General features: G+C 47.9%; 57 protein-coding genes, 1 rRNA gene and 1 riboswitch (1 of these 59 running past the window's edge). Of the genes, 34 read left to right on the top strand and 24 right to left on the bottom strand.

Annotated elements, in window-relative coordinates:
• From flgG to ACJB0T_RS15955, 7 genes are all read left to right on the top strand, one after another.
• On the top strand, positions 1-525 hold the 3' portion of the coding sequence (gene flgG, locus ACJB0T_RS15985; protein ID WP_042502044.1) for a flagellar basal-body rod protein FlgG. Its footprint begins 261 nt before the window's first position; only the last 525 of its 786 coding nucleotides appear in the window; its start codon lies beyond the left edge, outside the window; its stop codon occupies positions 523-525.
• A gap of 72 nt (positions 526-597) precedes the next feature.
• Entirely contained in the window at positions 598-1,287 is a 690-nt protein-coding gene (flgH, locus tag ACJB0T_RS15980; RefSeq protein ID WP_042502046.1) for a flagellar basal body L-ring protein FlgH, read from the top strand.
• A gap of 56 nt (positions 1,288-1,343) precedes the next feature.
• A complete protein-coding gene (locus tag ACJB0T_RS15975) occupies positions 1,344-2,408 on the top strand; it encodes a flagellar basal body P-ring protein FlgI (protein WP_479294710.1) in 1,065 nt (354 codons plus the stop codon).
• A gap of 10 nt (positions 2,409-2,418) precedes the next feature.
• Complete coding sequence (locus ACJB0T_RS15970; RefSeq protein ID WP_479294689.1) at positions 2,419-2,973, top strand: rod-binding protein; 555 nt, start codon at positions 2,419-2,421, stop codon at positions 2,971-2,973.
• 5 nt (positions 2,974-2,978) lie between these two features.
• Entirely contained in the window at positions 2,979-4,352 is a 1,374-nt protein-coding gene (gene flgK / locus ACJB0T_RS15965) for a flagellar hook-associated protein FlgK (protein WP_479294690.1), read from the top strand.
• A 9-nt stretch (positions 4,353-4,361) separates the two neighbouring features.
• Positions 4,362-5,264: a flagellar hook-associated protein FlgL gene (gene flgL / locus ACJB0T_RS15960; RefSeq protein WP_479294691.1), complete on the top strand. Its 903-nt coding sequence runs from the start codon at positions 4,362-4,364 to the stop codon at positions 5,262-5,264.
• Positions 5,265-5,308: 44 nt separating this feature from the next.
• Complete coding sequence (locus tag ACJB0T_RS15955; protein WP_479294692.1) at positions 5,309-6,346, top strand: flagellin; 1,038 nt, start codon at positions 5,309-5,311, stop codon at positions 6,344-6,346.
• A 326-nt stretch (positions 6,347-6,672) separates the two neighbouring features.
• Here the strand turns inward: ACJB0T_RS15955 and ACJB0T_RS15950 are convergent, their stop codons facing one another.
• The 19 genes from ACJB0T_RS15950 to ACJB0T_RS15860 form a co-directional block, all read right to left on the bottom strand.
• Positions 6,673-6,975, bottom strand: a complete 303-nt coding sequence (locus ACJB0T_RS15950; RefSeq protein WP_112461417.1) for a hypothetical protein — start codon at positions 6,973-6,975, stop codon at positions 6,673-6,675.
• A gap of 92 nt (positions 6,976-7,067) precedes the next feature.
• The gene (locus ACJB0T_RS15945) at positions 7,068-8,075 is read right to left on the bottom strand and encodes a flagellar motor protein MotB (RefSeq protein ID WP_479294693.1); all 1,008 of its coding nucleotides are present in this window, start codon (positions 8,073-8,075) and stop codon (positions 7,068-7,070) included.
• Entirely contained in the window at positions 8,075-8,932 is an 858-nt protein-coding gene (gene motA, locus ACJB0T_RS15940) for a flagellar motor stator protein MotA (RefSeq protein ID WP_479294694.1), read from the bottom strand. The genes ACJB0T_RS15945 and motA overlap by 1 nt, the downstream gene beginning before the upstream one ends.
• Before the next feature lie 9 nt (positions 8,933-8,941).
• Complete coding sequence (locus ACJB0T_RS15935) at positions 8,942-9,670, bottom strand: FliA/WhiG family RNA polymerase sigma factor (RefSeq protein WP_479294695.1); 729 nt, start codon at positions 9,668-9,670, stop codon at positions 8,942-8,944.
• 8 nt (positions 9,671-9,678) lie between these two features.
• Positions 9,679-10,155: a flagellar basal body-associated FliL family protein gene (locus tag ACJB0T_RS15930; protein WP_479294696.1), complete on the bottom strand. Its 477-nt coding sequence runs from the start codon at positions 10,153-10,155 to the stop codon at positions 9,679-9,681.
• A gap of 18 nt (positions 10,156-10,173) precedes the next feature.
• Positions 10,174-11,238 (bottom strand): flagellar hook-length control protein FliK, encoded by a 1,065-nt coding sequence (locus ACJB0T_RS15925; protein WP_479294697.1) that lies wholly within the window; start codon positions 11,236-11,238, stop codon positions 10,174-10,176.
• A 4-nt stretch (positions 11,239-11,242) separates the two neighbouring features.
• Positions 11,243-11,554, bottom strand: a complete 312-nt coding sequence (locus ACJB0T_RS15920; protein WP_042502059.1) for a phosphoenolpyruvate-utilizing N-terminal domain-containing protein — start codon at positions 11,552-11,554, stop codon at positions 11,243-11,245.
• A complete protein-coding gene (gene fliS, locus ACJB0T_RS15915; protein ID WP_479294698.1) occupies positions 11,538-11,924 on the bottom strand; it encodes a flagellar export chaperone FliS in 387 nt (128 codons plus the stop codon). The genes ACJB0T_RS15920 and fliS overlap by 17 nt, the downstream gene beginning before the upstream one ends.
• Complete coding sequence (fliD, locus tag ACJB0T_RS15910; RefSeq protein WP_479294699.1) at positions 11,924-13,306, bottom strand: flagellar filament capping protein FliD; 1,383 nt, start codon at positions 13,304-13,306, stop codon at positions 11,924-11,926. The genes fliS and fliD overlap by 1 nt, the downstream gene beginning before the upstream one ends.
• A 211-nt stretch (positions 13,307-13,517) precedes the next feature.
• Entirely contained in the window at positions 13,518-14,342 is an 825-nt protein-coding gene (locus ACJB0T_RS15905) for a flagellin N-terminal helical domain-containing protein (RefSeq protein WP_479294700.1), read from the bottom strand.
• A 163-nt stretch (positions 14,343-14,505) separates the two neighbouring features.
• A complete protein-coding gene (locus ACJB0T_RS15900; protein WP_479294701.1) occupies positions 14,506-15,327 on the bottom strand; it encodes a flagellin N-terminal helical domain-containing protein in 822 nt (273 codons plus the stop codon).
• A 278-nt stretch (positions 15,328-15,605) separates the two neighbouring features.
• Positions 15,606-16,577, bottom strand: a complete 972-nt coding sequence (locus ACJB0T_RS15895) for a diguanylate phosphodiesterase (protein ID WP_479294702.1) — start codon at positions 16,575-16,577, stop codon at positions 15,606-15,608.
• 40 nt (positions 16,578-16,617) lie between these two features.
• A complete protein-coding gene (flhA, locus tag ACJB0T_RS15890; RefSeq protein WP_479294703.1) occupies positions 16,618-18,711 on the bottom strand; it encodes a flagellar biosynthesis protein FlhA in 2,094 nt (697 codons plus the stop codon).
• A 36-nt stretch (positions 18,712-18,747) separates the two neighbouring features.
• The gene (flhB, locus tag ACJB0T_RS15885) at positions 18,748-19,875 is read right to left on the bottom strand and encodes a flagellar biosynthesis protein FlhB (RefSeq protein ID WP_353497397.1); all 1,128 of its coding nucleotides are present in this window, start codon (positions 19,873-19,875) and stop codon (positions 18,748-18,750) included.
• Positions 19,872-20,648: a flagellar biosynthetic protein FliR gene (fliR, locus tag ACJB0T_RS15880; protein WP_446648550.1), complete on the bottom strand. Its 777-nt coding sequence runs from the start codon at positions 20,646-20,648 to the stop codon at positions 19,872-19,874. The genes flhB and fliR overlap by 4 nt, the downstream gene beginning before the upstream one ends.
• Positions 20,648-20,917, bottom strand: coding sequence for a flagellar biosynthesis protein FliQ (gene fliQ, locus ACJB0T_RS15875; protein ID WP_112461405.1), 270 nt, complete (start codon positions 20,915-20,917; stop codon positions 20,648-20,650). The genes fliR and fliQ overlap by 1 nt, the downstream gene beginning before the upstream one ends.
• A gap of 9 nt (positions 20,918-20,926) precedes the next feature.
• Entirely contained in the window at positions 20,927-21,643 is a 717-nt protein-coding gene (gene fliP, locus ACJB0T_RS15870; RefSeq protein WP_479294711.1) for a flagellar type III secretion system pore protein FliP, read from the bottom strand.
• A 78-nt stretch (positions 21,644-21,721) separates the two neighbouring features.
• Positions 21,722-22,093: a flagellar motor switch protein FliN gene (gene fliN, locus ACJB0T_RS15865; protein ID WP_479294704.1), complete on the bottom strand. Its 372-nt coding sequence runs from the start codon at positions 22,091-22,093 to the stop codon at positions 21,722-21,724.
• Positions 22,090-22,908, bottom strand: a complete 819-nt coding sequence (locus ACJB0T_RS15860; RefSeq protein ID WP_479294705.1) for a FliM/FliN family flagellar motor switch protein — start codon at positions 22,906-22,908, stop codon at positions 22,090-22,092. The genes fliN and ACJB0T_RS15860 overlap by 4 nt, the downstream gene beginning before the upstream one ends.
• Before the next feature lie 394 nt (positions 22,909-23,302).
• Between ACJB0T_RS15860 and ACJB0T_RS15855 the strand changes: the two genes are divergently transcribed.
• From ACJB0T_RS15855 to tatC, 15 genes are all read left to right on the top strand, one after another.
• Positions 23,303-24,295 (top strand): MotY family protein, encoded by a 993-nt coding sequence (locus ACJB0T_RS15855; RefSeq protein ID WP_479294706.1) that lies wholly within the window; start codon positions 23,303-23,305, stop codon positions 24,293-24,295.
• Between the two features lie 15 nt (positions 24,296-24,310).
• Positions 24,311-25,648: a sigma-54 dependent transcriptional regulator gene (locus ACJB0T_RS15850; protein ID WP_112480151.1), complete on the top strand. Its 1,338-nt coding sequence runs from the start codon at positions 24,311-24,313 to the stop codon at positions 25,646-25,648.
• 12 nt (positions 25,649-25,660) lie between these two features.
• Entirely contained in the window at positions 25,661-26,017 is a 357-nt protein-coding gene (gene fliE / locus ACJB0T_RS15845) for a flagellar hook-basal body complex protein FliE (RefSeq protein ID WP_042502074.1), read from the top strand.
• Positions 26,018-26,020: 3 nt separating this feature from the next.
• The gene (gene fliF, locus ACJB0T_RS15840; RefSeq protein WP_112461402.1) at positions 26,021-27,763 is read left to right on the top strand and encodes a flagellar basal-body MS-ring/collar protein FliF; all 1,743 of its coding nucleotides are present in this window, start codon (positions 26,021-26,023) and stop codon (positions 27,761-27,763) included.
• Positions 27,729-28,745 carry a flagellar motor switch protein FliG gene (locus ACJB0T_RS15835; protein WP_112461401.1) on the top strand — a complete coding sequence of 339 codons (1,017 nt, stop codon included), beginning with the start codon at positions 27,729-27,731 and terminating at the stop codon, positions 28,743-28,745. The genes fliF and ACJB0T_RS15835 overlap by 35 nt, the downstream gene beginning before the upstream one ends.
• Before the next feature lie 2 nt (positions 28,746-28,747).
• Positions 28,748-29,497 carry a flagellar assembly protein FliH gene (gene fliH / locus ACJB0T_RS15830; protein WP_479294612.1) on the top strand — a complete coding sequence of 250 codons (750 nt, stop codon included), beginning with the start codon at positions 28,748-28,750 and terminating at the stop codon, positions 29,495-29,497.
• A complete protein-coding gene (gene fliI / locus ACJB0T_RS15825; protein WP_479294614.1) occupies positions 29,490-30,839 on the top strand; it encodes a flagellar protein export ATPase FliI in 1,350 nt (449 codons plus the stop codon). The genes fliH and fliI overlap by 8 nt, the downstream gene beginning before the upstream one ends.
• Positions 30,840-30,887: 48 nt before the next feature.
• Entirely contained in the window at positions 30,888-31,319 is a 432-nt protein-coding gene (gene fliJ / locus ACJB0T_RS15820) for a flagellar export protein FliJ (RefSeq protein ID WP_042502082.1), read from the top strand.
• Positions 31,320-31,386: 67 nt separating this feature from the next.
• Positions 31,387-32,901 (top strand): DNA recombination protein RmuC, encoded by a 1,515-nt coding sequence (gene rmuC, locus ACJB0T_RS15815; protein ID WP_479294616.1) that lies wholly within the window; start codon positions 31,387-31,389, stop codon positions 32,899-32,901.
• A 45-nt stretch (positions 32,902-32,946) separates the two neighbouring features.
• On the top strand, positions 32,947-33,729 hold the full coding sequence (gene ubiE, locus ACJB0T_RS15810) for a bifunctional demethylmenaquinone methyltransferase/2-methoxy-6-polyprenyl-1,4-benzoquinol methylase UbiE (protein ID WP_353497385.1): 783 nt from the start codon (positions 32,947-32,949) through the stop codon (positions 33,727-33,729).
• A gap of 10 nt (positions 33,730-33,739) precedes the next feature.
• On the top strand, positions 33,740-34,375 hold the full coding sequence (locus ACJB0T_RS15805; protein WP_479294618.1) for a ubiquinone biosynthesis accessory factor UbiJ: 636 nt from the start codon (positions 33,740-33,742) through the stop codon (positions 34,373-34,375).
• A complete protein-coding gene (gene ubiB, locus ACJB0T_RS15800) occupies positions 34,372-36,006 on the top strand; it encodes a ubiquinone biosynthesis regulatory protein kinase UbiB (RefSeq protein ID WP_479294620.1) in 1,635 nt (544 codons plus the stop codon). The genes ACJB0T_RS15805 and ubiB overlap by 4 nt, the downstream gene beginning before the upstream one ends.
• A 55-nt stretch (positions 36,007-36,061) precedes the next feature.
• On the top strand, positions 36,062-36,313 hold the full coding sequence (gene tatA, locus ACJB0T_RS15795; protein ID WP_479294622.1) for a Sec-independent protein translocase subunit TatA: 252 nt from the start codon (positions 36,062-36,064) through the stop codon (positions 36,311-36,313).
• Between the two features lie 3 nt (positions 36,314-36,316).
• A complete protein-coding gene (tatB, locus tag ACJB0T_RS15790) occupies positions 36,317-36,721 on the top strand; it encodes a Sec-independent protein translocase protein TatB (protein ID WP_479294624.1) in 405 nt (134 codons plus the stop codon).
• Between the two features lie 83 nt (positions 36,722-36,804).
• Positions 36,805-37,557, top strand: a complete 753-nt coding sequence (tatC, locus tag ACJB0T_RS15785; protein ID WP_479294626.1) for a twin-arginine translocase subunit TatC — start codon at positions 36,805-36,807, stop codon at positions 37,555-37,557.
• A gap of 402 nt (positions 37,558-37,959) precedes the next feature.
• Here the strand turns inward: tatC and ACJB0T_RS15780 are convergent, their stop codons facing one another.
• Positions 37,960-38,721, bottom strand: a complete 762-nt coding sequence (locus ACJB0T_RS15780; protein ID WP_479294628.1) for a TatD family hydrolase — start codon at positions 38,719-38,721, stop codon at positions 37,960-37,962.
• A 132-nt stretch (positions 38,722-38,853) separates the two neighbouring features.
• On the opposite strand from ACJB0T_RS15780, the gene hemB reads away from it, so the two are divergent.
• The 3 genes from hemB (at position 38,854) to spfP (ending at position 43,564) form a co-directional block, all read left to right on the top strand.
• On the top strand, positions 38,854-39,876 hold the full coding sequence (hemB, locus tag ACJB0T_RS15775; RefSeq protein WP_353497379.1) for a porphobilinogen synthase: 1,023 nt from the start codon (positions 38,854-38,856) through the stop codon (positions 39,874-39,876).
• Between the two features lie 657 nt (positions 39,877-40,533).
• Positions 40,534-43,323 carry a DNA polymerase I gene (polA, locus tag ACJB0T_RS15770; protein WP_479294631.1) on the top strand — a complete coding sequence of 930 codons (2,790 nt, stop codon included), beginning with the start codon at positions 40,534-40,536 and terminating at the stop codon, positions 43,321-43,323.
• Positions 43,324-43,516: 193 nt separating this feature from the next.
• Positions 43,517-43,564, top strand: coding sequence for a small protein SpfP (gene spfP, locus ACJB0T_RS15765; protein WP_438356636.1), 48 nt, complete (start codon positions 43,517-43,519; stop codon positions 43,562-43,564).
• A 437-nt stretch (positions 43,565-44,001) separates the two neighbouring features.
• Here the strand turns inward: spfP and yihA are convergent, their stop codons facing one another.
• Complete coding sequence (gene yihA / locus ACJB0T_RS15760) at positions 44,002-44,670, bottom strand: ribosome biogenesis GTP-binding protein YihA/YsxC (protein ID WP_479294633.1); 669 nt, start codon at positions 44,668-44,670, stop codon at positions 44,002-44,004.
• 195 nt (positions 44,671-44,865) lie between these two features.
• Here yihA and ACJB0T_RS15755 point away from each other — a divergent pair, with 195 nt between their 5' ends.
• The 3 genes from ACJB0T_RS15755 (at position 44,866) to dinF (ending at position 48,558) form a co-directional block, all read left to right on the top strand.
• On the top strand, positions 44,866-45,483 hold the full coding sequence (locus ACJB0T_RS15755) for a c-type cytochrome (protein ID WP_112461394.1): 618 nt from the start codon (positions 44,866-44,868) through the stop codon (positions 45,481-45,483).
• A gap of 821 nt (positions 45,484-46,304) precedes the next feature.
• On the top strand, positions 46,305-47,117 hold the full coding sequence (locus ACJB0T_RS15750) for a class I SAM-dependent methyltransferase (RefSeq protein WP_479294635.1): 813 nt from the start codon (positions 46,305-46,307) through the stop codon (positions 47,115-47,117).
• A gap of 109 nt (positions 47,118-47,226) precedes the next feature.
• Positions 47,227-48,558 (top strand): MATE family efflux transporter DinF, encoded by a 1,332-nt coding sequence (dinF, locus tag ACJB0T_RS15745; RefSeq protein WP_479294712.1) that lies wholly within the window; start codon positions 47,227-47,229, stop codon positions 48,556-48,558.
• Between the two features lie 86 nt (positions 48,559-48,644).
• Here the strand turns inward: dinF and sthA are convergent, their stop codons facing one another.
• Positions 48,645-50,045 (bottom strand): Si-specific NAD(P)(+) transhydrogenase, encoded by a 1,401-nt coding sequence (gene sthA, locus ACJB0T_RS15740; RefSeq protein WP_479294637.1) that lies wholly within the window; start codon positions 50,043-50,045, stop codon positions 48,645-48,647.
• Between the two features lie 382 nt (positions 50,046-50,427).
• On the opposite strand from sthA, the gene fabR reads away from it, so the two are divergent.
• Positions 50,428-51,069: an HTH-type transcriptional repressor FabR gene (gene fabR / locus ACJB0T_RS15735; RefSeq protein WP_112461392.1), complete on the top strand. Its 642-nt coding sequence runs from the start codon at positions 50,428-50,430 to the stop codon at positions 51,067-51,069.
• Positions 51,069-51,440, top strand: coding sequence for a YijD family membrane protein (locus tag ACJB0T_RS15730; protein WP_479294639.1), 372 nt, complete (start codon positions 51,069-51,071; stop codon positions 51,438-51,440). The genes fabR and ACJB0T_RS15730 overlap by 1 nt, the downstream gene beginning before the upstream one ends.
• A 73-nt stretch (positions 51,441-51,513) precedes the next feature.
• Here ACJB0T_RS15730 and trmA read toward each other — a convergent pair whose 3' ends face one another.
• Entirely contained in the window at positions 51,514-52,623 is a 1,110-nt protein-coding gene (gene trmA, locus ACJB0T_RS15725) for a tRNA (uridine(54)-C5)-methyltransferase TrmA (protein ID WP_353497371.1), read from the bottom strand.
• A 154-nt stretch (positions 52,624-52,777) separates the two neighbouring features.
• A riboswitch (cobalamin riboswitch) is annotated at positions 52,778-52,987 on the top strand.
• A gap of 55 nt (positions 52,988-53,042) precedes the next feature.
• On the opposite strand from trmA, the gene ACJB0T_RS15720 reads away from it, so the two are divergent.
• The 3 genes from ACJB0T_RS15720 to murI all read left to right on the top strand — a co-directional run bounded on the left by ACJB0T_RS15720 (position 53,043) and on the right by murI (position 56,498).
• Positions 53,043-54,887, top strand: coding sequence for a TonB-dependent receptor domain-containing protein (locus ACJB0T_RS15720; RefSeq protein ID WP_479294640.1), 1,845 nt, complete (start codon positions 53,043-53,045; stop codon positions 54,885-54,887).
• A 74-nt stretch (positions 54,888-54,961) separates the two neighbouring features.
• Positions 54,962-55,618 (top strand): Dph6-related ATP pyrophosphatase, encoded by a 657-nt coding sequence (locus tag ACJB0T_RS15715; RefSeq protein ID WP_479294641.1) that lies wholly within the window; start codon positions 54,962-54,964, stop codon positions 55,616-55,618.
• A gap of 88 nt (positions 55,619-55,706) precedes the next feature.
• Positions 55,707-56,498, top strand: coding sequence for a glutamate racemase (gene murI, locus ACJB0T_RS15710; RefSeq protein ID WP_479294643.1), 792 nt, complete (start codon positions 55,707-55,709; stop codon positions 56,496-56,498).
• On the opposite strand, the gene ACJB0T_RS15705 is transcribed toward murI, so the two are convergent.
• A complete protein-coding gene (locus tag ACJB0T_RS15705; protein ID WP_479294645.1) occupies positions 56,461-56,916 on the bottom strand; it encodes an RNA-binding protein in 456 nt (151 codons plus the stop codon). The two genes, murI and ACJB0T_RS15705, sit on opposite strands and share 38 nt — an antisense overlap.
• 615 nt (positions 56,917-57,531) lie before the next feature.
• Between ACJB0T_RS15705 and ACJB0T_RS15700 the strand changes: the two genes are divergently transcribed.
• Positions 57,532-57,671, top strand: a 16S ribosomal RNA gene (locus tag ACJB0T_RS15700); the annotation flags it as partial.

Here is a 57,671-nt window from a genome sequence, read left to right as displayed (position 1 = left end):
AACACAGGGCAAGAGCTGGATTTAGCGGTCATGGGACAGGGCTTTTTCCAAATCGAAAACTCCGATGGCCAGATCATGTACACCCGTAACGGCCAGTTTCATGTCAACTCTGAAGGCCTGATGGTCAATAGCCAAGGCTTACCGCTTGAGCCGCAAGTTCAAATCCCAGACAACGCCTTGACGGTTTCTGTGGGTGTCGATGGCACGGTGACGGCAACCACTGCCGACGGCCCTGCACCACAAGAACTGGGTCAAATTACCCTAGCTAAGTTCATCAACCCAGCTGGTCTTGAAGCCATTGGTGGCAACTTGTTTAAAGAGACCGAAGCGAGCGGTCAGGCACAAGAGCTGATTGCAGGTGAAGAAGGTGCAGGCAGCATCAAACAAGGCGCACTGGAAGGTTCAAACGTGCAAGTGGTGGAAGAGATGGTTGATATGATCACCACACAGCGCGCCTATGAAATGAACGCTAAGGTCGTGTCGGCGGCCGATGACATGCTCAAGTTTGTCGCGCAAGCGGTGTAACGAATTTCGGAAACCAAATTCGTTGAGTAATGAGTTGAGTGAGCGGGAGATAACGTGAAAGGAAGTAGTAATATGAAATGGTTTTCGCGACGCCTAATAGAAAAAGGCATAGTGGCACTGACGGTGCTACTGCTCGCTGGATGTGCCGCCAGGCAAGAGTTTGTGCCGCCAGAGCCAGATGAGCAAAAGTATGCGCCGCCGGAGCTAAACTACGCGCTGCCTGAGGCAACGAATGGCAGTTTGTACCGTCATCAATACAACCTCACGTTATTTCAAGATCGTCGTGCTTATCGCGTCGGCGATGTGCTCACCATTCTACTGGTTGAAGAAACTCAATCGAGCAAAAAAGCCGATACCAAGTTTGGTAAGTCATCGAACGTAGATTTTGGTGCCGCCAACATAGGCGGAACCACGATTAATGATACGGCGGTGGGTATCAGCGGTAATCGGGCTTTTGATGGCAGTGCAGCCAGCTCGCAAGGGAATAAGCTTGAAGGCGCTATCACGGTTACTGTCCATGAAGTGATGCCAAATGGTGTACTTAAAGTCAGTGGTGAAAAGTGGATCCGTCTGAACCAAGGTGATGAGTTTATCCGCGTCACCGGGATTATTCGCGTCGACGATGTTGACCGTTATAACCAAGTCTTTTCACACCGTATCGGTGATGCTCGCATTACCTACTCTGGACGCGGCGCTTTAGCAGATAGCAACTCAGCGGGTTGGCTAACGCAATTCTTCACAAGCCCTTGGATGCCATTCTAATGTTGAAACTTCGTCACTTTTTTAACGCCCTTATCGCTGTGTTTGCTTTTGGTTTAATGCCAATGGCGCAGGCGGAAGTGGAAATCCCAATTATGGATTTGGTTGACGTACAAGGTGTGCGTAGCAACCAACTGGTTGGTTACGGCTTGGTCGTGGGTCTCGATGGCCAAGGCGACCGAAACCAAGTGAAATTTACCGCTCAATCGATTACTAACATGTTGCGTCAGTTTGGTGTGCAGATTGGCGACGATGCCAACCCAAAGCTGCGAAATGTTGCTTCGGTTAGTGTGACCGCCTCGGTCGATCCTATGGCGGGTCCCGGTCAAATGCTGGACATCGTGGTGTCGTCGATTGGTGATGCCAAAAGCTTGCGTGGCGGCACGCTACTGTTAACGCCTCTGCGTGGTGTCGATGGTGAAGTGTACGCCGTGGCTCAAGGTAATGTGGTTGTTGGCGGCGTGTCTGCAGAAGGGCGCAGCGGCTCCAAGATTGCCGTGAACACGCCAACAGCAGGCCGTGTGCCAAATGGCGCTACGCTAGAGCGTGAAATTCCATCGGACTTTAATACTCGCCCACAAATTACCTTAAACCTGCGCAAAGCAAGCTTTACAACGGCGAAGAACATCGCCCGTGAAATCAACGGCACTTTTGGTCCCGATGTCGCGATTGCAGTCAACAAGGTTCGAGTTGATATGCGTGCCCCAAAAGATTCCCAGCAGCGCGTGACTATGATGTCGATGCTAGAAGAAATGAGCGTGGTCGAAGGCCGCAAGCCAGCACGTATTGTATTCAACTCGCGCACCGGCACTGTGGTGGTGGGCAAAAATGTCAAAGTCACCGAAGCTGCGGTTAGCCATGGCAACTTGACGGTGGCAATCAGTGAATCGCAGCGCGTCAGCCAGCCTAACGCCTTTGCCGATGGCGATACCGTAGTGGTAGATCAAACCAAAATCGATATCAACGAAGACCAAGCACAAATGGTGATTTGGCCGGAAGGCACCGAACTGAATACCATCGTCAACGCGGTGAATAGTTTAGGCGCAACGCCAACAGATTTGATGTCAATTCTGCAAGCGCTGCACGAAGCAGGCGCGCTCAATGCTGAACTGGTTGTGATATAGGAGACGCAGTATGAAAATCGATGCCATGAACGATACCACTCGCGTCAACAGCATGCTCTATCATGACAATGCGGCGCTGACCAATATCAAGCACAGCAACGACAGTCCAGAAGCGCTAAAAGAAGTGGCGGGGCAGTTTGAAGCCATGTTCTTGCAAATGGTACTAAGACAAATGCGCAGCAGTAGTGATGTCTTGGCCGATGAAGGCAGTCCATTTTCCTCGCAGCAACATGGCGTCTTTCGCGATATGCACGATGGACAGTTGTCGATTGAACTGGCCAAAAAACAGAACTCTGGCATTGCCGATATGCTGGTGAAACAACTCGGTCCTGCGCACTCCCCTCAGTCGAATCGAGAAGTGCAGTTTGATGCTGCGCGCGTGCAGTCGTTAGGTGCGGCGAATGATTTGGAAGCCAAATCACAATCTCATTCAGTCAGCCTTATAAATGGCGCTTCAGCGGTTAATGAAGCCAATAACGCAGCCGCCTTTACTCTTCAGTCGCCTAGTGAGGCAGCCATGACCATGGCATTTTCTCAGCCTCTTATGAAAATCACGGAGCGTTAATCGTCATGAGTCTTATTAATATCGCCCTAACCGGGATGAATGCCAATCGCGTGGCGTTAAACGTCACCGCGCAAAACGTGGCGAACGTGAATACCCCCGGATACAGTCGCCAGCAGGCACTGATGTCATCGGTTGCAGGTGGAAAGTACGATTACAATTCACCGGGAATGGGCGTGGAAGTGACCAGCATTCGCCGTGTGACCGATCAATACTTGGTGAAGCAAACTTGGTCGACAGCCAGTGAGGCTAATTACTCGGCTGGCTATACGTCGGCGATGAGCCAGTTAGAAAACATGTTGGGTGCCGATGGTTTCAGTTTGTCATCTGGGCTTGATAGCCTGTTTGCTTCTCTTAACGATGCGACCACCAAGCCAGAGTCGACCCCACTTCGTCAGCAAGTGATCAATGAATCGGAAGCCTTAGCGCGCCGTTTCAATACGCTCACCGAATCGCTGCATAATCAGCATAAAGATGTACACGATCAGCGCAATGCCGCGCTGTCACATGCCAACAGTGTGATGGCAAACATTGCCCAAGTGAACAAGCAGATCGTTGAGATACAAGGCACAGGCGGTAATTCCTCGCAACTGATGGATACCCGCGATGCTTTGATTGGTGAGTTGTCTACTATCATGGCAGTGAAAACCACAGATCAGCCAGATGGCAGTGTTCAAGTTTCTTTAGCGTCTGGTCAGCCCTTAGTAATGGGCTCAGATGCCAGTGTCATCAAAGCAATTCCAGACCCAAGTGACCCTTATTTGGCCGACTTACACATCGAGTTTGGCAATCAGACGTTTGCAGCCAAAGGCGATATTGGCGGCAAGCTGGGGGCGTTGCACGACTATCAAGTGGATGTCTTAAAACCGAATCAACAAGCGATTGATGATATGGCGCGCAGTGTGGCCGACGAGTTTAATGCGGTATTGGCAGCTGGTACCGATCTCAATGGTAACCCGGGTGCGCCGCTGTTTACGTACGACCCTGCCAATCCTGCCGCAAGTTTAGATATTACCGCCATCGGTGCTGATGAATTGGCGTTTTCTAGCGATGGGAATCCGGGTAACAGCGACAATCTTAAAGATCTGATTGATATCAGCAATAAGCCTGTTGCTATCAGCGGCTATGGGTCAGTCACCCTCAACGATGCGTTTACCGCTATGGTGGGTGATACGGCAATTAAAGCCAGACAAGCCGAGTCTGATTATCAGGCCAAGCAGGCGATGTCTGAGCAAGCGATCGCCGCGCGCGATAATGTCAGTGCGGTCAACAGCGACGAAGAAGCGGCGAACCTGATGACGTTTGCTAACGCACACAACGCCAACATGAAAGTGATCAGTACAGCGAATCAATTGTTTGATTCGGTATTGCAGCTATTTTAAGGAGAGACCATGAGGATCAGTGATACTCAATTTAGCCAAATGATGCTGCAAAGCCTGCAAACTAACAACGCAGGCCTTGGTAAAGTGATGCAGCAAATGGCCACAGGCGATCGACTGACTAAGCTTTCAGACGATCCAATGGCATCGATTCAATTGCTCAACCTCGATCGAGAAGGGGCGGCAATCAATCAATATCAACGCAATATCGCCAACGTCAAAACCACGTTATCTAGTCAAGAAGTTCACCTAGACTCGGTCAATGAGAGTCTAAAAAGTATGCGTGAGTTGGTGCTTTGGGGGGCGAACGGCACGCTCACCGATGAAGACCGACAAGGTATGATCACGGAACTGGAAAGCTTGCGTGACTCGGTTCAGTCATCATTCAATTCTCAAGATGAAGAGGGTCATTACCTTTTCTCCGGTACTAAAACCGATACCCCAGCGATTTCAGATGCGGGTGGCGGTGTGTATTCGTTGGATGGTAACAGCGATAAGCGAGTTGTAACGGTCGCCAAAGGCGTAACCATGGAGTCCAATACCACGGCGCAAGACATCTTGGATTTGGGTGGCGGCGACAATGTATTGAATCAAATCGACCGATTAATCGTGGAATTTCAGAACCCGAGTCCAAATTTTCAAACCGAAGTTGGTGCCAGTTTAGATGCCATTGATAATACCTTGGGTAATGTGCTCGGCGCGATGACAGAAATTGGTGGCCGCCATAACAACCTCGACTTGATGGATGGCGCACACAGTGAGAACAAACTGTTTGTCGACAAGGTGACCAGTGATGTTTCCGCGCTCGATTATGGTGAAGCGTCGGTGCGGCTCAGCAATTACATGGCAGCGCTGCAAGCCACGCAAGCCAGCTACATGAAAATCAATGATTTATCTTTATTCGACCGCATTTAGCGGTCGTTTTTGCCACTCGGCAGTCAGGCTCAAGGAACGGTGTTATGGCAGTAAGTACGGTTGATGTTAGACCGCATAGTATTAAGCTCACAGGGCAGGGAACGACGAGTATTACTCCCTCGCAAGCCTCTGATACCACAACCACATCTCTCTCCAAACACCTTCTCAAGCCGCAAGCAGAAATCTCTTCCGCTTATTCGTTATCCGGTGTGCTGCTGACACAAGGGCAGCAACACGCCACATCGGTGCAAATTGCCACTAAAGCGCTGCAAGGCGTGGGTAAAGAGCTGACACAAGTGAAAAAGCAGCTCACTCAAGCGTTATCTCACGGCTCTACGCCACAAATGACCGGTAAACTGTCGCGTTCAAAGCAAGTGATTGAAGCAACGCTCAATCAGGCGCGTTTTGATGGTAAACGTGTGGTCGATAATGAGCTTCATCTAAAGCTTGATACTGCAGACGTAAGGCGCTTTTCGATTCCAGGCCTCAATGTGCACCGTATGAGCGAGCGTGCCGAACAGGTGCGTTTGGATTTTCCAAGCGGGGGGTCAGTGATGCTGCAATTTGATGGTCAGTCGGATGGCCAGCGCACCGTCAAACAGCTCGACCGAAGCGTTATCCCTATGGGTATGCGCGCCTCACTCGCCAACGATGGCAGCATCGTATTTGAAGTGCACGAATCGGCCTACGCAGCGATGCAGCAGCAAGTTCGAGTCACTGGCGAAGGCCACCGCTTCCCGGCAGGACAAGCTAACACCTTTTCCATTCAAGCCGAGCCGGATGGCATGGCGGAACTCAAATTTGACTTAGGTTCTCGTGATGGCATCAAACAATCCATCGCCAAGGTGAACCAACACCTAAAACAAGCACAATCCAGCCTAAGCGAAGCAAGGCAATTCCAATCCCAACTCGATACTCAAATGACGCGTATTCAGAGCCAATCTAAGCTCCCTTCTGAGCAACAAGTCAGCGAAACACTTTCCGGCTTTAGTCAGCTTTCACAAGATTTCACGACGACATTTCAGGCGCTTAATGCGCAGGCGAATGTGAGGCGTCATACGGTTGTGGCGCTGCTGAAATAATTAATCTAAATAGTAATCGTCATCCTAACGCGAGTGACTCACCTATTGTGTCCCAATAACCTAAGGCACACGCTCAAGAAGATTCTCGTTTTCACGAGAATGACGGTTCTTCGAGTGCTGTTTTTTGTTCCTACCCGCACCGTCATCCTCACGCAAGTGAGGATCTCGTACCGCACGTGACTCATTTATTGTGCCTCAATCACCAAGGCACACACTTCAGAAGTTTCGCGTTTCTACGAGAATGGCGTTGTTGTGCATGTCAGTACTTTAGATAACTGTGCTTCACGTGACCGAGCTTCGAGTGAGCGGGTTCTGGCAGTGCGCCATCAAACCAAAAAGAAAAAATACAAAAAGCACACGAACGCCAGCAAAGTAGCCGATATCGTCGGATAGATGATATAGGCATCTTGTCGATCGGTGCGTCTAAAGCACATAAAGGTGAGTAGGCTGTTGTACACGACCAACAGTAGACTGATTAACGTGCCGCCCTTTAGTGAGAGAGTGGTGAGCTGGCTTAAGAACAGAGCGAGTAGGGCGTAATCAATGATGATCAGCCATAAAAATGCCTTTTGAAGTCCGTCTGGCGTTCGGTTTGGTTTTGGCGGTATGTGCGGAATAGATTGTCGCATAACATGCCCTACTGACTGGGTGCTCAATAATAAAAGGTAGTGAGATCAAAGGTGTACTATCAAAGCATAGAACACCCGAATAAAGGTGCAAGTTACAGTGCTTGCACCTGAGTGGTCGCGTTTGAAGCGCTGTCTGACTCGAATCGAATGGTATCGGTTCTAAACACAGGCTGATTGAATTTGGCCTTGTCGCGCGCCTTCTCTAGCTCATTTTTCGACTCATTGTTGGGCGATTGGCCAAACAAGGTATTGATGACCTCAGCTGCGGGTGTGGTGAGGATAAACAGTTCAATGCGGCGGTTTTCGCTTGATGAAGGATCACTGTGATTGAGTAAGGCGCGGTCAGACATGCCCGTTACTTGCAGCACACGTTGCTCTGGCATACCGCCAGCGGTGAGCGTTTGTCTAGCGACGTTGGCGCGTGATGCCGAAAGCTCCCAGTTGGATTTGCTCGAGAAGGTTTTCCGATACTGAGTGGCATCGGTGTGGCCGCTGATGATCATCGGGTTTTCTACCCGCTCAAACACAGGTGCTAAAGCCAGCAACAAATCTTCAAAAAACGGCGTTAATGTTGAGCCGCCGCGACCAAACATGTTCTGTTTGTAGTCATCTTGCAGTACGATGCGCAGCCCTTGAGGGGTAACGGTAACATCGACATTTCCTTGGGCGTTGATCTGACGCACCATGTCATTGATAACCTCAGCGAGAGCGGCTAGGCGCTCTTGGGTATCAAAGGTGCCGTCGATAAGTGAGTCTGACTCTGGCCCTTCGCGATCGCCTTGGAAAAAAGAACTCACGGAATGCACAGAGTCGTGACGACTGGCCACGGACGAGTCTGTGGTCAAATCGATGGGAGAAATACTTTTCGAAGTGTCGAATAGGTTGCCACTGCCTTGGTCAAAGACACTGGCCATTTGCAAATGGGCGACAATCGCTTTGCGCTCTTCTTTGTCGACCACTTGCATGACCCAAAGGACGAGGAATAACGCCATCAAGGCAATCATAAAGTCAGCAAACGCTACCTTCCATGCACCGCCATGAGACTCATGGTGATGACTACGACTGGCGCGTTTGAAGACTACTTGCTCATGTTTTTGCATTATCCCTCCTGTTCAGCGAGCCACACCTCCATTTGGTTAAAGGTCGGTTTAATGTCTAGCTGAATGTGCTTACGGCCAGCGTCAATTGCCAATAGTGTCGGCTTCTTCGCAACGTAGGCCACTAAGGTGGCGCGAGTACAATCGAAAGCGGACATATTGCGTTTAACGCGTTGAGCCATGGCGTTACTTGCTGGGTCTAAGCAGCAGTAACAGCCGAAAATACCGATAAATGTGCCTACTAGAGCGGCAGCAACGTGATAGCCAATCATGGCAATGGAGCCATCAATGGCGGACATGGTAATAATGATGCCGCCAACGGCTGCCAAAATACCAAAGCCAGGCATGGCTTCTGCGGTGCGCTGCATGGAGCGAGCGGGCTGCATATAGTCGGCCTCAATCGCTTCAATCTCTTGCTCTAGTAGTCCCTCTAACTCATGAGGCGACATTTGTCCCATTGCCATTAAACGTAAATTGTCGGTAATGAAAGAAACTAAGCGATAATCACGACTTACACGCGGGTAACGCGCAAAAATATCGCTCTGTTCTGGATTTTCGATGTGCTTATCCAGTGCCTTAAAGCCACCACTGCGCACGGTTTCCAGCAAGACTTGCAGTAGCGCCATCAGTTCCATGTAGAACTCGCGCTCATCCTTAGGAGGAGAGATGATGCCTCGCAGCTGATTGCGCATCTCTTTAAGCACTTGAGGTGGGTTACCTATGATGAGGGAACCAATAGTGGCACCGATGATGATCAGCATCTCCGCCGGTTGCCAAATGGCCATCAGACTGCCTCCAGCCCAGACGTAACCGCCGAAGACACACATCAAAATGATGATTGCGCCAGTAAACTTTTGCATAGTGGACTCCTAAGAAGACAGTAATTGGTTGAGTTGCTTAAGCGCTTGCTTGTGCAGCTGACAAATCCGTGGTGGGGTCAGCTCTAACACCAGAGCAATCTCGTGTAAGTTCAAGTCGTGTTGGTAGAACAGCGTCAGCAGTAGCTGTTCACGTTTGGGGAGTTGGCTAAGTGCCTTCTCAAGACTGCGGCGGATATGTTCGTGATTCATGCCATCGCAGGCAGACTCGACCGCACCTTCAAGACCGCTCTCGATAAGCTGATCAAGACTTTGCATTTCTGCGGCCATGGTGGCATTGAGCCGGGTATGATAATCCTGCTGTGTGGTACCGAGTGCTTTGATGATCTCTTGTTCGGTGGGCGCGCGGCGCAGGCGCTTGGTTAAATCACGCGTCACATCATTGAGCTCATGAGCCTGCTGACGGGTTTTGCGTGAACGCCAGTCAAGGCGGCGCAGCTCATCCAGGATTGAGCCGCGAATTCGGCACACGGCGAACGCCGGAAAGTTAGGGTCGTCGATGTTGCCATAGCGGCGCCCAGCCTCAAGTAGGCCTATCAGTCCAATTTGCTGCATGTCTTCGATGCTGCAATGGGTCGTGGCATGGTTGCGCAGTTGGTTAACCACGCGCTTAACCAATATTTGATGTTGGTTGAGTAGGCGATTTTCATCAATACGCGTGGCGTTTGATGTGACATCTTCGGCAACGGCGTAGCTGTCTGTGTGATTCATATCCAGCATAGTTGTACCTACTGAATAACAAATTTCGTCAGCAGAACGTCGTCTATATCGCGGCTTAACTGGGTATCGGCGTAAGCCGTCATCACCGAGGCTTTCACCTCCCGCTGAAGCAGATCCAAAGTGTCCTCGCCATGCAGATCTTCATAACGCTTTTGGCTGAACAGATTAAGCATGGCATGTCTGACTTTTGGCATATAGTCATTGGCAAACTCAAGGCGCTCGATGTGACGGGTTTCTAGCGCCAGCTCTAACATCACAAAGTGAGTCTGTTTTTTACCGCGCACACTGACAATCACGTTGTCTAAGGCGTGAAATTTTGGCCCTGCGCTTGGCTCAGGCTGAGATTCAAAAAATGAAAACTGACCATCGCTCCCCGTATTGGATGATTTCAGGTACCACATTGCACCTGCAACCGTACCGCCAGAGACGAGAGCACTGGTCACCACACAGGTGGCAAAGAGTGAAAGAAACTGTTTTTTATTCATGCTGTATTCCTAAAGCGATCACACTTGGGTACTAAGCCAGTGTTCATCCGTGGAGAAGGCCGTGGCGTTATGGCTGCCAGACTCGTGGCGCTCATTGGCAAAAATGGTTGAGTTTTGCTCGCGTGCAGGCTGGCCGTTGGACTCTTGTTTGTCGCCGCCGCCAATTTGCACATCAACGTGCATCAAACTTTGGTTTTGTAGCTCGGCGCGTAGGCGTTCCGACACTTGAACTAAGGCTTCTCGTGTGGCGGCAACGTTGGCATTGAGCTGAACGCTGAGTTTGTCGCCTTCGACACGCACCATAAGATCCAGTTTGCCAAGATCGGGCGGATCTAATCTGATCCGTGCTTCTTGAAGATTTTGCTGCGCTTGTAGCGTGACTCGATCATTGAGTACCTGCAGCATCTGCTCGCCCCATTTTCCTGCTTGAGGGTCGATGCGAACCGGCGCCCACTCCGTTGTCGCAGCGGCTGTGTTTACTGTGGTCGTTGGGTTAACAGAAGGAGCACCCGCTTGTGAGCCAGAAGGCAGAGCAACTGCGCCGTTCTGTGTTTGATTGGTACTGAGCAGATTAGCAATATCGGCGGTTAGTGATTTCCCGCCGAGCTCGGTTTGAGTTGCTGATGTCTGCAACAGGCCTGCCGACAATGCAGCCTCTTTGGCTGTGTTCTGAGATGCGCCGTTAGCAAGGTGAGGATTGACTTCACCTGAACTGCGCTGTGAGCCGGCTAGTTGCGTCAGCATAGGGCTGGTGGACTTTGAGAGCTCTCCGCCATCTAACGCAACATTACTTGCTATAGCAGAGCCGAACGACTGCGCTGGCGAAGTGACATATTGCGTCAATAGCGCACCATCGGTAAGTTCGTTTTCGACTAAAGCCTCATCCAACATAGACGCGGATGTAGCATCTTTGTCTGAGGTTGATTTCGGTGAGAGCAGGGAGCCAAAGCCACGAACGATAGTTTGGCCACCTTCTTTACTGTTTAGCGCTTGGCTAATCGATCCTTGCCCCGAGCTTTGGCTTTGTTTGTTGGTAGATATGCTGCCACTTTGATTGTTTACTAACTGGTTGCTCACTAGCATGGGGTTACTCCAAGGTCATCGCCAATTGATAAGCCATAGCGCGTTCTTTTTCCGCATCACTGCTATCAAGCTTTTGTTTCAGCTTACTGGTCGCCACCGACAGTGCCTCATAGGCGCTCAAATGTGCCCGCCGAGCACGCTCGATTTCCGGCGCTAAACGTGGGTCTTTAAGGAAAGGTCTATGGGTGTCCAAAAGCTCACGAAGCTGACCATCGTAGCGTTTGAGTGACTGCCAATCCTCGGTTTTGGCCGCCACCGTCATGCATTGGCTGAGGTGGCGAAACCGCTCGGGTGATACCTTATGCGTGTTTACCAAAGTCTTCCCACCCTTCTCTGATATTGCTCATTACACGTTCAACGCCAACGAGTTTTTCGGTGTCATTTTTAACGCTAGCTTGGTAGAGTTCTACTTGGCAAAACTCATAAAGCTGATGTAAGTTGTGCGCGATTTCACCGCCGTTATCTATGTCAAGGGCGCTATCTAGGCCAACAAGGATATTCATACATTTACTGATACTCTCGCCTTTTTGAGCCAAACGTTTTGCTTCCATATGACCGCGAACACGCTCAATTTCATTTAAAAGGCCATCAATTAACATAACAACCAATTGATGAGGCGTTGCTGCGGCCGCTTGAGCGTTAAGATCGACTTGTTGGTACGAGTCGTAGCCTGAGTCCATTAACATTAGATGAGTCCTTGTGGTGAGCTGAACATTCCCATTGTGCTGTTCATTTGGTTAATTAAATTATTCATTTGAGTGAATTGCGCCAAATAGCGGTTATATGACATGTCGTATTTACGCTCTAAGCCCGCTTGTTTATCTTCGACACTACTTATTTGATTCTCTAAGTTATGTTTCCTGTCGGTAAATAAGTTGTTGCCAAACTTAGTGAAGGGTTCGAGGGCTGATTCCATCGAATCAAAAAGTTGGTTTTCACCATTGAAGATGTGCTCAATTTGTTTGGATAAATCGACTTGCGCGTCATTAAATTTTTGAGAATCAAGCTCCAGCTTTCCATCTCGATTTGTTGTAATACCTAAATCATATAAAGCAACGCCATCAAATGACTGTCGAATCAAACCACCAAGTTGATTTTCAATCGACCGTACGGTGGAGTCATTAGCTAGCGTGCCTCTTGCTGTTCCCTCATCTCCAATGGCGGTGTGTTCATCAATAGCAACCATGAGAGCGTTATATGCATCGATAAAAGCATTCACACTGTCGAGTGTGCCTTCTTCATCGGCAGCAATGGTTAAAGTTGTTCCCTTTGCTGTTCCGTCTATATTTCCCTGATGAACTTGTGTTGCGGTAAAACTGACTCCTTCGATCGCATCGTTAAACGTGTTTGAAGAATTGGTAATAGGCAATCCGCTCTGTCCACCTAGTCGAACAATGGCGTCTTTAGGTTCAGAAAGGGTTGTATGATTCTCTGGCTTGAAAGCATTTTTTAACCATCCCCACGCTTCGCCTTGCGGGGTGTTTTTTAAACTGGCGGAGATTTTGTTGTCTTTCCCAGTGTCCTCACTGGTTAAAATAAAATGTGTTTCACCGTTGCTCCGAACTAGCGACGCGTTTACTCCAGTATTATCAGGGTGTTCATTGATAGCTTTTACTAAAGATTCGATAGAAGGGTTGCCATCCTGATTGGTTTCTAGGGTGGACATATCAACGGTAAACCGTTCCGTACCAACATCGATACGCAACTCGCCAGAACTAGGCACGAGAGTTCCTTGTGAAATATCGGTTGGCATACCCATCACAACCTGATGCTTGCTGGCTAGCTGTTCAACAAAAAGTTCATAGCTGCCATCAACCGCATTGTTGTCAGCGCTCGCGGTTAGATATCCTTCTTGCGAAAATATTGCTGAGTTCTTAATGATGCTTGCTGTGGAACTGTTCATCCCACTGATGGCATTTTCAAAGGTTTTTAGAGCGCTTTCTATGTCTTTGAGTGCAGAGAGGCGTGCACCATATTTAGTAGCTTGGGCTTGGTATCGTAATTCAAAAGGTTGTATATCAAAGGTGGCCAATTGAGTAGCCATAGTAATTGGGTCTATAGAGCTCATTACGAAAATCCTAATAATTAGCTAAGCTGGTTTGGACAATGAAAAGTACTGTGTTTAGTTAAGCAATTTTCGATCCTAAGAGTAATGCTTTGTTTTTAAATTGCTTTTTGTTGGGTGTGGAAGTTTTTTTTCCCTCTGGATAGGAACAGTGTTTCCATCGTCATTGAGAAAGAAAAACCTCCCGAAGGAGGTTTTTCTGCTGGGTAAAAATTTAGCCCAGTAGAGACATTGCCATTCCCGGCATTTGTTTTGCTGTCGCTAGCATTTGAGTACCTGCTTGCATCAGCATTTGTTGCTTAGTCATGTTTGAAGATTCAACCGCATAATCTGTATCAGTGATGCGGCCTTTAGCAGCAGATAGGTTTTCTGACATGTTTTGTAGGTTTGTTACAGTATGTTCTACACGGTTGATGTTGGCACCGAGTGCAGAACGCGCTGAAGAGATGGTTTCGATCAAATCCTGCATGTTTTTAGCATCGCCAACGGCTGTTGCAGCAACAGCACCGACACCAGTGTTGATGTCTTTAATGCTCTGATTTACATCCACTTTTAGTGCATCAGTAGTTGTTGTACCTAGTTGAAAAGTAATACCAGCAGCGTCTTCGAATGCACCACCAGCAGCAAATAGACTTTGACCACCAAAGTTGGTGTTAGCCATGATTTGGGTCATTTCTGATTTTAGGGCGCCATATTCTGCATCGATAGCGGCAATATCATTGGTTGAGTTTGAACCGTTATCAGCTTGTAGTGCCAGATCATTCATGCGCATTGCGATGTTAGTGAGCTCGTCTAGCGCGCCTTCTGCCGTTTGCATCATTGAGATTGCGTCTGAACCATTGCGCATTGCAACTGACATACCGCGAGTTTGTGCTTCTAGGCGGCTAGAAATTTGTAGGCCGGCTGCATCATCTGCTGCTGAGTTAATACGAAGGCCAGTGCTTAAACGCTCCATTGACGTGTTAAGTAGATCGTTAGAGCGAGTTAAGTTGTTTTGTGTAACCAGTGCCGCGTAGTTGGTATGCATTGATAGAGCCATAAAGCTTCTCCTTGAGTGATATCAATATGAGGACATGTTTTCCCTCTCATAAGAAAGAGGCGACTATGCAAAGACGAAAATTAAGTGTTTTAAGTAAATTAATAGTGACTTCTAAATAAAAAAATAGCCCCCTGAATGGAGGCTATTGGAATCGATTTTAAGGCTAGCCAAGTAGTGACATGGCCATACCTGGCATTTGTTTCGCTGTTGCTAGCATTTGAGTGCCGGCTTGCATTAGCATTTGTTGTTTCGTCATGTTTGAAGATTCAACGGCGTAATCTGTATCCGTGATGCGACCTTTCGCAGCCGATAGATTCTCAGACATGTTTTGCAGGTTAGTCACGGTATGCTCAACACGGTTAATGTTGGCACCGATAGCAGAGCGAGCACCAGAAATCGTCTCGATAAGAGTTTGCATACCCCCTGCACTACCTTTTGCATTAGCGGCAATTGCAGGAACGCCTGAATCAATGGCACCTAATGCCACCGAAACATCAACAGACAATGCATCCGCTGTCGTTGTGCCTAACTGAAAGCTTATGGCGCCAGCACCCATGCTACCAGCCCCTTTTAGCAGTGCTTGACCACCAAAATTAGTGTTAGTCACGATTTGCCCCATTTCTGCCGCCAGTGCTTGGAATTCAGCATCTAGAGCGGTTTGGTCTTTCGCTGAATTAGTGCCGTTATCCGCTTGAAGTGCTAGGTCGTTCATACGCATAGCAATGTTAGTTAGTTCATCGAGCGCGCCTTCAGCGGTCTGCATCATAGAGATGGCATCAGAACCGTTACGCATTGCGACTGACATACCACGAGTTTGCGCTTCTAAACGGCTAGAAATTTGTAGACCAGCTGCGTCGTCGGCCGCAGAGTTGATACGTAGACCGGTGCTTAAGCGTTCCATTGATGTATTAAGTAGGTCGTTGGAACGTGTTAGATTATTTTGTGTGACTAGCGCAGCGTAGTTAGTGTGCATTGATAGAGCCATTGTGAATTCTCCTAGATTTGTCTCAATGTGGGACTATCGCCCCGCTCACTAACTAGAGGCGGTTGGTTGATTTTGAAAATTAATTGGAAATAAGAAAAAAAGCTAAGAAATTGAAAAGTAGTGGGGAAGTTGTGATGTTGGTTCAAGATTAATGGTTAATATGGTCCTTGGTCCTTGGTCCTTGGTCCTTGGTCCTTGGTCCTTGGTCCTGTGGTCCTGTGGTCCTCGGTAACTCTTACCTCCAAGGGCCTAGGACCTAGGACCGCTCTTACCCGCTTTTACTCATTCTTTTCTTCTACCTGCCTAACAATCGCTTCAATCTCTTCATCGACAAACTCGGTCTTCGCTGACTGATACATGTTGTAGATGCTGGCATCAAGTAGCGCTTGCTGTTTGTCGCGTTCGGCTTGTTCTTGTGCGAGTTGGTTTTGGGCTTCGATTTGTTGATCGGCCAGTTGTTCGGCTTTGGCGTGCTCGCGCTGCTTTTTGCGTATTTCTGCTTTTGGGTCTTCAAAACCTTTGAAGTGCACGGGAATGGGTACATCAGACACATAGCCAAAGTAGTACTTAGCACCGAGCATTTTATATTGCGACAAGGTATTTTGACTGGTGACGCGCCCCGCTACTAAGGTCGCATTACGACGTTTGATGTAGCGGATAACCGGTAGTAGCGCTCGCTTCTCATCTTGGTTATCAAGTGAGTTAGAGATCTTTATCGTCTGTGGGTCAAAGGGTGTCAGATACTCTAAGTCATTGATGGGTAAATGCACATCAAAACAAACCTTATGGAAGCGATCTTCAAGTCGCTCCAGCATCGCCTTAGTGGCGGGGTTGCTAGCCTCACACGGCGTGAGATACAAGCTTGGGATCAGCATCGACATGGGCTGCTTGAAATGTTGGCCAAGCTGATCGATAAAGTGTTTGCCTTCTGGGCGTAGCAAAGTACAGGCGTTCATGGAAAACACGAGGTTGTTGAGTAGATCTGGGTGAAAGGTCTCTAACTCAAATTGGGTTTGCCTAACTGCCAGATATAAGGCGAACAGGTCGAGCGCTGCGCGCACCGTATCGGATATATCGAGTGCGAAAACGCTAAGGTCTTTCTTGTCACCATAACGCAAGGTGATGTACTGATACTCAATCTCGTCACTGCTGCAATACCGAATAGGCTGGCACGCATGACACACCTCATCGGCGGCCATGAGCTCGGCAAGTTTATGATCGTCGTCGGTGACCGCATTGTCCTCTATCATGCGCAGCACGAAGAGGAACTGGGCCCTATAGCTACTTAAATTATCCAAGGTTTCCTACCACGTTGATTTGTTTGCTTTCAGGGATTTCGTTGTATGACAACACGGCCAATCCCTGTGAGAAGGTGCGGGCATAGCGCGCAATCAGCGGCCTTAGCTGCGGCATCACCAAGAGTATTGGTGCCAATCCTTGCTGCTTTAGCTGCTGTTGTATTAGAGGCAGATTCTGTTGGAACTGGCTCAAAATATTCGGTTCAATCGGGAAGCTATCCAGAATCACGTTACCATTCGCTTGCGCTTGATGCAGTGATTGCATAAGCATTTGTTCTAACTCATCGGAAAGGGCGTATACGTTGAGCTCTTTGCGCTGGCCTGCGACGAGGTTAACCAGAGTGCGGCGCAATGCACAACGCACGTCCGAGGCAAGCAGGATCGGCTCTTTGGTGTTCTCTGCCGACTCCAACATGGTGTTGGCAATGGTGCGAATGTCTTTTAGCGGCACCTGATCGAGCAGCAGTTGTCTGTACACCTTTAACTGCTGTGCTGGGTTTAAAGCTGCACCGAGTGCTTCGGCAAGCTTGGGCGCTTGTTGGGTTAAACGCAGGTTCATCGCGTCGACATCATCGTGGGTAAATAGCTCTGCTAGATGAGACTTCATCACTTTACTGATATGGGTCGCAATCACGGTGGCGTCGTCCACCACTTGATAACCCATGTTGAGCGCTTTGGCTTTATCGTTGTGTTCAATCCAAACCGCAGGTAGGTGGTAAGCAGGATCGCTCCCCAAGATACCATCGACTTCGCCATAGGTTTCGCCCACAGCAATCGCCATGAGACGGTCTGGCTCGATAAAGCCTTCTTCGATGATCTCACCGTTAAGTGCAATGGTGTACTGGTTGGGTTTTAGGCTTAGGTTGTCGCGAATGCGTACTTCTGGCAGCAAAAAGCCCACTTGCTCTGAAAGGTTCTTTCTTACCCCGCGAATACGCTGCAGCACTGGCGCGCCTTGTTCTTTGTTCACCAGGTGTACCAGACGGTAACCCAGCGCGAGCGACAAGCTTTGCACATGGGGAATATCATCCCAAGAGAGCGGCTGTTCGTTGTCGTTTTGCATCGCGTGGCTGATGGCTTCGACTTCGTCTAGCTGCGGATCATCACTAGGTGCTTTGGATTGCTTCCAGCCCGCAAAGGCTAAAACGGCGGCGAAGGTAAAAAAGGCCAGGTGAGGCATGCCAGGAACAAGGCCAATAATCAGCATGATCGCCGAAACGGTGTACAGCGTGGCGGGTGTTGCCAACAGCTGCTTTTGCATGGTGTCGGCCATGTCGCTGTCGCTGTCATTAATGCGCGTCACAATAATGGCAGCTGCGGTCGCAAGTAGCAGCGATGGGATTTGTGCTACCAAGCCATCACCGATGGTCAGCAGGGCGTAGGTTTTAAACGCTTCTGATGCTGGCAGTCCATGCTCAAATACACCAATGCTGATACCGCCAATGATGTTGATGAACAGGATCATCAAACCCGCTACCGCATCGCCGCGCACAAACTTGGACGCACCATCCATCGAACCGTGGAAATCGGCTTCGTTGGCGACTTCTTTGCGCCTCGTACGAGCCGATTCTTGGTCGATAAGACCCGCATTCAAGTCTGCGTCGATCGCCATTTGCTTACCCGGTAGGGCATCAAGGGTAAAGCGCGCCGATACTTCAGAAATGCGCTCACCACCTTTGGTGATCACCACAAAGTTAATGATCATCAAGATGACGAAAATTACCATACCGACCACATAGTTGCCGCCGATCACCACTTCACCAAACGCTTGAATTACCTTACCCGCAGCATCACCGCCGTTGTGGCCTTCAAGCAACACAACACGTGTCGAGGCCACGTTGAGCGTCAAACGCATCAAGGTCGCGATAAGCAATATGGTTGGGAATATAGAAAAGTCGAGTGGACGCTTAGCGGTGGTACTCACCAAAAGTACCAAAATCGCCAGTACGATATTGAAGGTAAACAGCGCATCCAGCAGCAAAGGTGGCAATGGCAAAATCACCATGGCCAAAATCATCAGCAATACAATGGGAATGCCAATGTATCCTTTTCCTGAGCGTCTAAGTTGATGAAGACGATTCAACATATGTGTTCCTTTGTTGTTTCGAGTGCGCTAAGCAGGTTAATGCTGCAAGTGCTTAGGGATAGTAAACGACGGTAGCGGCATCGGTTTTTTACCGCTGCCGCGACGAAATGCTTTGAGCTGCATAACGTATGTCAGTATGTGCGCCACGGCGATATAGAGCTGGCTCGGTATGGCTTGCTCTATCGCAGTGGTGTGATAAATGGCACGGGTGAGTGGCGGTGAATTAAGCACCTCCACATTGTTTTCTCTGGCAATGCGTTGAATGTGCATGGCGGTTTCATCGATGCCTTTGGCGACCACAAAGGGCGCTTCTGATAAATCATTGTCGTATTTGAGAGCGACCGCGTAGTGAGTCGGGTTGGTGATCACCACATCGGCTTTCGGTACCGCTTGGTCGATTTTGCGACGAGCGAACTGCTGTTGGATTTGGCGAATGCGCTGTTTCACCTCGGGGCGGCCTTCGTTGTTCTTGTACTCTTCTTTGAGCTCTTGCTTGGTCATTTTGAGCTGTTTTAGGTGCTCGTAACGCTGGTAGGGGATATCAATCACCCCGAAAATTAGAAGCGCTACGCCCATCAGGAGCAAGCCTTCAAACAAAATGGTCATGACCAGGGTAATGCCCTGATTCAATGTCAGCTTTTGCATCCCGAGCAGTTGCGAAAAGTTGCTGTCGAGATAGGTATAAAGAAGGGCAAAAATCACCGCGACCTTGAGCGAAGATTTAATGAGCTCAACCACAGAGCGCGAAGAGAACATGCGCTTGATGCCGGACAAAGGATTGAGCTTACTCAGTTTTGGCTGAATATTGGCAGGTCGAAACATCCAACCGCCTAAAATTAGGCTACTGCCAACAGAGGCAATGATGATGACGGCAAACAGCGGCAGCAACAGCTCAATGATGATCGCCAGACTCTGCCCAAGCTGCTCCAGCATTTGTTGCGGGTTTTCTAAATCGTGGCGCGTTAGCGACATATTAAAGTGAAACACCCCTGAGATGTGCTCCCAAATCCAAGGCAGTTGGCTGTAGAAAAACATCGCCACAATCAAAAATAGCACCGCAGTGGTGAACTCTTTGGCGCGGGGTATTTGGCCTTCTTGCCTCGCCTTTTTGACTTTCTGGGGCGAGGCTTTCTCGGTTTTGTCCTGGCTCGATTGCTCACTCATGCGCCGCCTACCATAAACAGGTTGAGGTAAGAGAGCGTCTCGTGCACCAGCGCGGTATAGCGACTTGGGATACCGCTCACCGTGATCAAAATACTAAATAGACCCAGTAACATGGTCATGGGAAAACCAAGCGCGTAAACGTTCAAACTAGGCGCGGCGCGGTTCATGACACCAAAACTGATGTTGGCAAGCAACATAGACACAATCGCCGGCAGCGCTAGTGCCAATGCAGATGCGAACATCCAGCCAAACAGCGAGACCAAGCTATCAAGTGAGAACACCGATAATCCTGAACCTACCGGCCAAATGACAAAGCTTTGCACCAGAATGTCGATCACCAGAAGGTGGCCTTCGAGCGCCAAAAACAGCAAGGTACAGAGCAGCAAAAAGATGCGACCGAGAATCGCGACTGATAGGCCATTGACCGGATCGTTCATGATGGCCATACCGAGACCCATTTGCAGTGACACTATCTGTCCCAGCATGGTGAAGATATTGAAAAACAGATGCAGGATAAGGCCGAAGAACACGCCCCACATGGCTTGCTCAAAGGCGAGAAACAGCGACGTCATCGAAAATAAGTCGACAGCGGGCATCGCTGGCATCAGTGGCGCGGTGATCACCACAATCGATAGGGCGAGCAGCGCTCGTACCCATACTGGAATTAACGCGTCGCCGAAAAATGGCATGGCCAAAAAAGCAGCCCCAATCCTGAAAAAGGGCCACCATAATTGACCGAGCCATTGTGAAATTTCGGCGAACGTAATTTGCATCAACCAATCATCCCTGGAATGTTGTGGAACAAGTAGTCGAATAATTCCATCAGTTTTCTTAGCATCCAGTGACCGGCGAAGATCACCATCAGCAAGGTAGCCAAAAGCTTAGGGAGAAAGCTTAATGTTTGTTCTTGGATCTGTGTTGCGGCCTGAAACACCGCAATCACCAAACCAACTAAAAGCCCGGGTACTACGAGTACCATCACCATAGTGATGATGAGCCAAACGGCGTTAGAGAACAGCGCGACAGTCATTTCTGGGGTCATAGCGTGTCCCTACCCGGTACTAAAACTGGCAGAAAGTGTGCCTACCGTCATCGCCCAGCCATCGACCAATACGAACACCACCAACTTAAATGGCAGTGACACAATCAGTGGCGACAGCATCATCATACCCATGGCCATCAAGACACTTGCTACCACTAAGTCGATGATCAAAAAAGGAATAAACAACATAAAACCAATTTGAAATGCGGTTTTCAGCTCACTGATGACAAATGCAGGCAGCACAATCGCAAACGAGATCTCTTCCACATCAGAGTCAACAGGCTCATTGGCGATGCGCAGCATTTGCTCCAGTGAGTTGCGCTGGGTCTGCGCCAACATAAAGTGACGAACCGGTTTTTCGGCGGTTGAGAACGCTTGCATCAGAGTGATTTCACCCTGGTCGTAGGGCAAAAACGCATTCTCATACACATCGCTCCAGACTGGACGCATGATGAGAATACTCAAACACAGGGCAATGCCGATCAGTACTCGGTTGGGCGGGCTTTGCTGCAGACCGAGAGCTTGGCGTAGGATCGCCAACACAACGATAATGCGCGTGAAGCTGGTGGCCATCAGCAAGAAGGCAGGCAAAAAGCTCAGCGCGGTCATCAGCAGCAAAATTTGCAGCTTAACGCTGTACTCTTGCTCCGATTGACCGTCGTTGACGGTCAAGAAAGTCAGCCCATTCTCAGCCCAAGCTGTCTGGCTACTAAGTAACAGCAGCATGCTTATGACAAAAAGTGAGGCGACAGTGCGCCATCTTGATGCCGTCATTGTTTGAGTGCTTAAACTCAACATGCTCGATTACTTGCCCATAGAGGTGAGTGCAGATTCCACCACGTCGATAAGGCGCAGGCCGTACTTATCATTCACCACGACAACTTCTGCGTGTCCCATTAGTGAGCCGTTCACTTTCACATCCAGCGGTTCACCGTTGAGTTTATCTAACTCAATAATGCTGCCTTCTCCCGCTGTCATCAGATCGCCAAGAGCAACCTCTTTGCTAGCGACTTCTAGCGTCACGGTAACAGGAATGTGTTTGAAAAAATCCAGATTGCGTGTCGCGGTGTTCGGCGCGGCAGCAACCGGCGTATCGGTATCGAAATCTTCCAGTTCAAAATCATCGAACTGCAAATCGTTGCTATCGAAAGCCGTCTGATCTAGCGATTCGCTCATCGGTGGGTTTCCTTATCTTCATTTAAAATCAGTACCAGTTGGCCGTCTTGCTCGGCGACACGACCTGTAAACAGCGTTTGTTTGCCGATGTTAACTGGGGCGTGGTTAAGTAATTCGATAGGTAGAATGTCGTCTGGTTTGAGATCGAGCACCTCCGTCAGAGGCATGACATTCTTACTAAGCTGCACATTCAATTTGACTGGCGTGGTGTGCAGTGCCTGACAAAATTCGCTGGCAAGCTCTGGGTTGGCAGTAAGTTCAAGCTCGCTGACCAAGGTCTGAATCAGATCGCTATCCAACACCATGGTTAGGGGCGCCTGCTTATCTTGCAACTGAATAGTGAGGGTGGCGACAATGCCAATTCCTGTCAGGGCTTCGAGCTCTTGTGTTTGCCAGGTGTCATTTGGGGCAATCCAGCTTGCGACATGTTTGCTGATGCGTTGCAGTAAACGAACATCGCTGTTGGTAAGCTCCGCTTGACTGCGCTCGATGCCTGCGCCGTAGAATTCATCAGAGAGTCTCATGAGCATCATAGGATCAACGGAGACATACAGCGCGCCTTGAGTGGCGTGCTTTTGCGCTGCGCAGTTGCGGTTATCAAGTAGATTTGCACCTAGTGAACGGAGCTGAATGTCAGTCAGTTCGACATGAATGCTAGGCGTTTTTAACCAAGCTTGAAGTTCGTTAGTTAAATATTGCTGTGAGCTATTAATAATCGACTCAAGCTTATTTTTGACGATATGAATAGGTTTGCCTAATAATTCTACATTCAGTATCTGAACAGAATCTGGTTCGGTTACAATTTGTTTATCCATATTCATCTTAAATCTCTTGACTGACTTACCTGTTGTAAATGACACGCTAACCAGCGTTAACATTGTCATTTTTCGTCAGTCTACTCTGGTTTTTTTAGTTATTTTTAGCCCTTGAATGTAAATATGTGAACTTGGTTCATATGTTTGTTATCACTTAATGAACCATCTTTAAATATAAAATAAATGCAGGTAGTTTACGCCAATAATAATTACATCTAGGCGTTAAATTAGCCAGATAAATAGCTTTTACACCGTATGGGCTATCAGTGTCAGAATGAATGATTTACCTAAATTTATGTTTTATAGGTGTTTGGGTGGTGGTTTTCAAGCTGCGTAACTTATATGACACTAGGTTTGTATATGTCAGTAACATGAACATTATATGGATGGCAATATGAATTCTCGGGCAGGGAAAAATAGGGTTTCTTTATTATCGGCCAGTTTTTCTTGGTCAGGGGATTGTAAAATACAGTTTCAATCTAAAGTTGTTGATAAATTGTTTACGCTGCTTGTTTTTAGCAGCTTTGTTTTTGGTGCTAACCTCTCATTTGGTGCTGACGTTAATATGCCTATGGATTTGGTTAATTGGCAGGCTAAAGAAGGTGAGTTTGAGTGTCGCCTTGAACATCAACTGCCAAATAATATGGGGAAGTTTTACTTCCACGCGGAACCAAATAATCCGCTTTCCGCTGTTCTTTATTTGCCTAATAAACCTATTCAACAAGCCCAGTTATTTCAGCTGACAGCGCCTTGGCAAACTCCGGCACAGCACAGCATGGTCGACAGAGCGGCAAAAACCACTAAGGGTTATGCGATCTTCGATGTCGGCATTGAGCCACTGCTCGGTGCCATGAGCAAAGGTGCTTGGGTTCGAGTGAGCGCTATGTCGGATGCTCATGCACACAGCGACGCTTACGTATTGCCATCGACCCGTATTGAGTCTGCGTTTATTCGTTTTAACGCCTGCCGTATTGCGCTCCCTGAAATGAGCTATCAACAAGCGCGCGATGTGGTGCTGAACTTTGAATTTGGCCAGCGTGTGGTATCGAGCGAACAGCGTCGTACTTTGGAATCGCTAGTGAGCTATCTCAATGCAGATCATAGCGTGTCTAAAGTGCTGGTCGATGGGCATACCGACAATGTAGGCAGTACCACGAGTAATTTACAGATGTCACGCGTGCGAGCCGATGATGTGGCCAGTACCTTGATGGAGCTTGGCGCACCGAAGTCGCTTATTGAAGTCCGTGCCCATGGCGCTCGTTATCCAGTGAGCACCAACGATACCGAATTTGGCCAAGCGAAAAACCGTCGTGTCACCGTGCGCGTAGTCAGACATGATTCTTCACAATCAGCGTCTTCAATGGATCAGAAGACAGAGGTGCAATAAATGCCAACTCAGCTAATGCATAAGGATATTCTCTTCGTTGAGCCTTGCGACATCAATGCCGCGCCGATAATCGACTTGCTGACAGAGCAGGGCTTTAGCGTGACGCATGTGAAAACAGGGCGTGCGGCACTGCTTCAAGATAAAGCCACCATCAGTTTAATCAGCTCGGCGCTGCCGGACATGAGTGTTCGTGAATGGATCGCTTGTCACCAACGTAAATCCAATCCGGGTGTGGCGATTGCCATTGTTGAGCAAGACCAAGGGATCTTGGCGGCGGAAGCAATGAAAGCAGGTGCGACGGATTACCTATTGCGACCATTTGAAGGCGCGCAGCTACTCAGCCTTATTCAGCGCGTGGAAGCGCTGGAAAAACCGATGGCAAACATCGTGGCGGAATCATGGCGTAGTAAACAAGTATTGCAACTGGCGCATCGTGCCGCTTGCACCAGCGCTAGCGTATTGATTACGGGTGAATCGGGTACCGGTAAAGAAGTATTGGCTCGCTATGTTCACGATCAATCCCCACGCAGCAATCAGCCTTTTGTAGCCGTGAACTGTGCAGCAATCCCAGAGTCGATGCTAGAAGCGGTGCTGTTTGGTCACGTTAAAGGTGCCTTTACCGGCGCGACTGGCTCTCAGTCGGGTAAGTTTGAAGAGGCTAATGGCGGCACCATTTTGCTTGATGAAATTGGTGAGATGTCACCAGCAGTACAAGCTAAGCTACTGCGTGTGCTTCAAGAGCGCGAGGTTGAGCGTGTTGGCAGCCATAAAGCGATCGCTTTGGATATTCGTGTGATTGCCGCGACCAACAAAGACTTGCGTGAGGAAGTGCGTAAAGGTCAGTTCCGAGAAGATCTCTATTACCGTCTAGATGTGCTGCCACTGCACTGGCCACCACTGCGCGATCGCAAAGAAGACATTTTGCCGATCAGCCAATTCTTCATCAACAAATACAAAGAGCACAGCAATTGCCATTTATCGGCGGATGCCGAGCAAGCGCTGTGTCACTACCACTGGCCGGGTAATATCCGCGAGCTTGAAAACGTCATTCAGCGCGCCTTAGTCATGCGTCACGGCGACTACATTACTGCGCACGATTTGATGCTACCAGTCGAACTGCCAACGGCGAGCGCAGCTATCCATCAAGGGATGGGCAAACAAGGTATGGGGCATGTGGAAGTGAAAAAGCAGGCCGAGTTCCAGTTTATTCTCGAAAAGTTGCGCCAATTTGGCGGTAACCGCACGAAAACGGCGGATGCGCTTGGGGTAACTACACGTGCACTGCGCTACAAGCTAGCCGCGATGCGCGAGCAAGGAATTGATTTACAGTCAGCCATCGGCTCGGCTGCATAAAGGAGAAATTAGATGGCGATGCAACCTATCAATAATGCCGTATCCGCAGAGCAGTTGATGCTGACCAAGATGCAAGCGATGCAGCAGCAAGTTCAACCGGACTTTATGGTGACCAACAATCCGATGGACACTCAAAAGGTCAATCAACCGTTGGCGTTTTCTGGGGCGATGAAGAATGTCCTCGATATGGTCAATGAGCACCAATCGCTGGCATCGAAGAAAATGACGGCGGTGGAAACCGGTCAAAGCGATGACTTAGTGGGCGCGATGATTGCTAGTCAAAAAGCCAGCTTGTCTTTCTCAGCATTGATGCAGGTTCGCAACAAGGTCGTGGCATCATTTGAAGATGTCATGAAGATGCCGGTGTAACCTATGTCTGAATTAGCACCTCAAACGGCGACCATGCCGGGCTCTATTGATGTCGCGCCTAAGTCGGCATCCAAAACAGATGATGTTCAAGCCAGACTGAAAAAGCTATGGTCGAGCTCGCAGCGCAACCTTGTATTGTCTGCTGTGTTGGCGGCGATTGTAGCGGCGATCATTGTGGTCGCGCTATGGAGTTCATCACAAAGCTATCGTCCGCTGTATAGCCAGCAAGAGCGTTTTGACATTGGCGAAATTGTCTCGGTGTTGGAGTCGGAAGGCATCGCTTATCGTCTTCAAGAGCAAAATGGCCAAGTGCTTGTTGCTGAGGGGCAAGTGGCGAAGATTCGCATGCTACTGGCCGCAAAAGGCGTTAAGGCTCAGTTGCCAACCGGCCTGGATTCTCTCAAAGAAGACAGTTCACTGGGTACCAGCCAATTTATGGAAAACGCGCGCTATCGTCATGGCTTGGAAGGGGAGTTGGTTCGCACCATTATTTCTCTTAATGCCATTTCCAATGCTCGTGTGCATTTAGCCATTCCAAGACAAACCCTGTTTGTGCGCCAACAAGGTGAAGATCCTTCGGCGTCGGTGATGATTGAGCTAAAACCGGGTGAAGATCTCAAGCCGGATCAAGTGGAAGCGATCATCAACTTGGTGGTGGGCAGTGTCACCGGTATGAAGTCTGAATCGGTATCGGTTATCGACCAATACGGCCGTTTGCTCAGTGCCGATGTTGCTTCGGCGGCAACCGGCAAGGTGAATGCGAAATATCTGGAGTATCAAAAGAACGTTGAGAAGCAGATCATCCAGCGCGCCGCAGACATGCTTACGCCGATTGTTGGGCCAAGTAACTTTCGTGTTCAAGTCGCGGCGGATATGGATTTCAGCCAAGTTGAAGAGACTCAAGAAATTCTCGACTCCAACCCGGTGGTACGTAACGAGCACAGCATCCAGAACAACACCGTCGATAAGATTGCTCTCGGTATCCCTGGCTCTTTGAGTAACCAACCGCCAGTCACGGGTGAGGTGCCAACCAACGACAGTCAAAATACCAATGCACGTAGTGAGCTGAATCGTCAATATGCGGTCGGTAGCAGCGTTCGTCGCACTCAGTACCAGCAAGGTCAAATCGATAAGTTAAGTGTTTCTGTTCTACTTAACGAGACCGCGGCGCCAAACGGCACGGCGTGGACACCGGCTGAGCGTGCACAAATCTCTACCATGATCACCGATGCGGTGGGCATCTCTACCGAGCGTGGCGATAGTTTGAGTTTGATGAGCTTTAACTTCACGCCAATCGAGATTGAAGCGCCGCCAGCGATGCCTTGGTGGCAAGACCCTACGGTTCAGCAGCCGCTGCGTTACGTGATTGGCGGCATGCTTGGCATGGCAATGATTTTCTTTGTGCTGCGTCCACTGATCATGCATTTAACAGGTGCGGACAAGCGTGGCCATGAACTGGAATTTGCTGAGCCTCAAGAAGAAGAGTACCAAGAAAATATTCAAACTCGCGAAGAGCGTGAGCGCGAAGAACGTCTCAACCGCAAGCTAACGGAGCGCGGAATTGAGTCGACATCGTCCGGACTGGATGCGAGCAGCGATATGTTGCCACCGCCGGGATCACCGCTTGAACTGCAATTGAAACATCTACAACTTATCGCGACCGAAGAGCCGGAGCGCGTGGCCGAAGTCCTTAAACAATGGGTAAACGTCAATGAAAACAGCACAGTCAACGCCAGCAACGCTTAGTCACGTCGAACGGACGGCATTGGTGCTGCTCGGCATGGGAGAAGATGCCGCCGCACAGGTATTGCGTCACTTCTCTCGTGATGAAACTCAGCGCGTCACTAAAGCCATGGCAAAGCTCAGTGGCATCAAGAGTGACAGTGCGAAAAATGTTATTCAGCACTTCTTTGACGACTTTAGGCAACACAGTGGCATTCGCGGCGCATCAAAAGAGTATCTGTCGAATACGCTGCGCAAAGCTCTGGGTAACGATTTGGCTAAAGGCCTTCTGAATAACCTATACGGCGATGAAATTCGCAACAACATGCAGAGACTGCAATGGGTTGAAGCTGAAGTACTGGCGCGCTTTGTTGCCAGCGAACACCCACAAATGCAGGCGATTTTCTTAGCTTACTTGCCACCAGAAACCTCATCGCAAGTACTGAACCATTTGCCATCGGACTACCATGATGAGCTGCTGTATCGCATTGCCACACTGCAAGATATTGACCACCAAGTGGTGGGCGATCTGAATGAGCTGATTGAGCGCTGCATCGAGCAAGTCTCGGTGAGTCAAAGTGCGCCGATGTCTGGCGTGAAGCAGGTGGCCGATATCATCAACCGCTTCTCTGGCGACCGCGCTATGTTGATGGAAATGCTCAAGCTCCATGATGAGAAGGTAGTGAGCGAAATTGAAGAGAACATGTTCGACTTTATGGTACTTGGCAGGCAGCGTGAAGACACCATGGATGCCTTGGTACAACAGGTGCCTGTTGAGCTTTGGTCTGTCGCACTGAAAGGCGCGGAAATTACCTTGCAGCAAGCGATCAAAGCCTCGATGCCGCAGCGTATGGTCAAAGCACTAGAAGATGACATGCAACTACGCGGTGCAGTGCCACTGAGTACGGTGGAGCGTGCCCGCAATGAGATCATGCAAATCATCAAAGAGATGTCGGAAGCTGGTGAGATTGAACTCACTCTGTATCAAGAGCAGACGGTGGAGTAATCATGACGCGCAGCAAAGTATTCACATTGCCAGCAACAGGCTATCGTCAGCACCGCTTTCCGCCTGTTGCCCAGCCTTCTGCTAGTGAAGAACTGGCGGCGGATCTCAGCTGGGATGACGCACCGACGCAAATGGATATTCAGCAGCGTCTGGAAGAGGGCTTTCAACAAGGCCTTGAACGTGGTCATCGCGAAGGGTTTAACCAAGGCGTTGAACAAGGTAAGCAGCAAGGGATAATCGAAGGCCAGAAAGAAGGTTTTCAGCAAGGCTTTGTCTCCGGTGAGCAAGCCGGCAAGCAGACCTACTTGGACGCCGTAAAACCGGTGAACGATATTTATGTGGCGCTCTCGCGCTGGCAGGAAGAGAAAGAACAGCAGCAACGGCATGTGATTTGTGAGTTGGTGCAAAAGGTTGCCCAGCAAGTCATCCGTGCTGAACTGACGCTAATGCCGCAGCAAATCCTTGCCCTAGTCGATGAAACGCTGGAAGCCATGCCGGGTAAGTCAGAAAAGGTCACCGTGTTCCTAAACCCTCAAGACCTAGAGCGCATAACAGATATCAACCCAGAACTTGCCGCAGGTTGGAAGCTGGTGGCGAAAGCTGAGCTGCCGGTCGGTGGTTGTCATCTGGTCACCGATGAGGCAGAAGCGGATGCTAGCTGTGACTCTCGCTTAGAGACGTGCATGGATGCGGTAAAAGAGCATCTACTGGATGAAGTGATTGCCAATGACGCTGAGGAACGCGATGTCTAACGTCTCGCCGCTTCTTAACGACCGCTTACACGATGCGATTGCTTCGTTGAGCACCATTCCCGTTGCGCGAGTGACGGGGCGCTTGGTAAAGGTGAATGGCCTGATGTTACAAGCGGTCGGCTGTCGATTTAAGCTTGAGCAGCGCTGCTTGGTAGAAACCGACGAAGGCGACATGATTGAAGCTCAGGTAGTGGGTTTTGACCATAATATTGCTTATCTCATGCCTGTGCGCAGATTGGGTGGGCTGTTTGCTGGTGCCAAAGTGGTGCCGCTTGATGGCGATAGCTCTGTCAATCTGGGCAATCACTGGTTAGGCCGAGTAGTAAATGGGTTGGGGGAAGCGCTTGATGATGGCGTGAAACTCAAAGGCGGCGAGCGAGTATCGTTGGAGCCGAATCCCATCAACCCACTGAAAAGACGTCCGGTCGACACGCCGCTCGATGTCGGCGTGCGCGCCATTAATGGTTTGCTAACCGTGGGTAAAGGTCAGCGCATTGGTTTAATGGCGGGCAGTGGCGTCGGTAAAAGTGTTTTGATGGGGATGATCACCCAAAACACCGAAGCGGACGTGATTGTGGTTGGACTCATTGGTGAACGTGGCCGTGAGGTGCGTGAATTTATTGAGCGCAACCTTACCGAAGAGATGCGCCGCAAAGCAATCATCATTGCCGCTCCAGCTGATGAATCACCGCTTATGAGACTGCGAGCGACCCAGCTTTGTCATCGCGTGGCGGAGTATTTTCGCGATAAAGGCAACGACGTATTGCTGTTGATGGATTCACTCACCCGCTATGCCATGGCACAGCGTGAAATCGCGCTAGCACTGGGCGAGCCGCCAGCTTCGCGAGGGTATCCACCGTCGGTATTCAGTGTCTTGCCGCAACTGTTGGAGCGTGCCGGTAACAGTGAGCACCCTGATGGCAGTTTAACCGCTATCTATACCGTGCTGGCAGAGGGTGACGACCAGCAAGATCCTGTGGTCGATTCGGCGCGAGCTATCCTTGATGGCCATGTGGTGCTTTCTCGTCAGCTCGCGGAGCAAGGTCATTATCCGGCGATTGATATCAATGCCTCGATCAGCCGCTGTATGTCGGGTTGCACTCCGCAGGCGCATTCCACCATTGCGAATCAATTCAGGCAGCTTTATTCGAGCTATCTGCAGGTCAAAGAACTGCTACCACTTGGCGGCTATCAACCAGGACAAGATCCAGAACTAGATCGCGCGGTGGCGATGCATCCTCAGCTCAAAGGTTATCTACTGCAAGATGCCAACGAAGCAGTGAATCTTACCAGTAGTTTGACTGAGCTCGCGACGCTGTTTCAGGCTCAACCGAGTGCTTGATTGGAATCACTCGTTAAGGAATAACAACGTAGGCTAAGGAAGGGAAGAGTGGAAAGTAAGATTCGCGCCGTCGGTAAGATGACCCAAGTAGAAGAGCTAAGACGCGATCAAATTGGCGCTCAGCTAGAGTCGATGCGTCATCAAAGTGAGCACCTAAGCCAGCAGCTCGCGGCACTTTCCGAGCTCAAAGCACGCAACTTCCAAGGGGCGACCAAAACCTGCAGTGTGGGTCTGATGAACCTCAATCTAGCCGACCAGATGCTACAAAAAATGCTGCTTCATCATCAGCAAGAGCAGGCGGTGATGGAGGCTCAGTGTCAGTCGGTTCAAAAACAGCTTCAGCAAAAAGCGGCGCGAGTACAGGGCTTGGAGCAGGTACTTGAGCGCTGGAACAAAAAACAGAATTACGAAAAAGCGAAGCGTGAGCAAAAGCTTATCGAAGACATTATCAACGCCCGTTTCAAGCGTCGCGACCTGTAAATATCTGGACATTTATCCAGTATAAATTACCATTAGCGTACGAGTTTCGGCTGATGGCAAGCAAAGCATGCAATGGATCATTGATAATCAAACCCTCCTACTTTCAATCACTTCACTAGGCTCAGTGGTCGGTTTTTCCACTGCCGCCGTACTGCATTTTAAATCTCGTCAGTTACAAGCTTTGGCTGAGCACAAGGCTGAGTTAGAAGCTTCAGCATTAGAGCAGCAGAACGAGCGTCTGAAAACCGAATTACAAGAAGCAAAACAAGAGCTTGATGAGCTTGATGATGAGCGAGATAAGTCGGCGTTTGAACTCAAGCAAGCCCATGGCAAGGTCATGGCAGCGATGGAGAAGCTGCGTTATTTCGATGCCGTGAAGCAAGAGCGTCAGCAATACGCCAGTGAGCTGGAGCAAGTGAAGCAGCAGCGCGCCCAATCGGAAGCCCAACTTCGTGAGCAGCTTGCTACCTATCAGCAACAGCAGCGCTCTGACAGTGAGAAATTAGAGTTGTTGCAGCAATCAGAACTGCGTTTAAAGGAACAGTTTGAACGCCTCGCCAATCAGGTATTTGAAGCTAAAACGGCCAAAGTAGACGTGCAAAACCGTCAGAGCTTGGAAGGCATTTTAACCCCTCTCAAAGAGCAGCTTGAGGGCTTTAAGAAACAGGTCAATGACAGCTTTAGTCAAGAAGCCAAAGAGCGCCACACTTTAGTGCATGAACTGAAGAACTTGCAGCACCTGAATGACCAGATGACCAAAGAAGCGATGAATTTGACTCAGGCACTGAAAGGGGACAACAAACAACAAGGTAACTGGGGTGAGGTCGTGCTTGCTCGCGTACTTGCGGAATCGGGATTGCGTGAAGGCCATGAGTATCAAACCCAAGTGAGTCTACAAAATGAGGCTGGCAAGCGTTACCAGCCTGATGTGATTGTTCACTTACCTCAAGAAAAGCAGGTGGTGATTGATTCAAAAATGGTGCTGGTGGCCTATGAACGCTATTTCAACGCAGAAACCGATGCTGAGCGCGAACGTGCACTAAGTGACCACTTACTGGCACTGCGTAATCACATCCGTGGCTTGTCTCAAAAAGATTACCATCAGCTCAAAGGCATTCGATCGCTGGATTACGTACTGATGTTTATCCCGGTCGAACCTGCGTTCCAGGTCGCGATTCAGGCCGATCCCAACTTGGTGAAAGAGGCGATGGAGAGCAACATCATCCTTGTCAGCCCGACCACCTTGTTGGTGGCGCTGCGCACCATTGATAATTTATGGCGCAACGACCGACAGAATCAAAACGCTCAAGTCATTGCCGACAAGGCCAGTAAGCTTTACGACAAGCTAAGATTGTTTGTTGACGACATGGAAGGGCTTGGCGGTGCGCTTGATAAAGCCAACCAAAGCTACCAAGGTGCGATGAACAAGTTAGCCACGGGACGCGGCAATGCGATTCGTCAGGCAGAAAGCTTTAAACAACTTGGTGTTGAGGTAAAGCGCTCGATTTCTCCTTCGCTCACAGAAATCGCACAAAATGATGCACTGGTGGAAAGACAACCAGACATGGATAAAGTAAACTGACCGCTTGCGGCGACAGAGACGTAACGCTGCCCAAGAGGAAGAATAATGACGGAAAGTACTGTGCAATCGAATCAGCTAAATCAACAAGACGACACCACGCACTTCGGCTTTGAAACAGTCGCGAAACAAGAAAAAGTGACGCGCGTTGCGGAAGTGTTCCACTCGGTAGCGGCGAAATACGACATCATGAACGACCTAATGTCGGGCGGTGTCCACCGTTTATGGAAACGCTTCACTATTGATTGCAGTGGTGCAAGGCCGGGTCAGCGCATTCTTGACCTAGGTGGCGGTACGGGTGATTTGACGGCAAAGTTCTCTCGTATTGTTGGCGATAAAGGCCATGTGGTACTTGCCGACATTAACAACTCAATGCTCAATGTCGGTCGCGATAAACTGCGTGATACTGGTATCGTTGGCAACGTGCACTACGTGCAAGCGAACGCCGAAGAGTTGCCATTCCCAGACAATTACTTCGACTGTATTACTATCAGTTTTTGCCTACGCAACGTAACCGACAAAGACAAAGCTCTGCGTTCGATGTTCCGCGTATTGAAGCCGGGCGGTCGTCTATTGGTGTTGGAGTTCTCTAAACCTATCGTTGAGCCACTGTCAAAAGTGTATGACGCGTACTCATTCCACTTGCTGCCAAAAATGGGCGAGTTGGTGGCGAATGATGCGGAAAGCTATCGCTATCTTGCGGAATCGATCCGCATGCACCCAGACCAAGATACTCTGGAAGGCATGATGCAAGAGGCAGGCTTTGAACACACCAAATACTACAACCTAACCGGTGGCATTGTAGCCCTGCACCGTGGATACAAATTCTAAGGATTGAGTCATGCCATTTGACCCATTAGTGACCGCGGTGGTGGAAACCACACTGAATACGCTGATCAACGATGACGATGCGCTGGTCAGTCGTGTCACTCGCCTTAAAGGCCAGGTGATTCAAGTTCACCTGCGTGAATTCAACAAATCACTGACCTTTGTGTTCAGTCATCAACTTGATGTGCTGGCTAATTATGAAGGTGAGTCAGATTGTTATCTGTCACTGAGCCTTTCTGTGCTGCCTGAGCTTAAAGATCAGGCCAACATCACCAAGCTTATTAAACAAGATAAACTGGAGCTGGAAGGCGATATTCAGTTAGCGCAAAAATTCTCAGCATTGCTGACCGACTGTAAACCGGATATCGAAGAGTGGTTGTCACGCGTAACCGGTGATGTGGTTGCGCATACTGCAGTACAAGGGGCTAAAAACCTGTTTGGTTTTATCGCTTCACAGGCGTCAAAGCATCAAGACCATTTCGGCCAGGTGCTCACCGAAGAGTGGAAAATTGCCCCGCCACCGTTGGCGATTGCAGCCTTCTGCGATGATGTCGACGACGTGCGCAGCCAAGTTGAGCGACTCAATGCTCGCCTTGATGCGCTGCTAGCAGCCGCTGGCAGTGACAATACCGACTCGGAGCGTGTATGACTCCGAGTGAAATAAAGCGCCTTTATCACATCATCAAGGTACAACTTGAGTATGGCCTTGATGAACTGATGCCAACGCATCAATTAACCAAAGCCCCTCTGCTGGTCAGACGTTCGCTGTTTTGGATGAAGAACAAGCATCCAGAAAAGCCGTTAGGTGAGCGCCTGCGTTTGGCGCTGCAAGAACTCGGTCCGGTGTGGATCAAATTTGGACAGATGATGTCGACGCGTCGCGATCTGTTCCCACCACACATCGCCGACCAACTGGCTCTGCTGCAAGACCAAGTCTCTCCGTTTGATGGTGAGCTGGCTAAGTCGCAAATGGAGTTGGCACTCGGTGGTCCGATTGAAAACTGGTTTGACGATTTTGATATCAAGCCACTGGCGTCTGCGTCTATTGCTCAGGTACATACCGCTAAGCTGAAATCGACCGGCCAAGAGGTGGTACTTAAGGTCATCCGCCCGGATATTCGTCCGGTGATCGATGCCGACTTAAAACTCATGTATCGCATGGCGCGCATTGTATCGAAGGCACTGCCTGATGCTCGTAGATTGAAGCCAGTCGAGGTCGTTCGTGAGTATGAAAAGACCTTGCTTGACGAACTCGATCTGCGCCGAGAGGCGGCCAACGCGATTCAGCTGCGCCGCAATTTCGAAGGCAGCGAAGAGCTGTATGTGCCAGAGGTGCTTCCGGACTTTAGCAGTGAAAGCTTGATGGTCTCTGAGCGCATCTATGGTATTCAGGTTTCCGATATCCCAACGCTAGAAGCCAATGGCACCAACATGAAGCTACTGGCAGAGCGTGGTGTGAGCGTGTTCTTTACCCAGGTATTTCGCGATAGCTTTTTCCATGCCGACATGCATCCGGGCAACGTATTTGTTAGCTATGAGCACCCAGAGAATCCGCTTTGGATTGGTCTCGATTGCGGCATTGTCGGCACACTAAATAGTGAGGACAAGCGCTACCTAGCGGAGAACTTCTTAGCCTTCTTCAATCGTGACTATCGTAAAGTGGCCGAGCTTCATGTGGATTCTGGCTGGGTGCCACGCGATACCAATGTCGATGAATTCGAGTTTGCGATTCGCATGGTGTGTGAGCCGATTTTTGCTAAGCCACTGTGTGAAATTTCCTTTGGTCATGTGCTACTGAATCTTTTCAATACCGCGCGCCGCTTCAATATGGAAGTGCAGCCACAGCTGGTATTACTGCAGAAGACTTTGCTCTATGTTGAAGGGCTCGGCAGACAGCTTTATCCACAGCTAGACTTATGGGAGACGGCGAAGCCGTTTCTTGAAAACTGGATGATGAATCAAGTTGGGCCGCAGGCAGTTATTAACGGTATCAAAGATCGCGCGCCGTTTTGGGCAGAAAAATTGCCGGAACTTCCAGAGTTGCTGTACGATAGCCTGAAACAAGGTAAAGCGATGAATCAACGCATAGATACCTTGTACCAAGGATACCGTGAAACAAAACGGCAACATGGAACCGGTAAATTTTTGTTTGGCGTTGGCGCAACTTTAATCGTATGCTCCGCCATACTACTCGAAGGACCTTACGATCAGCTGTCAGTCGTATCTGGCGTTGCTGGTATCACATTTTGGTTGTTCAGTTGGCGTACTTACAGGCGTTAAGCGATAAACTCGTATTAAATCATTTGTTTGTTAACCAAGACCCGAGGTAGAAAGAATGGGCGGTATTAGTATTTGGCAACTTCTTATCATTGCAGTGATTGTGATTCTGCTATTTGGAACCAAGAAACTGCGTGGTATTGGCGGCGACCTAGGTGGTGCTGTAAAAGGCTTTAAGAAAGCCATGAGCGAAGATGAGCCAGCGGCAAAAAAATCTGACGACAAAGATGCAGATTTTGAACCAAAGAACATTGAGCAACAAAAAACAGACGCTTCTACTGAAACAAAGAAAGACAAAGAGCAGGCATAATTCGTGTTTGATATCGGTTTTTGGGAACTGGTACTCATCTCTGTAGTTGGTTTGGTGGTTCTGGGACCAGAGCGCCTACCAACGGCTATCCGAAGTGTTTCTCGTTTTATCAGCTCAGCAAAAGCGATGGCGAACAACGTCAAAGACGAGCTGTCGCATGAGCTTAAAGTTCAAGAGCTTCAAGAGAACCTGCGAAAAGCTGAGAAAATGGGCATGGAAGACCTCTCACCGGAACTGAAAAGTTCGGTAGAAGAATTGAAGCAGGCGGCAAAAGAAGTCACCCGTCCTTATGCAAGTGACAAGGCGACAACTGCAGAATCTGATTCCCGTCCACAAGAGACGGTACAGCCGGAGCCTGCCAAGCCTGCCGAGAATGAGTCTCCAGAAAAAGATCTAAACAAGGGCTGAACATCAGCCCTTGTCTGTATATATGTCTCCCGTGTATAGGACGTTAGCTCGCCTGTGATCACGGTATTTTATTCGAGGTTTTCATGTCTTCCGTCGAACAGACACAGCCTTTGATTAGCCATCTGTTAGAGCTTCGTAACCGACTATTGCGTGCGATTGTCGCAGTGTTGGTGGTGTTCTTAGCCTTGGTCTATTTCTCTGGCAATATTTACGATTTCGTTTCTAAACCTTTGGTAGAAAGATTGCCAGAGGGGGCGACTATGATCGCTACCGATGTCGCATCGCCATTCTTTACTCCGCTTAAACTCACCTTAATTTCATCGGTGTTTGTGGCTGTACCTTATATTCTTTATCAGGTATGGGCATTTGTCGCACCGGGTTTGTACAAGCACGAGAAAAAGTTGGTCATGCCATTGATGTTCTCAAGCTCGCTACTGTTTTATTGCGGTGTTGCGTTTGCGTACTTTGTGGTGTTTCCGCTGGTGTTTGGCTTTTTCACCGCGATTTCACTTGGCGGGGTAGAGTTCGCCACTGATATCTCCAGTTATCTGGATTTTGTTCTGGCACTTTTTTTAGCGTTCGGTATTGCGTTTGAAGTACCTGTAGCCATTATCCTGCTGTGTTGGACAGGGGCGACGGATGTTGAAAGCTTGAAGCAGAAGCGCCCTTATATAGTGGTTGCGGCGTTTATTGTGGGTATGCTTCTTACTCCGCCGGATATGATTTCACAAACTCTGCTCGCGATCCCAATGTGCCTGTTGTTTGAAGTGGGGCTGTTCTTTGCACGCTTCTATACGCGTAAGCCAGATGACAGTGATGAGGTTGAGCAAGAGTAAAACGTGTGGTCGCTTGATGACATCACTTTAGATATGAAAATAGCGGCTTAGGCCGCTATTTTTGTTTCTGTGTTATTTGTGGTAGCGCTCTTTGTCTCTTGTATCATTTGACAGTGAGAGCCGGACCCGTGTTAGCGGATCTTAAGAACGTAGCCACATTCCGAACATACATACACTTCTTTTACGCCCATTAGCTTTTGCCAAAATGTGCGGTGCTGACGCTGTAATAGATTTCCATGTTGGCACATATCCTACCTCCGAGCTAAAAACGCGTGACCTCTGCCACATTGTCTTTGTCTATAGTGGCATATAAAAGTGATGCATATTCTACGTTAACTTGAGGTTATATTGTGTACACTAAACTCGATCTCTGTCACGGAATGAGCAATAAAAAATGAAAAACTACAGTGAAAACAGTGATTTTGCATTGCTTGTTGTTATTTGTGCCACTTTTTTACTACTTATTTCGGTGAGATCTGCTATGCGATTAAGTACAAGGTCAGTATAAGCAGGCTCATTGCGTTTTCCACGATGGGGGACAGGTGCTAGATAAGGGCAGTCCGTCTCTAGGATCACTTTGCTCAAATCCAGCTCCGGAATCACTTTATCCATACCTGAATTTTTAAAGGTGGAGACACCGCCAAGGCCGAGATGAAAGCCAAGATCGTTAATGGCTTTCGCTTCTTCAATTGTGCCGCCGAAACAGTGAAACACGCCGCGTAAATCACCATTTTGCTCGGATTTAAGCAGAGCTAATGTCTCTTCAATCGAATCTCGAGTGTGGATTACCACTGGTAAGTTCATCTCTTTGGCCCACTTCAGCTGAATGATGAAGGCGTACTCTTGTTCTTTGCGATAGGTTTTATCCCAGTACAAGTCGATACCAATTTCACCTACAGCAATAAAGTTATGCTTGTCGAACCAAGAATGAATGGTGTTGAGCGTTTGATCGACATTAGCGTCCACATAGCATGGATGCAGACCCATCATTGAGCGGCATACTTGTGGATAAGCCGCTTCGGTAGCCAGCATAGGCTCAATGGAGTCGAGATCGATGTTCGGCAGTAAAATGTGCTCAATACCTGTATCAAGTGCGCGCTGTACCACTTCATCGCGGTCTTGGTCGAATTCAGAGGCGTAAATATGGGCGTGTGTATCTATCATGGCTAACTAAATTTGGTGAGTAATATGTTCAGTATATCGTTTGTGGTTTAGCATTTTCCAATTTTACTACTAGCATGAACATGCGAGAGTGATATGCTTGATTTTCGCATTTTTCCAGACAAGGAGAGAAAGGTGTCTGTATCGATTCAAGGTCAATTTCCAGCACGCCGTATGCGCCGTATGCGCAAACATGACTTTAGCCGACGTTTAATGGCAGAGAATAAGGTGTCGGTGGATGACTTGATCTACCCAATGTTCATTCTAATGGGCAAAAATCGCCGCGAAACAGTGGAGTCCATGCCTGGGGTTGAGCGTCTTTCTATTGATTTGATGCTAGAAGAAGCCGAATATCTAGCAAAACTGGGCGTACCTGCCATTGCGCTGTTCCCAGTAGTTAACCAAGATGCAAAAAGTCTCTGTGCGGCGGAAGCCTATAATCCAGAAGGCTTGGTGCAGCGCGCTGTGCGCTCACTAAAGGAAAATGTGCCACAAATGGGCGTAATCACAGACGTAGCGTTAGATCCGTTTACGACTCATGGTCAAGACGGCATTATCGATGAAGATGGTTACGTACAGAATGATGAAACTACTGATGTGCTCATCAAACAAGCCTTGTCCCATGCAGAAGCTGGCGCAGATGTCGTTGCGCCGTCGGATATGATGGATGGTCGTATTGGTCGTATTCGTGAAGCGCTAGAAGAAGCGGGTCATGTACATACACAGATCATGGCTTACTCGGCGAAATATGCATCAAACTACTATGGTCCATTCCGAGATGCTGTCGGTTCGGCCTCCAACCTTAAGGGCGGTGATAAGAAAAATTACCAGATGGATCCTGCCAACAGTGATGAAGCCTTGCATGAAGTTGCGATGGACATCAATGAAGGTGCGGATATGGTGATGGTCAAGCCAGGTATGCCATACCTAGACGTGGTGCGTCGTGTGAAAAGCGAGCTTCAGGTACCGACGTTTGCTTATCAAGTCTCTGGTGAGTATGCAATGCACAAAGCCGCGATTCAAAATGGTTGGCTAAAAGAGCGTGAAACGGTACTTGAATCACTGCTGTGCTTTAAGCGCGCCGGTGCGGATGGCATTCTGACTTACTTTGCCAAAGATGTGGCGGAGTGGTTGGCACAAGATAGCCAGCAAGATTAATAAACACCGCGACATTAGAAGCCGGCATTACGCCGGTTTTTTTGTGCTCAGAAATTAAATGATAAATATTCTCAATTAGTGGTTGACGCATTAAATGAGAATAATTACTATTAACTCGTCCTAAGGGAAAAGGTTAAACAACTAGCGACATGGCTCAGTTCACTTAATCGGTTCTTTTTTGACACGACATTGCTCACATTGCTTCCAGTGTATTTATAGCTTTTGGTTGGTTAGCCGTACTCGTTAAACGAGATAACCTCCTTAAATTATTGCTAGGCGACACCTTTGGTGTCGCTTTTTTTCTATCTACTCTTTGCAGATTAATTGCACACTCTGACTAGAATATAATCCTATCGCTGACATTAAACGCAAAATTAGGTTTTCCACATGGCATGATCCGAGAAGGATCATAGGAAGGGTGGGGGATCTGATATTTAATGCTTTAATTACAGTGGCTTATATTTGTTTTTTGATGACCTTGAATAACTTTATCATTTGTTAAAACAACTCTATAAACAGATTTATCCACAGGCTGAGGGGGGGCGAGAGCGCAGTTTAATTTGGTAACTGTGTATATAGACAGTGAAAGAGCGTAGCATCGCGCTGCGAGTCATGGCATCCTTATAGATCACTACCAAAAATTTTGGACGACTAAACATGGCGCAAATACCAGACAACCCATTGATCCTTATCGATGGTTCTTCTTATCTCTATCGAGCATTTCATGCTTATCCAGAAACGATGAGCAATGGCGAAATCCCAACCAATGCGGTTTACGGTGTTGTTAACATGCTAAGAAGCATGATGCGTCAGTTTGCCTCTGATCGTATCGCGGTGGTGTTTGATGCCAAAGGCAAAACATTCCGTGATGATATGTACCCTGAGTACAAGGCAAACCGTCCGCCTATGCCGGATGATCTTCGTTGCCAAATTGAACCTTTGCATAACGTGATTCGTGCTATGGGTCTACCGCTTATCTGTGTACCTGGCGTGGAAGCGGATGATGTCATTGGTACTTTGGCGCATCAAGCTTCACAAGCGAGTATGCCAGTATTGATCAGCACGGGCGATAAAGATATGGCTCAACTGGTTGATGACAACGTTACCCTTATCAACACCATGACCAATGTGGTGATGGACAGAGCAGGCGTAGTGGATAAGTTTGGTATTCCACCTGAGCTTATTATCGACTATCTGGCACTGATGGGCGATAAAGTGGATAACATCCCAGGTGTACCAGGCGTAGGTGACAAAACAGCAACAGCACTATTGCAAGGTATCGGCGGCATTAAAGACCTATACGATAGACTCGATGATATCGCCCCTCTTGGCTTTCGTGGTTCAAAAACCATGGCGAAGAAGCTTACCGAGAATAAAGAAAATGCACTGCTTTCTTACGATCTTGCGACCATCAAACTGGATGTGGAACTCGATTGTACGCCTGAGTCTCTACTAAAAGAGACACCAAACGTCGATGAACTCACAAAGCTATTTGGTCAATTGACTTTTAAATCTTGGCTCAATGAGCTTCTTGAAGGCGGTACGGGCGAAGTGCAAGCCGTAGAGAGTGCAGCAAAACGCATCTCAAGCGATGATGGTGCGCCTGCGATGGACACATCAGCTGTGAACATTGACCGTAGCCAGTACGAAACCATCCTCAGCGAAGAGCAGTTTGTTGAGTGGTTAGAGAAGCTAAAAGCGGCTTCAGTGATTGCTTTCGATACAGAGACGGACAGCTTGGATTATATGGTAGCGAATCTTATCGGTCTGTCGTTTGCGACCGAAGAAGGCGTTGCCGCTTACCTGCCTGTTGCTCATGACTACATGGGTGCACCAGAGCAGCTTGACCGTGATTGGGTTCTTGAGCAATTAAAGCCCCTTCTTGAAGACGACAACCTAGTGAAAGTAGGTCAAAACCTTAAGTACGATGCCAGTGTGATTGCACGCTATGGTATTGAACTTAAAGGCATCAAATACGACACTATGCTCGCCTCTTACGTCTACAACAGTGTTGGCGGTAAGCACGATATGGACAGCTTGGCACTGCGCTTTTTGCAACATAGCTGCATCTCATTCGAACAAATTGCGGGTAAAGGGAAGTCACAACTGACTTTCAACCAAATCGAGATGGATCAGGCTGCGCCATACGCGGCAGAAGATGCAGATGTGACTTTGCGCCTTCATCAGCGAATCAATGCAGAACTTGAGAAAAACGAAGCCCTGAACCGTGTCTATCAAGAAATCGAAGTACCGTTGGTGCCTGTGTTATCTCGTATCGAGCGCACCGGTGTGCTGATTGATGACATGTTGTTGGGTGCTCAATCTCAAGAGATCGCTGCGCGTCTTGATGAGCTAGAGCAGAAAGCTTATGAGATTGCTGGAGAAGAGTTCAACTTGAGCTCACCGAAACAGCTACAAGCGATCTTCTTTGAGAAAATGGGCTTGCCAGTACTCAAGAAAACACCATCAGGCGCACCTTCTACCAATGAAGAGGTGCTGCAAGAGTTGGCGTTGGATTACCCACTGCCGAAGTTGATTTTGGAGTATCGCGGCCTAGCTAAACTCAAATCTACCTACACAGACAAGCTGCCGAAGATGATCAACCCAGAAACGGGTCGAGTACACACGTCTTATCATCAGGCTGTCACTGCAACTGGTCGTTTGTCATCGACCGATCCAAACTTACAGAACATTCCTATCCGTAACGATGAAGGCCGACGCATTCGTCAGGCGTTTGTTGCTCCGCATGGCTGGAAGATCCTTGCGGTGGATTACTCTCAGATTGAACTTCGTATCATGGCGCACCTATCAGGAGATAAGGCGCTACTGGATGCATTCAGACAAGGTAAAGATATCCACGCTGCGACAGCGGCGGAGATCATTGGTGTCGATATTGAACAAGTCACCAGTGAACAGCGTCGCCGTGCCAAAGCGGTTAACTTCGGTCTTATCTATGGCATGAGTGCGTTCGGTCTGTCTAAGCAGCTCGGCATTCCTCGTGGTGAAGCGCAGCAATATATGGATACCTATTTTGAGCGCTACCCAGGCGTGATGCAATATATGGAAGACACGCGTGCGTTAGCGACTGAGAAAGGCTATGTCGAAACGATCTTTGGTCGCAGACTGCACCTACCTGAGATTAAGTCTCGTAATGGTATGCGTCGCAAAGCAGCGGAGCGTGCAGCAATCAACGCGCCAATGCAAGGTACCGCTGCTGACATCATTAAGAAAGCGATGTTGTTGGTGGATGAATGGATCCAAGCCGAAGGTGATGGCAAGGTGAAACTACTGATGCAAGTGCACGATGAACTGGTTTTTGAAGTGGAATCGTCATCTTTAGGCGAAATTGAAAGTAAAGTACAAAATCTGATGGAATCTGCAGCAGAATTAGCTGTACCACTTGTTGCCGATACAGGTCACGGAGATAACTGGGATCAGGCTCATTAGTCATAATTTGAGCTAAATTATTAAATTAACATGAGCCAGCGCACAGTCGCTGGCTTTTTTTTGATGTTAAAAAAGTTCATGTATCTAAGCGACTTATGTCTATTAACAAAAATCTTATGAAAAAAAACTACAAAAATAGTTTCATTTCCTGATCACTTGTTGTACATTAGAACGCGTAGGGTACAGAGGTAAGATGTTCTATCTTTCAGACCTTTTGTTTCACGTTATTGGATTAGGCTGATTCAGCCGCCCCAGTCAGTATTTGACTGGGGCGTTTTTTCTTGTGGCAAAGAAAATTTTTTAATGTTCCCATTCTCACTTTTCTCTCCTTGTCATTACGACATTCGATTACCAAATTCTGTAATTAAACGACCTTCACACTTTGTATAATTCTCAACTAGAATCAAGCGTAGAAAAGCAGCGAGTGACTAAGGTTTTACTGTCTGAAATATAAGGCTTTATTGGGGTGTGAGTATTGTGGGAAGTGGGATGGTAAGAGAAGACTAGCTCACACTTTGTATGCCTGGTGATTGCATTGTTTGAAAGCTTCATAGATGCTTGGAACAAACAATAATACTAAATCTTCTCTCTCCCATTGCCCTGCCAGGAAGGCGGGGCGTTTTGTTTCTGTAGAACGATGCTTTACTACCGAAAGAGTGTTTTTACCACCAAAGACAGTTAAGCCTCTTGCTCACCATCTTCTAATTCGTCAGATTGTTCAAGGTGTGCAAATGCTGGCGCAAACCAGGTGTCGAGTTTATTTCGTAATTGATCAACACCAATGCCTTTTAGTGACGAAAACGGGTCGACTTGCACATCACCGCCAAATGCCAGTGCTGCTTCACGTATCTTCAACACTTGTGCTTTGCGAGCACCACTTTTCAGCTTGTCTGCTTTTGTCAGAAGAACCTGAACTGGAATACCAGACTCAACAGCCCATTCAATTAACTGCTGGTCAAGGTCTTTCATTGGGTGACGAATATCCATCAGCACGACTAGACCTTTCAGGCAACGACGTTTCTGCAAATATTCGCCTAGCGATTTTTGCCATTTCTTTTTCATCTCAAGAGGAACTTGAGCAAAACCGTATCCAGGCAAATCAACGATGTGACAACCTTCATCAACCTTAAAAAGGTTAATCAATTGGGTACGGCCTGGTGTTTTACTGGTTTTTGCCAGTGCTCTTTGGTTAGTTAGGCGATTCAGTGAACTGGATTTACCTGCATTGGAGCGTCCTGCAAACGCAATTTCGATCCCTTCATCTTCTGGCAAGTGACGAATATCGGGTGCACTTGTAATGAAATGCGTGTTTTGATAATGAATTTTTACGCTCACTGTTAACTCCATCTCGACTTTGTGTAGTCGATTGATTACTTTTTTGTGAAATTGTGTAAAATAACCGTGCTCGGCATATGGCCACACATTGTACCATGATCGGTATTAATTGCCCGCGTTACCTTATTTTGTCCCTTTGACACCAATCTGTAGGGTTTTGCGAGGCGTACAGTGGTACTGGAAGCTTGATAATTATAATGGAATGTCATGAAAAAATTAGCGCTAATCTTGAGTCTTGTAGTCAGCTGCTCAGTATGGGCCCAAGGCGATATTGAAGCTGGTAAAGCAAAATCCCAAACGTGTGTAGCGTGTCATGGAGCGGACGGTAACAGTCTGCTAACGATGTACCCAAGCATCGCAGGACAGCACGCAAAATATATTGAAAAACAACTGAAAGACCTAAAGCTTGGTATGACAAGTGGTGGTAAGCAAGGTCGTTATGATCCTGTGATGAGTGGTATGGCAATGCCACTGTCTGAGGAAGATATGGCGGATCTTGCAGCTTACTATGCATCTATGCCAATCGCAGCCAATAGTACCCCTGAAAATGTGGTTGAAGTGGGTAAAGTTCTTTACACCGCTGGTGATGCTGAGCGTGGAATTACCGCGTGTATCGCCTGTCACGGCCCTCGTGGTAACGGTACTGAGCTATCAGGATTTCCAAAAATTTCTGGTCAGCATGCTGAGTATGTGAAATCACAACTAGAGAAATTCCGCAGCGGCGATCGTGCCAACGACATGAACGCTATGATGCGTGATATCGCCAAAAAGCTGAACGACGAAGATATCGACGTTCTTTCTAAGTACGTGGGCGGTCTTCACTAATTCGAACCACGTCATAAAAACTAGCAGCCTAACTAGTTTGTTTAATGTCTAAACTGGTTTCTTTAACGCCAAACCGAGCTTGCAATGCCTCTTCTGATGAAGGGGCATTGTTGTTTTTGGTGCTTGTTTAAAATTGCTATAGGTGTTGCTGTCGTACATTGGGGTGATTCAGATCTCACTTCGCTCTTGATGTCGTTGAGCGTGATTGGCGAGTTATCCAGATGCTTTGTAAGATATTTGCCATACTTGTTAGCGAAAAACTGCTGACGCCCATGAGTAAGCTGCTGATTTACATATCTTTAATTGTTTGCGTGTTGTGGCGGGACAGAAAAAGCGTGGTGCTAGGTTGTCTTCCATTCTGAGTCAGGTAAATTGTGCCTTGTCGACAGGATGCTGACACAAGGATTTCAGACCAAGAAGGTCTTCAAGGATGTTTGGCGAGGAGCGCCAAAAAATAATAATAAGGATATCGCTCAGACTTGGAGTGTGAGCAGATAGGGATGGTCGACTATTCTCAGGATGAGAAAACAAATGGACAGGGTTTAGGAAGAACTCGAGCAAAAGGTTTTGCTAGGGATCGTGAAAACGCATCAGGACGATGACAAACAAGAATTAGCAGTGGAAGCACAAATAACAAATGGATATTTGTGAGGCATTCAAAGAGTGTCAACAATTTCACCCCTATGGTGATGAAAAGCGACAGGTCCGCCTGTCGCTTTTTTTACGTCCAAAATACGCTATGTAAATAATAATTAATTTCATTTGTGTTGAAATAATTGTTGAGACCGATTATCATCTGTGGCTCTATGCATGGAGGCACTATGGACAGTAGCAACAATCGTCAAACCGTTCCCCTAGATGTACCCAGCAAACTGCTCAGGCCGTTGTGGTTTCGCAGTCGTGAAAGTTTGCTGGATGATGGCATCATCTATGACCCTATCGCCGCCCATGCATGTCGCCGTTGTGAACTTGCTCCTGATTGCCTCACGGGTAACGTTGACCAACGTCAGTTACTGCATGCCACCCTAACTCAGCTTTGCGATTTGCAAGTTAAGCGATTTCTTGAAACTAATCCTGATGGTTGGGTCATTAACGTCGGTGCGCGCCTTGATACCCGTTTCTACCGTTTAGATAATGGCCGTTGTCATTGGTTGGAAGTGGATACCAATGAGCATTTGGTTTGGCGCCAAAGGCTGTTTCACAAAAGCGAGCGCTACTCACTCATCTGTGGCTCGATTGATGATATGAGCTGGTTGTCGACACTATTGATTCCTGCGGACAAACCGATTCTGGTTGTATGTGAACATGTTCTATTGGAACAAGCGGAGTCACGAATAGCGCACTTTGTACAAGCCATCGGTTGTCACTTTCAACACGCTAAAGCCTGCTTGGTTCTCGCGGGCGACCTCACTGCGAGTCATCTCGGACAAAGGATGGGCTGTGAACACTATCAACATGGCATGCGAAAGCCGCTTGATAAGCTACTCCACTGGCTACCATGGACATACCAAGTCTCGATAGATTCACCCATCGACAAGCATTGTCAGCGCTGGTCTCGTTGGCAGCGAGTAGTAGCAAAGCTGCCTATCTACCGACACCGTCTCACGCCAAATATCGTCAATATTGAATGGTAGTAGCGGTACCTATCGACAAATAACGTTACTATAGCGCTTCAAGTTTCCTCTCCACGAACACACATAAGTGGAGCCTCGACGCGCTGGAGTCTTCGTGTTTCAACAATCAATGACCATCCTGTCAGATCTGCCTTTGCAACGCCGAGTATTGTTTTTGGCCATCCCTATGGTGCTTTCTAATATTACCGTGCCGCTACTAGGTTTAGTTGATGCAGCTGTGATCGGGCATTTGGAACACTCGTGGTATTTAGGCGGCGTTGCGCTTGGCAGTACCATGATAAGTGTCACCTTTTGGTTGCTGGGCTTCTTGAGAATGTCGACTACAGGTCTCGCCGCACAAAGCTTTGGCGCCAATGATACGCGGCAGCTTGCGCTGGTATTTTTACAGGGGAGCCTAATGGCATTGGGGTTTGCTGCGTTGTTCTTACTCGTGCATACCTCTCTCGCCGATTTGATTTTTTCGTTTAGCTCAGCCAGTGAAGAAGTGAAGCATTATGGCTATCAGTACTTTGCGATCAGAGCTTGGAGTGCCCCAGCAGCATTGATGAATTTTGTGCTTCTTGGCTGGTTGCTTGGAACGCAAAATGCGAAAGCGCCGATGTGGATGGTGATCATTACTAATCTAGTTAATATCGGCCTAGATGTTCTATTTGTGATTGGGTTGGGGTGGAAAGTTGAAGGTGCAGCCTTAGCCTCGGTGATTGCCGATTACTCTGGTTGTGCATTTGGCCTATGGTGTGCCGCACGCACCTGGCGTCAGAGAACTCTACCTAATGTGCGGCAACTGGCTGCGGACGTGAGTCAGGATATTGGACGTTTTGTGAAGCTTAATCGTGACATCTTTCTTCGCTCATTGTGCCTACAAGCCACCTTTAGTTTTATGACGTTTCAAGGCGCAGCATTTGGGGATGATATCGTCGCGGCGAATGCGGTTTTGATGAGCTTCTTAATGCTCATTTCTTATGGCATGGATGGTTTCGCCTATGCCATGGAAGCCATGGTAGGCAAAGCGATTGGTGCCAAGAGTCGCAGTCAACTTATTGATTCGCTCGTGGTAACCTTTTTCTGGAGTGCGGTCATTTGCGTGTTGCTGACTCTAGTATTTGCGGGGTGGGGCAGTGATTTGATTGCGATGATTACCTCCATTGAAGCAGTGCAAACCCAAGCCGAGGTGTTCTTACCTTGGTTGATAGCCATGCCACTGGTATCTATGTGGTGCTTTTTGTTTGATGGTATTTTTGTCGGAGCGACCAGAGGCAAAGATATGCGCAATAGTATGTTTGTTGCCGCGTGTAGTTTCTTTGCTTTGTTCTTTGCCGCCAGTGGATTGGGAAATCATGCTCTTTGGTTTGCGATGCTCAGCTTTATGGGCATTCGAGGTTTGGGGTTGGCCGTGATATTTATCTACCAGTGGCGTCGCGGTCAGTTTTTGCTGGCTTAGCGTTTCATCTGCGTAGAAGGAAAAACAAAGGCGACATGATGTCGCCTTTGTTGTATCGGTCTAATGTGCGATGCATTGTAATTAGGTTAGAATAGACGGTTCAAACCATTGAGCGCAGCAACACGGTAAGCTTCTGCCATTGTCGGGTAGTTAAAGGTGGTGTTAACGAAGTACTCGATGGTATTCGCTTCGCCCTTTTGCTCCATGATGGCTTGGCCGATGTGAATGATTTCTGCCGCACGCTCACCGAAACAGTGGATGCCCAAAATTTCTTTGGTCTCGCGATGGAACAGTATTTTCAAGCTTCCCACATCTTTACCGGCGATCTGTGCTCGGGCAAGGTGTTTAAATGACGAACGTCCTACTTCGTAAGGGATCTTGGCTTCAGTCAGTTCTTGCTCGGTTTTACCCACAGAGCTGATTTCCGGGATAGTGTAGATACCAGTCGGAATATCTTCAATCAGCTTACCTTCGGCTTCACCTCGAGTAATGGCTTGAGCCACAAATCGGCCTTGGTCGTATGCCGCGCTTGCTAGGCTAGGGTAACCAATTACATCACCGACGGCATAGACATGGTCGATGTCCGTTTGGTAGTTGGTGTCGACTTTAAGTTGGCCGCGAGAATCCGCAACTAGCCCAACGGCATCCAGATTGAGGGCGTCGGTGTTACCTGTACGGCCGTTGGCATACAGTAGGCAATCCGCGCGCATTTTTTTACCTGAGTTGAGATGGATGATCACCCCATCTTCAGTGCCTTCTATCTTGGCGTAGGTTTCATCGTTGCGGATCATCATGCCGCTATTCCAGAAGTGATAGGACAGAGAGTCTGACATCTCATTGTCTAGGAACGCCAGTAGGCGCTCGCGGGTGTTAATGAGGTCGGTTTTTACATCCAAACCACGGAAGATAGACGCATACTCACAACCAATGACACCGGCACCATAAATAATGATGTGTCTAGGGTCGTGCTCAAGAGAAAGAATCGAATCGCTGTCGTAAATACGTGGGTGATTGAAGTCGACATCAGCAGGGCGATATGGTCGTGAACCCGTTGCAATCACAAACTTGTCGGCTGTATACCTATCGATAGTACCATCGGACTTAGTGACCTCTAGGCTGTGAGTATCGACAAAGCGTGCCGTTCCGTATAGCAATGTACACTCATTTCGGTCATAGAAGCCTTGGCGCAGTCGGGTTTGCTTATCGATAACGGTTTTTGCGTGTCCCAAAATATTGGAAAACGTTGAGTGCAGGCTGGTGTTGTTACCACAAAACAGTGGGTTACTGTTGAACTCAATGATACGGCTGACCGCATGACGCAGTGCTTTTGAAGGAATGGTACCCCAGTGGGTACAACCGCCACCGACGCTGCTCTCTTTTTCGATGATCGCGACGTTGAGGCCAGCTTTGGTTAGCCCCATCGCAGCCCCTTCACCACCGGGGCCACTGCCGATTACGATAGCATCAAAATGTTTAGCGCGACTCATATAGTATCCTCGTAGTTCCTCACACTCCCTGCCAAACGTTTAACTTTAATAGCAACAGTAGACTAGGAGTGATGAGTGCAATTCATAGACTGGCAATGGCGAGATTTTAACGGATTATTAACGTTGGTATATATGACTGCGTGAATAGAGTGTGAAAGATCACGCAGTTTTATCGAGAGTTAGCATCGGATAAACGTTTGATGTATGCGAAATAATGAAACTTGTTCAAGTATAATGCTGAGCAAGTGAAGTGAGATGCGTACAGGTTTTTTAGCAAAATCGCCAGCCATACACTTATACAAAGTGACTATTCGCGCTATATTACCTCCACTCCCTCAATTACCGTCATCGATGGTAACCAACAAGAGCACCTAGGTTAAACATGAAATCAATGGGTATTCGTGCACAACAAAAAGAAAAAACGCGTCGTTCATTGATCGATGCTGCTTTTAGCCAACTTAGTGCCGATCGCAGCTTTTCGAACTTGAGCCTGCGCGAAGTCGCGCGCGAAGCCGGTATTGCTCCAACTTCTTTCTATCGTCATTTTAAAGATATGGATGAACTGGGGCTGACCATGGTAGATGAAGGAGGCTTACTGCTAAGGCAGTTAATGCGACAAGCGCGCCAACGTATTGTCAAAGAAGGTAGTGTGATCCGTACTTCAGTCGAAACGTTTATGGAGTTCATTGAAAGCAGTCCCAACGTGTTCCGCCTATTATTAAGGGAACGTTCTGGTACCTCTTTTGATTTTCGAGCCGCAGTGGCTCGTGAGATCCAACACTTTTCGGCTGAGCTAACTGAATATCTGGTTAGCACAGGTATGGACCGTGACGAAGCATTTGCCCAAGCGGAAGCTTCTGTCATTCTCGTGTTCAGTTCAGGTGCTGAGGCGTTAGACCTTAGCAAGAAAGAAAGATATGAACTGGCCGAGAGGCTGATTGTCCAATTAAGGATAGTGGCCAAGGGTGCACACTGGTATCGCAAAGAACGTGAAAGAAACCGTCAAAAAGAAGGGTCCAACTAATGTCCAATGAAGTGTCCTCCGAAAACCGCGAAAGCGGCAAAAAAACGCTCGTACTTGCTCTGATTGCAGGTATGTGTGGTAATGCAATGTTGTCTTGGCTCACCATCAGCGAAGTGACATTCTCTATTTTTCCTCTGATTGCGCTTGTGCTGTCAGTTCAGGCTCTGTACCAAGAGTATCTAAGAAACCCAATCCCAGAAGACGTCCCTATGGTTGGCTTAGCGGCATTCTTTGTGGGTGCATTTGGTCACTCTGCGTTTACCAAAGCGCAGTACCCTGAAGCGGGCTCTAACTTCATCGCCATCATGGTGGTCTTGGTGCTGCTATTCTGGATTGGCAAAAAGATGGGTTATATCCTTAAGGAAGCCTAATTCTAAAGCCTCTATTCGTAGAGCGAGAGTATAAAAAAACGAGCCTGCTGGCTCGTTTTTTTGTTTTTACTTATTAGGCTTTGCGCTCAAGCAGTACACCTGCTTCGATGTGATGAGTGAACGGGAACTGATCGAATAAAGCAAATCGCGTAATGTGGTGCGTTTCACCCAGTACGTCTAAGTTGTCTTTCAAGGTCTCAGGGTTACACGAGATATACAGAATGCGCTCGTAGCCTTGAACCATTTTGCAGGTATCGATATCCATACCGGCACGTGGTGGATCAACGAAAATCGTGTTGCAGTTGTAGCTCTTGAGGTCAACATTCTGCTGCTGCAAGCGTCGGAATTCACGTTTACCTTCCATCGCCTCAGTAAACTCTTCTGCTGACATGCGAATGATTTGTACATTATCAATCTTGTTCGCTGCAATGTTGTATTGCGCCGATTCTACTGAAGGCTTTGCCAACTCTGTCGCAAGGACTCGCTCGAAGTTTTGCGCTAATGCCAATGAGAAGTTGCCGTTACCACAGTAAAGCTCTAGCAAATCGCCTTTGCTGTCTTGGGTACAATCAACCGCCCATTCCAACATCTTTTGTGCCACAGGACCATTTGGTTGCGTGAAGCTGTTTTCCACTTGTTGATAGTGGTATGGCTGACCATTCACATGCAGGGTTTCCACCACATAGTCTTGATCCATGACGATTTTCATCTTACGTGCACGACCAATCAGGTTCAGCTTGAAACCTTCATCATTCAGCTGCTGTTTCAGGGCTTGTGCTTGCTCTTTCCAAGCATCATCCAGTTGGCGGTGATAGAGCAGAGAAACCAAGATCTCACCGCTCAAGGTTGAAAGAAAGTCAACTTGGAACAGCTTCTTTCGTAATACCTCGTTGCCTTTCATCGCATCCATTAGTAGTGGCATTAGGTCATTGATAAGACGGCTTGCTGCTGGGAATTGATCAACACGGTACTTTTCACGCGTTTCTTGGTTGAACATGATGTAGTACATGTCGTCGCCTTCATGCCAAACGCGGAATTCAGCACGCATACGATAGTGCTTTTCTGGGGAAGTAAATACTTCGAGTTCAGGAGCAGAATACGGCGCCATCATATCGATCAAACGTTGAGATTTTTCTTCAAGCTGGATTTGATAGCCTTCTGGTGTGAAGTCGAGATTTGCCATGGTGGTTGCCTATCGTCGGTAATGAGTTGTATTAAGGAGGGCAGATTTTATTCAATCTCCCGTCGTTGTCCAGTTTTTCCCAGAATTGTCTCGCAATATCTCTGTGCTCTTATAGCTTAGTTCAATCCGTTATGGACAAATAATCAATCAGTTAATACCATGCCCCCTAGCTGGTGTGAGAATCAAATGGATATCTCACTGAAACGGGAATCTGGTGAAAATCCAGAACTGACGCGCAGCGGTAAGAGAGAACAACCCCTCATAAAGACACTGTTTGACATAAACGGGAAGTCGAGGCAGTAGGTGAAACCAATATGGTTTCGTGCTCTTAAGTCCGAATACCTGCCAGCAGCCAACTCGATGCGAAAAAAGGATTGCTCGAGTAGGTAGGACTTACGCGATTTAGGACAACACAACAAATGAACAAATCATGTTTGGCGATAGCAGTGGCTGCATCGCTCTCTTCTTATGCTTCTTTTTCACTGGCTCAAGAAAGCTCTGCGGAAACGCAAACCAAAGAAACAATGGTGGTCACCGCTAATCGTTTCGAACAACCGGAAGACAAAGTCATCGCTCCAATGAGCGTTGTGACTCGTCAAGAAATTGAAGTATCTCAGGCAAAGAGCTTGTCGGACGTACTGCGTCGGCTTCCTGGTGTCGAAGTGGTGCAAAATGGTGGACGAGGTCAATCAACGTCTATCTTCCTGCGTGGTACCAACAGTAATCAAACCTTAGTGTTGGTTGATGGTGTTCGATACAGCAGCGATACCACTGGATTATCCATCAACCATTTTCCAATTGGTCTAGTTGAACAGGTGGAAGTGATTCGTGGGCCGAGCGCAGCAATTTATGGCTCGGACGCAATTGGCGGTGTAATCAATATCATTACTCGTACTAGTAATGGCCAAGAGCGTAAACAAATCAATGTAGGTGCATCGAGTCATGATGGTCGAGAGGCCAACTTTACTGCGAAGACAAAGCTTAATGAAAATGGCCATATTCAAGTAGCAGGTGGCTATGAGACAACGGATGGTTATGACTTTAAAGCCGTGCAAGATGGCACTAACTACGGCTATGAAAATCGCAACTTGCACCTTGGTTATAAGCATGACTTCAACAGTAATTGGAGTGCACTGCTAGATTATCGTTGGTTCGATAGCCTGACAGAATACAATTATGAAGGTGCGAAGAAGAATGGGGCGGTTGATAATCAGAACCTAGCGGGTCGTATTGACTATCAAAGCCAAGCGTATAAATCATTCGTGACGTTAAGCTATGCCCAAGTTGAGAAAAAGGACTTCCTGCAATCTGTTGGCGAGAGCAATGCTGATACAGTTGTTGATACTAATGCTTTAAATGCGCAATGGTCGAATCTATATCAGATTAACTCACAGTATTCGGTCGGTGGTGGTCTGGATTACCGTAAAGAGGAACTTGCTGATGATGCCAAGAGCTGGGGGAGTGCGCATAAACTAGCGGGAGAAAGCCGCGAGAATATTGGCGCCTATGTATCTGGTAGAGCGGATTATGACAAGTTTTCTGCTGAAGCGAACGTAAGGCACGATAGACATGATAAATATGACAACTACACAACGTGGTCATTGGGTGGTCAATATCGCTTTATTCCAAATTACCGTGCTTATGCGATGGCTGGCACGGCGTTTAAAGCGCCAAGTTATAACAGTCTGACCACTAATCCAGATCTTCAACCTGAAGACTCGCGCAACCTTGAAGTTGGACTTGCTGGTTTGAGTGGCTTTTTAGATTGGAAATTATCTGCTTATCATAATAAGGTCGACAATCTTAACATCTGGTATTCAGTACCAGGAGACTCATGGGGCAAAACCTATAACGTTGATGCAGATATCAAGGGTGTGGAGCTAGAAGGGCGATTTAGCACGGGGCCAGTTCATCATACCGTGATTGCTGAGTATAAAGACCATAAAGATGATAACGGTACTCAGCTAGCTCGACGAGCCAAAGAGAACTACAAGTGGATTGGTGAAGCAAACATAGGTGACTTCGATCTGTCGCTTACCTATCTCTACACAGGTAAGCGCCTCGACTTACCGACAGCTAATCCAACTGCAGACGACTATCTGCCTACTACGAGTTTGTGGGATGCCGCAGTCTCTTACTGGGTAGCTGACAATGTTGCCTTGAGAGCAAGGGTAGATAACCTGCTCGATGAAGAGTACGAAACGGCTAAAGGCTATCGCTCGCCGGGTCGTACTTTCTTCGCGTTGGCAACAGTAAACTTCTAATAGCTAGTTAACGCCTCTATATCGAAGCCACTCTAGGGAGTGGCTTTGTTTATTTTCATATTCAGGGTTTTCGCATGAAAAACATCATTATCAGTTGGTCATCAGGTAAAGATTCCACATTAACCTTTGAGCGTCTTATGGAGTCGTCTGAATACAATGTTGTCGGTCTCTATACCACCCACGTAAACGGTGAGGTGCCTTTTCAAGTCACGCCTCTCGAAGTTGTGCAAATGCAAGCTGACAGATTAGGAATGCCGTTAGTGTCTATTGAACTGCCAGAGGTGTTTCCGCCGAATGACATTTACCAGTCGCTAGTCATAGACGGCGTGAAGTCATCAGGACTTAATGTGGACGGTATCGCCTTCGGGGACATGTTCTGCAATGGCATCGTCGAGTATCGAAAAAGCTACGTAGAACCCGCTGGGCTGGAAGCGGTTTTTCCTCTTGTTGGTGAAAATAGCCCAGTGCTTGCTCAAGAGATAATAGAAAGAGGGATTGATACCGTATTGGTGACAATAGACAGGCAAGTATTACCGGAGTCTTTATGCGGTGAGCGTTATACCGAGCATCTCATCGCGGAGCTACCAAACAATGTTGACCCATGTGGAGAAGACGGCGAGTTTCACACCTTCGTGTGTAATTCAAAGTACTTCAGTCACCCTATAGAGCTAGACCCTGTATCAATTGAAACCGCTGAACGATTTAGCCATCTAAGATACACAGTGAAGTAGGTGTCGAAGAGCAGATAGGTTTACCGTTCAACGAGTAGTGAGTATTATGTCCGCGGGTAGATAACGGCAAGTGTCGGTGTAACACACGATGAATGGACATAATATTTTAATCTTTGACTCTGGAGTAGGTGGTCTCTCTGTATATGAAGAGATAGCGAACTTGCTGCCGTGTGCAAACTACTTCTATTTATTCGACAACGAAGCCTACCCTTATGGCGAACTTGCGCCGGACACACTTGTTGATCGTACCTGCCGTCTCATCCAACAGATGATGCAGCGCCAGCGCATTGATATCGTCGTTATTGCTTGCAATACCGCGAGCACCATCGTGCTACCTCATTTAAGAGAAGTGTTGTCTATTCCGGTTGTCGGTGTCGTACCAGCAATCAAACCCGCTTCTCTACTTTCAAAACAAGCCGTCGGTTTAATTGCTACACCTGCCACTATAACTCGTCAGTATACCCATGATCTGATCCGAGACTTTGCTGATGATAAAGATGTAAAGCTGCTTGGTAGTAGTCAGCTGGTGGATATGGCCGAGCAAAAGCTGAGAGGCCAGCCCATGGACATGGTGCAATTGCGTCAGATTCTAGAGCCACTCATAGACGTGATTGATGTAGCGGTATTAGGGTGTACTCATTTTCCGTTGATTCGAGAAGAGATATCGCAAGTACTTGGGAAAGGGGTCGAATTGATTGACTCAGGCTCAGCGATTGCCCGTAGAGTCGTGAGTTTATTAACGGAGCGTGGCGATAAAGAGGATTTAGGGTCTAAAGAGGTGTTTAGCAGTGCTTCCCCTAAACAAGAAGAAGCACTTAATAAAGCCTTAGACGATCTCGGCTTTAGTCCTGTTCAATTGATGCAGATTCAGGATGCTTAGGGTCATTAGCAATGCGAACCTTTAAGGTTCTTTGCATATAGTCCTTTTCGTTGAGCGCTTCGATTGCCCCCTTGGCATCGGAGCTCGCCATGACGACGAAACCAAATCCACGACGCTTACCTGTGCGTTTATCCTTCATTAGTCTTACCGCAAATACTTCCCCATATTCAGCGAACAGATCCTTAACGTGAGATTCGTTAGCTTTATAAGGTAGGTTACCTACGTACAGTGTTTTTGTTGATTGAGAGCTGTCTTTCGAAATGGTTGGAGCAGCAGAAGAAAATTTAACAACGAAAAATGTAGCTACTACACCAAGCACAAAAGCAACAGCCGGTGAGATGTCGGCGAACTGAGAAAAAACAATACCGCCCAAAATAGCGATCGCTATTACTAGAAAAAGAGATTTATTGGAGTCCATATTAAAGTACTACTTTTCTTATTGACGAATAATGGCATCTATCGTTAACAAATAGATAAAGGAATATTACGTAGTTGAGCGTAATTTTTCCAATTATTTGGTGTGATGTATTTCAAATGTTGAATTTTTATCAAGAAATGTGGTCTTTGATGGCTTTTTGAACGAACGGAAATTAATTTGGAAAAAACACTTGTCATCGATGGAGTGATCTCTATAATGCCGCCTCACCGACACGGAGTGAGACGAAAGTCACAAAGCGGCGTCGGTTGAGAGAGAAAAAAAGTTTGAAAAAACGCTTGACTCTCAAAACGGGAAGCGTAAGATACGCACCCCTAACAACGAGACGCGAAGCGGTTCGAAAGTTAGAAAATGTTCTTTAAAAATATAGACCTATCAATCTGTGTGGGCACTCGTTGATGATAATCAAATTAGATATTTCTCTTAATAAAGAGCGGTATCAAATTAGGTTTTCAATGAACTGAGTGACCAATCAAGTCGAAAGACTTGGCACAGTCAATTCATTGTCGTTCTCCTTTCTTTGTAAAGGAATAACGATAATAGCTTTAGATTACTAAGGTAGTTTAAAGTCAGTATTCATTGAGCCGACAAAATCTTAAATTGAAGAGTTTGATCATGGCTCAGATTGAACGCTGGCGGCAGGCCTAACACATGCAAGTCGAGCGGAAACGAGTTAACTGAACCTTCGGGGAACGTTAACGGCGTCGAGCGGCGGACGGGTGAGTAATGCCTGGGAA

It is taken from the genome of Vibrio sp. CB1-5 (genome assembly GCF_059412285.1).
This window is presented reverse-complemented; position numbering and strand designations above follow the sequence as displayed.

Bases quoted from the DNA above. Each gene is read 5' to 3' on its own strand.
- yihA (WP_479294633.1), bottom strand. From the start codon at position 44,670: ATGGAGTTAACAGTGAGCGTAAAAATTCATTATCAAAACACGCATTTC.
- ACJB0T_RS15720 (WP_479294640.1), top strand. From the start codon at position 53,043: ATGAACAAATCATGTTTGGCGATAGCAGTGGCTGCATCGCTCTCTTCT.
- ACJB0T_RS15930 (WP_479294696.1), bottom strand. From the start codon at position 10,155: ATGAATAAAAAACAGTTTCTTTCACTCTTTGCCACCTGTGTGGTGACC.
- fliH (WP_479294612.1), top strand. From the start codon at position 28,748: ATGACGCGCAGCAAAGTATTCACATTGCCAGCAACAGGCTATCGTCAG.
- flgH (WP_042502046.1), top strand. From the start codon at position 598: ATGAAATGGTTTTCGCGACGCCTAATAGAAAAAGGCATAGTGGCACTG.
- ACJB0T_RS15950 (WP_112461417.1), bottom strand. From the start codon at position 6,975: ATGCGACAATCTATTCCGCACATACCGCCAAAACCAAACCGAACGCCA.
- ACJB0T_RS15900 (WP_479294701.1), bottom strand. From the start codon at position 15,327: ATGGCTCTATCAATGCACACTAACTACGCTGCGCTAGTCACACAAAAT.
- flhA (WP_479294703.1), bottom strand. From the start codon at position 18,711: ATGTTGAATCGTCTTCATCAACTTAGACGCTCAGGAAAAGGATACATT.
- ACJB0T_RS15860 (WP_479294705.1), bottom strand. From the start codon at position 22,908: ATGGATAAACAAATTGTAACCGAACCAGATTCTGTTCAGATACTGAAT.
- fliS (WP_479294698.1), bottom strand. From the start codon at position 11,924: ATGTTAATGGACTCAGGCTACGACTCGTACCAACAAGTCGATCTTAAC.
- dinF (WP_479294712.1), top strand. From the start codon at position 47,227: ATGACCATCCTGTCAGATCTGCCTTTGCAACGCCGAGTATTGTTTTTG.
- flgK (WP_479294690.1), top strand. From the start codon at position 2,979: ATGAGTCTTATTAATATCGCCCTAACCGGGATGAATGCCAATCGCGTG.
- flgL (WP_479294691.1), top strand. From the start codon at position 4,362: ATGAGGATCAGTGATACTCAATTTAGCCAAATGATGCTGCAAAGCCTG.
- tatC (WP_479294626.1), top strand. From the start codon at position 36,805: ATGTCTTCCGTCGAACAGACACAGCCTTTGATTAGCCATCTGTTAGAG.
- fliD (WP_479294699.1), bottom strand. From the start codon at position 13,306: ATGAGCTCTATAGACCCAATTACTATGGCTACTCAATTGGCCACCTTT.
- ACJB0T_RS15925 (WP_479294697.1), bottom strand. From the start codon at position 11,238: ATGCTAGTGAGCAACCAGTTAGTAAACAATCAAAGTGGCAGCATATCT.
- ACJB0T_RS15975 (WP_479294710.1), top strand. From the start codon at position 1,344: ATGCCAATGGCGCAGGCGGAAGTGGAAATCCCAATTATGGATTTGGTT.
- ACJB0T_RS15970 (WP_479294689.1), top strand. From the start codon at position 2,419: ATGAAAATCGATGCCATGAACGATACCACTCGCGTCAACAGCATGCTC.
- ACJB0T_RS15850 (WP_112480151.1), top strand. From the start codon at position 24,311: ATGCATAAGGATATTCTCTTCGTTGAGCCTTGCGACATCAATGCCGCG.
- tatA (WP_479294622.1), top strand. From the start codon at position 36,062: ATGGGCGGTATTAGTATTTGGCAACTTCTTATCATTGCAGTGATTGTG.
- ACJB0T_RS15805 (WP_479294618.1), top strand. From the start codon at position 33,740: ATGCCATTTGACCCATTAGTGACCGCGGTGGTGGAAACCACACTGAAT.
- fliR (WP_446648550.1), bottom strand. From the start codon at position 20,648: ATGCAAATTACGTTCGCCGAAATTTCACAATGGCTCGGTCAATTATGG.
- ACJB0T_RS15895 (WP_479294702.1), bottom strand. From the start codon at position 16,577: ATGATAGAGGACAATGCGGTCACCGACGACGATCATAAACTTGCCGAG.
- fabR (WP_112461392.1), top strand. From the start codon at position 50,428: ATGAAATCAATGGGTATTCGTGCACAACAAAAAGAAAAAACGCGTCGT.
- fliN (WP_479294704.1), bottom strand. From the start codon at position 22,093: ATGAGCGAATCGCTAGATCAGACGGCTTTCGATAGCAACGATTTGCAG.
- polA (WP_479294631.1), top strand. From the start codon at position 40,534: ATGGCGCAAATACCAGACAACCCATTGATCCTTATCGATGGTTCTTCT.
- ubiE (WP_353497385.1), top strand. From the start codon at position 32,947: ATGACGGAAAGTACTGTGCAATCGAATCAGCTAAATCAACAAGACGAC.
- ACJB0T_RS15935 (WP_479294695.1), bottom strand. From the start codon at position 9,670: ATGCTGGATATGAATCACACAGACAGCTACGCCGTTGCCGAAGATGTC.
- rmuC (WP_479294616.1), top strand. From the start codon at position 31,387: ATGCAATGGATCATTGATAATCAAACCCTCCTACTTTCAATCACTTCA.
- ACJB0T_RS15750 (WP_479294635.1), top strand. From the start codon at position 46,305: ATGGACAGTAGCAACAATCGTCAAACCGTTCCCCTAGATGTACCCAGC.
- ACJB0T_RS15955 (WP_479294692.1), top strand. From the start codon at position 5,309: ATGGCAGTAAGTACGGTTGATGTTAGACCGCATAGTATTAAGCTCACA.
- ACJB0T_RS15715 (WP_479294641.1), top strand. From the start codon at position 54,962: ATGAAAAACATCATTATCAGTTGGTCATCAGGTAAAGATTCCACATTA.
- ACJB0T_RS15905 (WP_479294700.1), bottom strand. From the start codon at position 14,342: ATGGCTCTATCAATGCATACCAACTACGCGGCACTGGTTACACAAAAC.
- fliP (WP_479294711.1), bottom strand. From the start codon at position 21,643: ATGCTGCTGTTACTTAGTAGCCAGACAGCTTGGGCTGAGAATGGGCTG.
- fliF (WP_112461402.1), top strand. From the start codon at position 26,021: ATGTCTGAATTAGCACCTCAAACGGCGACCATGCCGGGCTCTATTGAT.
- sthA (WP_479294637.1), bottom strand. From the start codon at position 50,045: ATGAGTCGCGCTAAACATTTTGATGCTATCGTAATCGGCAGTGGCCCC.
- ACJB0T_RS15835 (WP_112461401.1), top strand. From the start codon at position 27,729: ATGAAAACAGCACAGTCAACGCCAGCAACGCTTAGTCACGTCGAACGG.
- fliE (WP_042502074.1), top strand. From the start codon at position 25,661: ATGGCGATGCAACCTATCAATAATGCCGTATCCGCAGAGCAGTTGATG.
- ACJB0T_RS15755 (WP_112461394.1), top strand. From the start codon at position 44,866: ATGAAAAAATTAGCGCTAATCTTGAGTCTTGTAGTCAGCTGCTCAGTA.
- fliI (WP_479294614.1), top strand. From the start codon at position 29,490: ATGTCTAACGTCTCGCCGCTTCTTAACGACCGCTTACACGATGCGATT.
- trmA (WP_353497371.1), bottom strand. From the start codon at position 52,623: ATGGCAAATCTCGACTTCACACCAGAAGGCTATCAAATCCAGCTTGAA.
- flhB (WP_353497397.1), bottom strand. From the start codon at position 19,875: ATGAGTGAGCAATCGAGCCAGGACAAAACCGAGAAAGCCTCGCCCCAG.
- ubiB (WP_479294620.1), top strand. From the start codon at position 34,372: ATGACTCCGAGTGAAATAAAGCGCCTTTATCACATCATCAAGGTACAA.
- ACJB0T_RS15705 (WP_479294645.1), bottom strand. From the start codon at position 56,916: ATGGACTCCAATAAATCTCTTTTTCTAGTAATAGCGATCGCTATTTTG.
- ACJB0T_RS15945 (WP_479294693.1), bottom strand. From the start codon at position 8,075: ATGCAAAAACATGAGCAAGTAGTCTTCAAACGCGCCAGTCGTAGTCAT.
- ACJB0T_RS15855 (WP_479294706.1), top strand. From the start codon at position 23,303: ATGAATTCTCGGGCAGGGAAAAATAGGGTTTCTTTATTATCGGCCAGT.
- fliQ (WP_112461405.1), bottom strand. From the start codon at position 20,917: ATGACCCCAGAAATGACTGTCGCGCTGTTCTCTAACGCCGTTTGGCTC.
- ACJB0T_RS15730 (WP_479294639.1), top strand. From the start codon at position 51,069: ATGTCCAATGAAGTGTCCTCCGAAAACCGCGAAAGCGGCAAAAAAACG.
- murI (WP_479294643.1), top strand. From the start codon at position 55,707: ATGAATGGACATAATATTTTAATCTTTGACTCTGGAGTAGGTGGTCTC.
- ACJB0T_RS15780 (WP_479294628.1), bottom strand. From the start codon at position 38,721: ATGATAGATACACACGCCCATATTTACGCCTCTGAATTCGACCAAGAC.
- motA (WP_479294694.1), bottom strand. From the start codon at position 8,932: ATGCAAAAGTTTACTGGCGCAATCATCATTTTGATGTGTGTCTTCGGC.